The sequence below is a fragment of the Streptomyces sp. NBC_00878 genome (genome assembly GCF_026341515.1).
Classification (GTDB): domain Bacteria; phylum Actinomycetota; class Actinomycetes; order Streptomycetales; family Streptomycetaceae; genus Streptomyces.
The window spans coordinates 56,704-112,663 of the sequence record NZ_JAPEOK010000002.1 but is presented as its reverse complement, the minus strand read 5'-3'; the positions used below and the strand labels follow the sequence as shown (position 1 = coordinate 112,663).

50 protein-coding genes and 2 pseudogenes (2 of these 52 running past the window's edge) are annotated in these 55,960 nt (G+C 71.2%); 24 read left to right on the top strand and 28 right to left on the bottom strand.

All coding sequences use genetic code 11. The annotated features are described in order from the left end of the window. Nucleotides 1-814 carry the 3' portion of a DUF4032 domain-containing protein gene (locus tag OHA11_RS45055; protein WP_266508123.1) on the top strand. 437 nt of this gene lie to the left of the window's left edge, so 814 of the gene's 1,251 nt are visible here — the last part of the coding sequence; the start codon falls outside the window, past its left edge; it ends in the stop codon at nucleotides 812-814. Nucleotides 815-823: 9 nt separating this feature from the next. Here OHA11_RS45055 and OHA11_RS45050 read toward each other — a convergent pair whose 3' ends face one another. The 9 genes from OHA11_RS45050 to OHA11_RS45010 all read right to left on the bottom strand — a co-directional run bounded on the left by OHA11_RS45050 (nucleotide 824) and on the right by OHA11_RS45010 (nucleotide 13,910). Then, a complete protein-coding gene (locus OHA11_RS45050; protein WP_266508122.1) occupies nucleotides 824-1,672 on the bottom strand; it encodes a universal stress protein in 849 nt (282 codons plus the stop codon). A gap of 97 nt (nucleotides 1,673-1,769) precedes the next feature. Further along, complete coding sequence (locus OHA11_RS45045) at nucleotides 1,770-3,044, bottom strand: SGNH/GDSL hydrolase family protein (RefSeq protein ID WP_266508121.1); 1,275 nt, start codon at nucleotides 3,042-3,044, stop codon at nucleotides 1,770-1,772. Next, complete coding sequence (locus OHA11_RS45040; protein WP_266508119.1) at nucleotides 3,041-5,410, bottom strand: glycoside hydrolase N-terminal domain-containing protein; 2,370 nt, start codon at nucleotides 5,408-5,410, stop codon at nucleotides 3,041-3,043. The genes OHA11_RS45045 and OHA11_RS45040 overlap by 4 nt, the downstream gene beginning before the upstream one ends. Before the next feature lie 29 nt (nucleotides 5,411-5,439). Then, entirely contained in the window at nucleotides 5,440-7,287 is a 1,848-nt protein-coding gene (locus tag OHA11_RS45035) for a carbohydrate-binding protein (protein ID WP_266508117.1), read from the bottom strand. Nucleotides 7,288-7,461: 174 nt separating this feature from the next. Beyond that, entirely contained in the window at nucleotides 7,462-8,646 is a 1,185-nt protein-coding gene (locus OHA11_RS45030) for an ROK family transcriptional regulator (RefSeq protein ID WP_266508116.1), read from the bottom strand. 172 nt (nucleotides 8,647-8,818) lie between these two features. Next, nucleotides 8,819-10,309, bottom strand: a complete 1,491-nt coding sequence (locus tag OHA11_RS45025) for an aminotransferase class V-fold PLP-dependent enzyme (protein WP_266508115.1) — start codon at nucleotides 10,307-10,309, stop codon at nucleotides 8,819-8,821. 226 nt (nucleotides 10,310-10,535) lie between these two features. After that, nucleotides 10,536-11,321 carry a DeoR/GlpR family DNA-binding transcription regulator gene (locus OHA11_RS45020; protein ID WP_266508114.1) on the bottom strand — a complete coding sequence of 262 codons (786 nt, stop codon included), beginning with the start codon at nucleotides 11,319-11,321 and terminating at the stop codon, nucleotides 10,536-10,538. Between the two features lie 52 nt (nucleotides 11,322-11,373). Beyond that, the gene (gene pdxA, locus OHA11_RS45015) at nucleotides 11,374-12,429 is read right to left on the bottom strand and encodes a 4-hydroxythreonine-4-phosphate dehydrogenase PdxA (RefSeq protein ID WP_266508112.1); all 1,056 of its coding nucleotides are present in this window, start codon (nucleotides 12,427-12,429) and stop codon (nucleotides 11,374-11,376) included. Further along, a complete protein-coding gene (locus tag OHA11_RS45010; RefSeq protein ID WP_266508111.1) occupies nucleotides 12,426-13,910 on the bottom strand; it encodes a four-carbon acid sugar kinase family protein in 1,485 nt (494 codons plus the stop codon). The genes pdxA and OHA11_RS45010 overlap by 4 nt, the downstream gene beginning before the upstream one ends. A 212-nt stretch (nucleotides 13,911-14,122) precedes the next feature. Between OHA11_RS45010 and OHA11_RS45005 the strand changes: the two genes are divergently transcribed. The 6 genes from OHA11_RS45005 (at nucleotide 14,123) to OHA11_RS44980 (ending at nucleotide 19,246) form a co-directional block, all read left to right on the top strand. Beyond that, nucleotides 14,123-14,473 carry a hypothetical protein gene (locus OHA11_RS45005; protein WP_266508110.1) on the top strand — a complete coding sequence of 117 codons (351 nt, stop codon included), beginning with the start codon at nucleotides 14,123-14,125 and terminating at the stop codon, nucleotides 14,471-14,473. Beyond that, nucleotides 14,470-15,450 carry an aldo/keto reductase gene (locus OHA11_RS45000; RefSeq protein ID WP_266508109.1) on the top strand — a complete coding sequence of 327 codons (981 nt, stop codon included), beginning with the start codon at nucleotides 14,470-14,472 and terminating at the stop codon, nucleotides 15,448-15,450. Before OHA11_RS45005 ends, OHA11_RS45000 begins: the two co-directional genes overlap by 4 nt. Before the next feature lie 177 nt (nucleotides 15,451-15,627). Continuing rightward, complete coding sequence (locus OHA11_RS44995) at nucleotides 15,628-16,425, top strand: HpcH/HpaI aldolase/citrate lyase family protein (RefSeq protein ID WP_266508108.1); 798 nt, start codon at nucleotides 15,628-15,630, stop codon at nucleotides 16,423-16,425. Then, nucleotides 16,422-16,688 (top strand): hypothetical protein, encoded by a 267-nt coding sequence (locus tag OHA11_RS44990; RefSeq protein WP_266508107.1) that lies wholly within the window; start codon nucleotides 16,422-16,424, stop codon nucleotides 16,686-16,688. The genes OHA11_RS44995 and OHA11_RS44990 overlap by 4 nt, the downstream gene beginning before the upstream one ends. Then, nucleotides 16,685-17,635, top strand: coding sequence for a phosphoglycerate dehydrogenase (locus tag OHA11_RS44985; RefSeq protein WP_266508106.1), 951 nt, complete (start codon nucleotides 16,685-16,687; stop codon nucleotides 17,633-17,635). The genes OHA11_RS44990 and OHA11_RS44985 overlap by 4 nt, the downstream gene beginning before the upstream one ends. A gap of 180 nt (nucleotides 17,636-17,815) precedes the next feature. Further along, a complete protein-coding gene (locus tag OHA11_RS44980) occupies nucleotides 17,816-19,246 on the top strand; it encodes an Nramp family divalent metal transporter (RefSeq protein WP_266508104.1) in 1,431 nt (476 codons plus the stop codon). Nucleotides 19,247-19,383: 137 nt separating this feature from the next. Here OHA11_RS44980 and OHA11_RS44975 read toward each other — a convergent pair whose 3' ends face one another. Together OHA11_RS44975 and OHA11_RS44970 are read right to left on the bottom strand one after the other, a co-directional pair. Continuing rightward, nucleotides 19,384-20,709, bottom strand: coding sequence for an amidohydrolase family protein (locus OHA11_RS44975; RefSeq protein ID WP_266508102.1), 1,326 nt, complete (start codon nucleotides 20,707-20,709; stop codon nucleotides 19,384-19,386). A 60-nt stretch (nucleotides 20,710-20,769) separates the two neighbouring features. Then, nucleotides 20,770-21,957: a PLP-dependent aspartate aminotransferase family protein gene (locus OHA11_RS44970; protein WP_266508101.1), complete on the bottom strand. Its 1,188-nt coding sequence runs from the start codon at nucleotides 21,955-21,957 to the stop codon at nucleotides 20,770-20,772. Nucleotides 21,958-22,137: 180 nt separating this feature from the next. Between OHA11_RS44970 and OHA11_RS44965 the strand changes: the two genes are divergently transcribed. After that, entirely contained in the window at nucleotides 22,138-22,581 is a 444-nt protein-coding gene (locus tag OHA11_RS44965; RefSeq protein ID WP_266508100.1) for an Lrp/AsnC family transcriptional regulator, read from the top strand. A 3-nt stretch (nucleotides 22,582-22,584) separates the two neighbouring features. Here the strand turns inward: OHA11_RS44965 and OHA11_RS44960 are convergent, their stop codons facing one another. Both OHA11_RS44960 and OHA11_RS44955 read right to left on the bottom strand, forming a co-directional pair. Next, nucleotides 22,585-23,427 (bottom strand): PhzF family phenazine biosynthesis protein, encoded by an 843-nt coding sequence (locus OHA11_RS44960; protein WP_266508099.1) that lies wholly within the window; start codon nucleotides 23,425-23,427, stop codon nucleotides 22,585-22,587. Between the two features lie 152 nt (nucleotides 23,428-23,579). Further along, complete coding sequence (locus tag OHA11_RS44955; protein WP_266508097.1) at nucleotides 23,580-25,031, bottom strand: carboxylesterase/lipase family protein; 1,452 nt, start codon at nucleotides 25,029-25,031, stop codon at nucleotides 23,580-23,582. 88 nt (nucleotides 25,032-25,119) lie between these two features. Between OHA11_RS44955 and OHA11_RS44950 the strand changes: the two genes are divergently transcribed. Further along, nucleotides 25,120-26,121: an AsnC family transcriptional regulator gene (locus OHA11_RS44950; RefSeq protein ID WP_266508095.1), complete on the top strand. Its 1,002-nt coding sequence runs from the start codon at nucleotides 25,120-25,122 to the stop codon at nucleotides 26,119-26,121. Nucleotides 26,122-26,227: 106 nt separating this feature from the next. On the opposite strand, the gene OHA11_RS44945 is transcribed toward OHA11_RS44950, so the two are convergent. Then, nucleotides 26,228-26,401, bottom strand: coding sequence for a CsbD family protein (locus tag OHA11_RS44945; RefSeq protein ID WP_266508093.1), 174 nt, complete (start codon nucleotides 26,399-26,401; stop codon nucleotides 26,228-26,230). A 257-nt stretch (nucleotides 26,402-26,658) separates the two neighbouring features. Here OHA11_RS44945 and OHA11_RS44940 point away from each other — a divergent pair, with 257 nt between their 5' ends. Beyond that, complete coding sequence (locus tag OHA11_RS44940) at nucleotides 26,659-26,955, top strand: ANTAR domain-containing protein (protein ID WP_266508631.1); 297 nt, start codon at nucleotides 26,659-26,661, stop codon at nucleotides 26,953-26,955. A 158-nt stretch (nucleotides 26,956-27,113) separates the two neighbouring features. Here the strand turns inward: OHA11_RS44940 and OHA11_RS44935 are convergent. Continuing rightward, nucleotides 27,114-27,899, bottom strand: a pseudogene (locus tag OHA11_RS44935) (RNA polymerase sigma factor SigF); the annotation flags it as partial. 306 nt (nucleotides 27,900-28,205) lie between these two features. Here OHA11_RS44935 and OHA11_RS44930 point away from each other — a divergent pair. After that, entirely contained in the window at nucleotides 28,206-28,574 is a 369-nt protein-coding gene (locus OHA11_RS44930) for a VOC family protein (protein ID WP_266508091.1), read from the top strand. A 52-nt stretch (nucleotides 28,575-28,626) separates the two neighbouring features. Here the strand turns inward: OHA11_RS44930 and OHA11_RS44925 are convergent, their stop codons facing one another. Beyond that, nucleotides 28,627-29,439, bottom strand: coding sequence for a class II aldolase/adducin family protein (locus OHA11_RS44925; RefSeq protein WP_266508090.1), 813 nt, complete (start codon nucleotides 29,437-29,439; stop codon nucleotides 28,627-28,629). Between the two features lie 94 nt (nucleotides 29,440-29,533). Continuing rightward, nucleotides 29,534-31,030, bottom strand: coding sequence for a sodium:solute symporter (locus OHA11_RS44920; RefSeq protein ID WP_266508088.1), 1,497 nt, complete (start codon nucleotides 31,028-31,030; stop codon nucleotides 29,534-29,536). Between the two features lie 246 nt (nucleotides 31,031-31,276). Here OHA11_RS44920 and OHA11_RS44915 point away from each other — a divergent pair, with 246 nt between their 5' ends. After that, nucleotides 31,277-32,851 carry a PucR family transcriptional regulator gene (locus tag OHA11_RS44915; RefSeq protein ID WP_266508086.1) on the top strand — a complete coding sequence of 525 codons (1,575 nt, stop codon included), beginning with the start codon at nucleotides 31,277-31,279 and terminating at the stop codon, nucleotides 32,849-32,851. A gap of 34 nt (nucleotides 32,852-32,885) precedes the next feature. Then, nucleotides 32,886-33,512, top strand: coding sequence for an alpha-ketoglutarate-dependent dioxygenase AlkB (locus OHA11_RS44910; RefSeq protein WP_266508085.1), 627 nt, complete (start codon nucleotides 32,886-32,888; stop codon nucleotides 33,510-33,512). 125 nt (nucleotides 33,513-33,637) lie between these two features. Here OHA11_RS44910 and OHA11_RS44905 read toward each other — a convergent pair whose 3' ends face one another. Then, complete coding sequence (locus OHA11_RS44905; RefSeq protein WP_266508084.1) at nucleotides 33,638-34,039, bottom strand: DUF6114 domain-containing protein; 402 nt, start codon at nucleotides 34,037-34,039, stop codon at nucleotides 33,638-33,640. Then, nucleotides 34,039-34,749, bottom strand: coding sequence for a DUF6230 family protein (locus OHA11_RS44900; protein ID WP_266508082.1), 711 nt, complete (start codon nucleotides 34,747-34,749; stop codon nucleotides 34,039-34,041). The genes OHA11_RS44905 and OHA11_RS44900 overlap by 1 nt, the downstream gene beginning before the upstream one ends. A gap of 688 nt (nucleotides 34,750-35,437) precedes the next feature. Between OHA11_RS44900 and OHA11_RS44895 the strand changes: the two genes are divergently transcribed. Then, a complete protein-coding gene (locus OHA11_RS44895; protein WP_266508081.1) occupies nucleotides 35,438-36,103 on the top strand; it encodes a Tat pathway signal sequence domain protein in 666 nt (221 codons plus the stop codon). A 75-nt stretch (nucleotides 36,104-36,178) separates the two neighbouring features. Here OHA11_RS44895 and chvE read toward each other — a convergent pair whose 3' ends face one another. Beyond that, the gene (gene chvE, locus OHA11_RS44890) at nucleotides 36,179-37,270 is read right to left on the bottom strand and encodes a multiple monosaccharide ABC transporter substrate-binding protein (protein ID WP_353962982.1); all 1,092 of its coding nucleotides are present in this window, start codon (nucleotides 37,268-37,270) and stop codon (nucleotides 36,179-36,181) included. Between the two features lie 785 nt (nucleotides 37,271-38,055). On the opposite strand from chvE, the pseudogene OHA11_RS44885 reads away from it, so the two are divergent. Next, nucleotides 38,056-38,196, top strand: a pseudogene (locus OHA11_RS44885) (tyrosinase family protein); the annotation flags it as partial. A 36-nt stretch (nucleotides 38,197-38,232) separates the two neighbouring features. On the opposite strand, the gene OHA11_RS44880 reads toward OHA11_RS44885, so the two are convergent. Together OHA11_RS44880 and OHA11_RS44875 are read right to left on the bottom strand one after the other, a co-directional pair. Continuing rightward, nucleotides 38,233-41,451: an amidohydrolase family protein gene (locus tag OHA11_RS44880; protein ID WP_266508078.1), complete on the bottom strand. Its 3,219-nt coding sequence runs from the start codon at nucleotides 41,449-41,451 to the stop codon at nucleotides 38,233-38,235. A 79-nt stretch (nucleotides 41,452-41,530) separates the two neighbouring features. Next, nucleotides 41,531-42,733 carry an FAD-dependent monooxygenase gene (locus OHA11_RS44875; protein ID WP_266508077.1) on the bottom strand — a complete coding sequence of 401 codons (1,203 nt, stop codon included), beginning with the start codon at nucleotides 42,731-42,733 and terminating at the stop codon, nucleotides 41,531-41,533. Between the two features lie 165 nt (nucleotides 42,734-42,898). Here OHA11_RS44875 and OHA11_RS44870 point away from each other — a divergent pair, with 165 nt between their 5' ends. Together OHA11_RS44870 and OHA11_RS44865 are read left to right on the top strand one after the other, a co-directional pair. After that, nucleotides 42,899-43,180, top strand: a complete 282-nt coding sequence (locus OHA11_RS44870; RefSeq protein WP_266508075.1) for a YkvA family protein — start codon at nucleotides 42,899-42,901, stop codon at nucleotides 43,178-43,180. Nucleotides 43,181-43,234: 54 nt separating this feature from the next. Then, nucleotides 43,235-44,002: an MBL fold metallo-hydrolase gene (locus OHA11_RS44865; RefSeq protein WP_266508073.1), complete on the top strand. Its 768-nt coding sequence runs from the start codon at nucleotides 43,235-43,237 to the stop codon at nucleotides 44,000-44,002. 157 nt (nucleotides 44,003-44,159) lie between these two features. Here OHA11_RS44865 and OHA11_RS44860 read toward each other — a convergent pair whose 3' ends face one another. Both OHA11_RS44860 and OHA11_RS44855 read right to left on the bottom strand, forming a co-directional pair. Then, on the bottom strand, nucleotides 44,160-45,143 hold the full coding sequence (locus OHA11_RS44860) for an aldo/keto reductase (protein ID WP_266508072.1): 984 nt from the start codon (nucleotides 45,141-45,143) through the stop codon (nucleotides 44,160-44,162). Between the two features lie 62 nt (nucleotides 45,144-45,205). Beyond that, entirely contained in the window at nucleotides 45,206-45,433 is a 228-nt protein-coding gene (locus OHA11_RS44855) for a hypothetical protein (RefSeq protein ID WP_266508070.1), read from the bottom strand. 13 nt (nucleotides 45,434-45,446) lie between these two features. Here OHA11_RS44855 and OHA11_RS44850 point away from each other — a divergent pair, with 13 nt between their 5' ends. From OHA11_RS44850 to OHA11_RS44830, 5 genes are all read left to right on the top strand, one after another. Continuing rightward, complete coding sequence (locus OHA11_RS44850) at nucleotides 45,447-45,989, top strand: TetR/AcrR family transcriptional regulator (RefSeq protein ID WP_266508068.1); 543 nt, start codon at nucleotides 45,447-45,449, stop codon at nucleotides 45,987-45,989. A gap of 136 nt (nucleotides 45,990-46,125) precedes the next feature. After that, nucleotides 46,126-47,817, top strand: a complete 1,692-nt coding sequence (locus OHA11_RS44845) for a CAP domain-containing protein (protein WP_266508067.1) — start codon at nucleotides 46,126-46,128, stop codon at nucleotides 47,815-47,817. A gap of 149 nt (nucleotides 47,818-47,966) precedes the next feature. Beyond that, the gene (locus OHA11_RS44840; protein ID WP_266508065.1) at nucleotides 47,967-48,971 is read left to right on the top strand and encodes a cation diffusion facilitator family transporter; all 1,005 of its coding nucleotides are present in this window, start codon (nucleotides 47,967-47,969) and stop codon (nucleotides 48,969-48,971) included. 117 nt (nucleotides 48,972-49,088) lie between these two features. Beyond that, complete coding sequence (locus OHA11_RS44835) at nucleotides 49,089-49,556, top strand: hypothetical protein (protein ID WP_266508060.1); 468 nt, start codon at nucleotides 49,089-49,091, stop codon at nucleotides 49,554-49,556. A 40-nt stretch (nucleotides 49,557-49,596) separates the two neighbouring features. Beyond that, the gene (locus OHA11_RS44830) at nucleotides 49,597-50,034 is read left to right on the top strand and encodes a helix-turn-helix transcriptional regulator (RefSeq protein ID WP_323186793.1); all 438 of its coding nucleotides are present in this window, start codon (nucleotides 49,597-49,599) and stop codon (nucleotides 50,032-50,034) included. Nucleotides 50,035-50,079: 45 nt separating this feature from the next. Here OHA11_RS44830 and OHA11_RS44825 read toward each other — a convergent pair whose 3' ends face one another. The 4 genes from OHA11_RS44825 to OHA11_RS44810 form a co-directional block, all read right to left on the bottom strand. Next, a complete protein-coding gene (locus tag OHA11_RS44825; protein ID WP_266508628.1) occupies nucleotides 50,080-50,688 on the bottom strand; it encodes a ClpP family protease in 609 nt (202 codons plus the stop codon). Between the two features lie 43 nt (nucleotides 50,689-50,731). Further along, on the bottom strand, nucleotides 50,732-51,373 hold the full coding sequence (locus OHA11_RS44820) for an ATP-dependent Clp protease proteolytic subunit (RefSeq protein WP_266508059.1): 642 nt from the start codon (nucleotides 51,371-51,373) through the stop codon (nucleotides 50,732-50,734). A 167-nt stretch (nucleotides 51,374-51,540) separates the two neighbouring features. Then, entirely contained in the window at nucleotides 51,541-52,326 is a 786-nt protein-coding gene (locus OHA11_RS44815) for a GntR family transcriptional regulator (RefSeq protein WP_266508058.1), read from the bottom strand. 86 nt (nucleotides 52,327-52,412) lie between these two features. Then, nucleotides 52,413-54,608 (bottom strand): alpha-N-acetylglucosaminidase, encoded by a 2,196-nt coding sequence (locus OHA11_RS44810; RefSeq protein ID WP_266508056.1) that lies wholly within the window; start codon nucleotides 54,606-54,608, stop codon nucleotides 52,413-52,415. Nucleotides 54,609-54,658: 50 nt separating this feature from the next. On the opposite strand from OHA11_RS44810, the gene OHA11_RS44805 reads away from it, so the two are divergent. Both OHA11_RS44805 and OHA11_RS44800 read left to right on the top strand, forming a co-directional pair. Beyond that, nucleotides 54,659-55,519, top strand: coding sequence for a sugar isomerase domain-containing protein (locus OHA11_RS44805; RefSeq protein ID WP_266508055.1), 861 nt, complete (start codon nucleotides 54,659-54,661; stop codon nucleotides 55,517-55,519). A gap of 45 nt (nucleotides 55,520-55,564) precedes the next feature. Next, nucleotides 55,565-55,960, top strand: the start of a protein-coding gene (locus tag OHA11_RS44800) for an ABC transporter substrate-binding protein (protein WP_266508054.1). 948 nt of this gene lie beyond the right edge of the window; 396 of the gene's 1,344 nt are visible here — the first part of the coding sequence; the start codon lies at nucleotides 55,565-55,567; its stop codon lies off the right edge, out of view.

Sequence of the window (55,960 nt, the reverse complement as noted above, 5' to 3'; positions counted from 1 at the left end):
GTTCGCCTGGGGCGACTGCTCGCTGTCCAACACGCTGTTCCGGCGCGACGCGGGCGCGTACGCCGCGTATCTCGTCGACGCCGAGACCGGGGATCTGCAACCGCAGCTGAGCCCCGGGCAGCGCGACTACGACCTCGATCTCGCGCGCGTGAACATCAGCGGGGAGCTGCTCGACCTGGAGGCGTCCGGCGCCCTCCACCCGTCGGTGGACCCGATCGAGTTCGGCACGGAGATCTGCGCGCGCTACAACGGGCTGTGGGAGGAACTCACCCGGACGTCGGTGTACCCGGCGGGGAAGCACCACTACATCGACCGCCGTATCCGCCGCCTCAACGACCTCGGTTTCGACGTCGCCGAGATGCAGATCGCGCACTCCTCGAACGGTGACACCGTCACGTTCGTGCCGAAGGTCGTCGACGCCGGCCACCACCAGCGCCAGCTGCTGAGGCTGACCGGGCTCGACGCCGAGGAGAACCAGGCCCGGCGGCTGCTCAACGACCTGGAGGCCTGGATGGCCACCCAGGAGGACTACGCGCCCGGCGACCCTCTCGCCGCCCGCCCGGAGGTCCTGGCCCACCGGTGGGTGCGGGACGTCTTCCGGCCCACCGTGCGCGCCATCCCCCAGGAGCTGCGGGGCTCGATGGATCCGGCCGAGCTCTACCACGGACTCCTCGAACACCGCTGGTACCTGTCCGAGCGGGCCCAGCACGACATCGGTCTGGACACGGCGGTCGAGGACTACGTCAAGAACATCCTGCCCCCGATGCGGGACGCGCTGCCGCCGCCGACGGACGACACCGCGCCTTCGGTCTGAGGCGGGCGGTCAGGCCGGCGGGACGACCGCCACCGGGCAGGGCGCGTGGTGCATGGCCGCATGGGCCACCGAACCCACCCGTGCGCCGACGGCGGAGCGGTGCGCGCGCCGGCCGACCACCAGCAGCTGGGCCGGCGCCGCCGCTGTGAGCAGCACCTCGCCCGCGCTGCCCATCTCGACTTGCTGTGTCACCCGCACCTCCGGGAACCGCTCCTCCCAGGGCCGCAGCGCCTCCGCGAGCGCCTTGTTCTCGTACTGCTCCAGTCCTCCGGCCTCGTCGGCGAGCTTCAGCGAGGCGGGGCTGAAGGTGAAGACGGTGGGCAGGCTCCAGGCCCGTACGACGCGTACGCCGGCGCCGCGTGCCGCGGCCGTCTCGAACGCGAATTCCAGTGCCGCCGCGCTGTCGTCCGGGCCGCCCTGCTGCCCTACGACGATCTCGCGCCCGGCCGCCTCGGACTCGGCGAGATCCCCGGCGCGTACGAGGACGACTGGCCGGGCGGACTCGGCGATCACCTGCTGGCCGACGGAGCCGAGCAGGAAGCCGACGATCGCGCCGTGCCCCCGGGTGCCGAGCACCAGTGTCTCGGCGTCCGCCGCCGCGGCGACCAGCGCGTCGACCCGGTCGCCTTCGAGGAGGTCGGTGGTCACCGGCAGGCCCGGGTGCCGGCCGGTGACGTCGCGGGCGGTCTCGGAGAGCGCCTCCCGCACGTCCGCCGTCCGGTCCTCGGCGTCGGACTTCTCCCAGGCGTGCACCACGCGCAGCGCCAGTGAGCGGCGTACGGCCTCCCTGGCCGCCCAGTGCACGGCGGCCAGGGATTCGGCGGAACCGTCTGCTCCCACGGTGATCGGGCGGGTCATGTGACGGCCTCCGTCGCGTTGGTTGATGTGCCCACGCTACAGAGCCATGACGTCGGCCCGCTTGGCGGTGGTATCAGCGGTCGTGTCGGCGGTGGTGTCAGCCGGTCGGACTGGCGGGTTCGGTGTTCGTTGCGCGCGATGAGCAGTCGAGGTTCTTGAGGTCGACGGCGTCGGCCATCGCCTGCATCCCCTTGTCGTTGGGGTGCAGATGGTCGCCGCCGTCGAAGACGGGCAGGATGCGCTCGCGGTCGTAGGGGCTGCGGAGCAATCGGTCGAAGTCGGTGACGGCGTCGAACTCCCCGCTGTCCCGGATGAATTGGTTGATGTCCTGGCGTACGGACTCCGCGGCGGTGTCCCACTCGTACCAGCCCTTGAAGGGCGCGACGGTGGCGCCGACGACACACTTCCCGGCCGCGTGGGCGCGGGCGATGATCTCGCGATAGCCCGTGATCATGCCCTGGGCGGTGACGCCGCTGTGGGCCTTGATGTCGTTGACGCCCTCGAAGAGGAACACCGTGCGCACGCCGGGCAGGGAGAGGACGTCACGGTCGAGCCGGTTGAGGGCGCTCTGCCCGGCGCCGTCCGCGAGAACCTTGTTTCCGGAGATGCCCTCGTTGGCAACTCCCTTGACCGGCCCGGTCGTTGCCCGCAGGCGACGGGCGAGGTAGTCGGGCCAGCGGCGGTTCAGGTCGCTCGTGGACTGCCAGCCGTCCGTGATGGAGTCGCCGAGCGCGACCACGGCGCCGGTGGCCGCGCTCGTCCGTACGGAGATGGCGTCGAGGTAGAACCAGGAGCCGATCGGGTCGGTCCATGCGGCCGCGTCCTCCTCGCCCGTGTGGTCGCCCGCTGCCGCGTACGAGGTCTGCATGGCCATGGAGTGGCCGGTGGCCGGGCCGCCCGCCTCGCTGGTGTGGAGGCTGACGGCCAGGTCGGTCGCGGCGGGCAGCCGGCCGGGCAGCGGGTCGCTGTACACGGTGGCGCCCGCCGGGACCGTGACGGACCGGGCGCCCTCGAAGGTCAGCCGCCGGTTGGTGCCTCGGACCACGGCCGCGCCCTGCTGCCTGATGCCTGCATAGACGCTGTCGAAGGTCAGCGGCCGGTCGCCGAAGGCGTTGGAGAGCCGGATGCGCAGGTCGTCCCCGGCGACGCTGGTGCGCACGATCAGGCGGTAGCTGCGGTCGGGGGCGGCGTCGCCCATGCGGTCCGCGCTCGCGCCCCAGGTGACGACGGAGTGCCGGTCCGCGGCGGCGGCCCGGGCCGTGGAGGTGTACGCCCCCACCGTCCGCGCCGCCGCCGCGGGCGTCGCCTGGATCGCCGCGGCGATCAGCAACAGGGCCGCCAGACTGCCCGTCCGAGCGAACCGGGCCGTCATGCGAAGGTCCGCAGCGTGACGGACGAGCCGGGCTTCAGGGTCACCGTCCGGGACGTGTCGCCGTACGCCACCGTCGTCGTCCTGCCGCCGACGCTGCGGATCCGTGCCTCGGTGGGCCTGCCGTCGCGCCAGCGCAGGTCGACGACGAAGCCGCCCCGGACGCCGACTCCCGTGACGGAGCCGGACTTCGCCCAGGCGCCGGGGAGGGCCGGGAGCAGTTCCAGGTGGCCGGGGCGGGAGTACAGGAGCATCTCGATCACCGCCGCGGCCGTGCCGAAGTTGGCCTCGATCTGGAAGATGCCGCGGCCCTGCTCGACCTGGTAGATGTCGAAGAGGTTGGGGGCGCTGCCGTTGTCGCCGTCGATCGACGGGCGGAGGTTGTTGATGACGAGTTGGTAGGCGTTGTCCGCGTTCTTGAGCCGGGCCCAGCACAGGCTGCGCCAGGCGTTCGCCCAGCCGAAGCTCTCCATGCCGCGCGCGGTGAGCAGGGCCGTGGCGCCCTTGACGATCTCCGGCGGGGTCGAGTCGTCGGGACGGATGCGGTCTCCGGGGAAGAGACCCATCAGCGGGGACAGGTGCCGGTGGGTGGTCTCGCCGAGGTTGTCGGGCGACATCCACTCCTCCAGCCAGCCCGACGTGGGGCTCACCTTCGGCAGGTACAGCCGCTTCTGGAGGCCGCCGATCGTCTTCGCGTAGGCGGAGTCCTTCTTCAACTCCTGCGCCGCCGTGCGGTAGTTGTCGAAGAGCACCCACACCAGTTCCTGCGCGTACGTGATGCCCTTGGCGTCCTGCGGGCCGTGCTCGGGCGACCAGTCCTTGTCGTCGATGAGCACTTCCTGCGAGGTGCCGGGGAGTGTCGTGGTGATCAGCCGCGCCTCCCAGAACTCGCAGGCGCTCTTCAGAAGCGGGTAGATCTTCTCCAGATGGGAGCGCGACCGGGTGAACTCGTAGTGCTCCCACAAGGTCGTGCACAGCCAGGCGTTGCCCGCCGGATGCCACCACCAGCCGTTTCCGCCATGGATGTTGGTGGAGAAGGCGACGGTCCAGCCGGCGACCTTCCCGGTGGAGTTGCGGTAGCGGTTGCGCGGGTCGTTGAAGAGGTCCTGGGTGAGCTTCTTCCAGGACGGGAACTGGGCGACGCAGTAGTCGGTGAGCGCGTCGAAGCACTGGGACAGCCCGGCCCGGTCGGCCATCCAGTAGTTCATCTGGATGTTGACGTCCGTGTGGTAGTCGCTCATCCAGTCCGGGTCGTTGCCGTCCAGCCACAGCCCCTGGAGGTTGAGCGGAAGGCTGTCACGGGACCCGGCGATCATCAGATAGCGGCCGAACTGCAGGTAGGCCGCCTCCAGTTCGGGATCGGGCTCACCGTCGCGGGCTCGCGCCTTGATCCGCTCCCAGGTGTCCAGGGAGCGCTGCTCGGCCGACGACGTGCCGAGGGTGATGTCCAACTGCTCGAACAGGGGGCGGTGGTCGGCGACATGGGTGCGCAGCAGGGTGTCCGCCGAGTGGTCCGCCGCGACGCTGACCTTCGAGCGGGCCAGCCGTTCGGGGTCGAGGGACGGATCACGGTAGTCGGTGGAGGCGTCGGGCGCGTAGTTGGTGCCGCCGCTCACCACGACGGTGAGGCTCTTGCAGCCGGAGAAGTCGATCCGCGGACCGTTCACGCGGACGGTCCCGCCGCTGCTGTTCGCCGTCACGGCCGCGCCGTAGCGCAGACCGTTCGGGAAGGCGGCACCGAATGAGGTGCCCTTCACGCTCTCTCCGTGCGTCCCCTCAAGGGCGATGCTGCCGGTGTAACGGCCGCCGCCGCTCTGCGTGAAGTGCAGGACGATCGCGTCGTCGGGGCGGCTGGCGAAGATCTGCCGCTCGTACGTCACTCCGGAGCGGACGTACGACGTGGTGACCAGGCCCTGCGCGAGGTCGAGGGTGCGGCGGTAGCCGGAGACGGCCCCCAGGTCGTGGTCGGGGATGTCGACGGTGAGCCGGCCGAGAAGCGTGAAGGATCCGAAGTCCTCGCGGCCGTAGGGGAATTGGCCGTCGGAGTCGAGGGTGTCGTTGAGGCCGCCGGTCCACATCGTGACGTCGGTGATCAGGAGGAGCTCACGGCCGGAGTCGTTGCTCGCGAGGGCGCCGAGGCGGCCGTTGCCGACGGGCAGGCCCTGTTCGATCATCGAGTTTTCGCCGGCGGGCGCCTGCCACCACAGCTGGTCGCGCGAACTCCCCTTCGGGAGCGGGGCGTCGGCGGGTCGCTGGGGTGCGGCCGACGCGGTGAAGGCGGGCAGGCCGCCGAGGGCGGTGGCGATGCCGGTCGCGGCGGCGAGGGAGAGCAGTCTTCGTCTGCTGGGCTCGGTCGGGTTGCTGTCCATGGTGCGGCTCCAGGGGAAGAGAACGGCGGTCAGGACGACTTGGGTACGTCGACGCGGTCGATGTCCGGGGCATAGCCGGAGCCACTGTCGAAGGTGATGGTGTTGGCGCCGGCCTTGAGGGAGACGGGCACGCTGACGGTCTCGGCGGTCCCCCAGTCCCCGGTGGAGGGGAACTTGTGGCGGGTCGCGTCGTTGCCGTTCGCGGAGACGTCGATCGAGCGGGCGTCACCGCTGACGTAGGCGACCTTGACCATGTACGTACCGGCCTTGGCGACGACGACGTCGTTGAAGCGGAGCTTGCCGCCGACGTAGAGGTTGCCGATCTTCTTGCCGCCCGAGCAGGCGGAGCAGTCGGCGACGACGGCGTTGCCACTGAGGGTGTTGGCGGACGACTCGGCCTCGTAGGCGGTCCAGGAGAGAGCGGCGCCGCGCGGGGTGACGGTGAACAGTCGGGAGCCGTGGGCGGGCAGGGCCTGCGTCACCTTGTTCTTGTGGGTACCGAGGTTCTCGCGGTTCCACAGGTCCCGTACGCCCGCGTTGCCGGTGAAGCCGAGGGTCGCCCAGTCGGCGGTGACGGCGGCGGGCGCGTCGGCGAGGTTGAACAGGGCCACGGTGTAGCTGCCGTCGGCGTTCTTGGCCGCCCAGACCTGCTGCGGGTCGGAGGGGGTGACCGGACGGGCGGGCGGGGTGCTGCCCTGGTTGAGGGCGATGACCTCGCGGTTGGTCAGCAGGGACACGCCGTAGGAGTCGAGCTTGGTGAGGTCGTCACCGGTGTAGAGCGGGGACTTGGCGATGGCCCACAGAGTCGCGTAGCTCTGTCGTTCCGCCTTGGTGAGGCCGTCCATCTGGCCGTTGCCGACGTCCAGGGAGTCCAGGTCGTTCCAGCCGCCGGGGCCTGCGTGGCGGGTCCAGCCGGCGGCGTCGTCCCAGCGGTCGTCGACCGAGTTCTCCCAGCTCACAAGGGTGTTGCAGTAGCACTCGACGTCGGTGTCGATGCGCCAGCCGTTGGAGTACTTCTTCCAGTCGGCGACCCGGCCGATGTCGAGCGACCAGGAGATCTCCAGGTGGATCGGGCGGCCCGTGGCGGCGATGGCCTTCTGCCAGGCGGCGACGTCGGCAACGTTGTCGTACTGGTCGCCGTTCTTGCCGGAACCCGGTCCGACCCCGTCGAGCTTGAGGAAGTCGTAGCCCCAGTCGGCGAAGAGCCGGGCCTGCGAGTCGACGTACTTCTGGGCGCAGGGGTTGGAGAAGTCGAGCTTGTAGGCGCTGTCCCAGCCGTTGGTGGTGCGCAGGTCGCCGTACACGATGTCAGCGGTCGTACAGCCCTCGGCGTTCCAGATGGGGGTCTTGCCCTCCCCGTACGCCTCCTTCTCCAGGCCGACGGGCAGGTAGATGCCCGCCTTGAGGCCCTTGCCGTGGATGTCGTCGGCGACGGGCTTCATGCCGCGCGGGAAGCGCCCCGGGTCCGCCTTCTGGCGGGCGTACTCGTCGAATCCGGGCTTCCAGTCCTTGGCGCGCCACCATCCGGCGTCGAGGTTGACGTACTCGTACCCGTACGGCTTGAGCTTGGCCGCCAGGGCGTCCGTCTGCTTGAGGACGTTCTTCTCGGTGAGGTAGCTGTAGTCGCCGTCGGGGTTGAGCCCGGGGTACTTCGAGGACTGCATGCTCCAACTCGACCAGCCCATGTACGGCTTGGCCGCGACCGCATCTGCCGCCGCGAGCGCCTCGGTTCCGGCGGTGGACGTGGTCGTCGACGTGGGGGTGGCGGCCTGGGCCGCCGGGAGGGCCGTCGCCATGGCCGCGGTGAGGGCCAGGACGAGCACGGCTCTGGTGGAGCGACGGGCGGGGGTTCCGGGAGCGTACGAGGATGACCGCATGGGTCGGACCTCCAGTGGTGGGTTCGGCGATGCGCGGGTGCGGTGGGGTGGGGTGGGGTGCGGTGGAGTGCGCGGTGTGCGGTGGGGTGGAGTGCGCGGTGAGGTGTGCGGTGGTGCGGGAACTTCCTTGGGGACCAAGGAGATTGACGGTTCGTCAGAAGGGAGGGCGGCGGCTCAGCCCTTGCCCCGGGTCGAGCCTCTGATGAAGGACTGGATGGCGGTGGCCGCGGCGCCGCGGGCCCACTCGTCGAAGGGCAACGGACGTGTCAGCAGGTCGCATTGGGCGGCCGTGCCGAAGGCCGACGCGGTGAAGGCATCGCGGATCTGCTCGGCGAACAGGTCGTAGGCGGCGAGGCCCTCGCCGGAGATGATCACGCGCTCGGGTCCCAGGAGGTTGGCGACGGTCGCGATGGCCCGGCCGATCGCGTCCCCCGCCCGCGCGTACGCCTCACGGGCGTCCGGGTCGCCCCGGCGGGCCAGGTCGACGGCCTCGGCGGCGTCGGCCACCGGGAGGCGGGTCGCCTCACGCACCGCGGCGACGATCGCGGGGTCCGCGGCGATGGCCTCGGCGCAACCGCGGTTTCCGCAGTGGCACGGCGGTCCCGTCGGGTCGATGACCACGTGCCCGATCTCGCCGGCCACCCCGTGCGCGCCCGAGACGACCTTCCCGTGCACGACGAGGCCGCAGCCGATGCCCGCGCCGACCGTGACCACCGCGAAGTCGGAGAGGCCGACGCCCGCGCCGAACCACTGCTCGGCGACGGTCAGGGCCCGGACGTCGTTCTCCACGGTGACCGGCAGTCCGGTCGTCGTCTCCACGAGTTCGGCGAGCGGAAGGTCGCGCCACTCCAGGAAGGGCGAGAAGCGCACCTCTCCGGCGGTGCGGTCCACATCGCCGGAGACGGCGACGCCGAGCCCCTGGACCTGAACGCCGAATCCGTCCGCCTCCGCGAGGAGTTCCTGCGCGAGGGCGGCGACCGCGGCGAGTACGGTCTTCGGTTCACGGCCGTCCAGGGGCACGTGCCGGGCGACGCGGATCCGGCAGCGGAGGTCCGTCAGCACGGCGATGATCTCGTCGCCGGTGATCTTGACGCCGATGAACAGGGCCCGTCCGCCGTCCACCCGTACGGGGTTGGCGGGCCGCCCCAGTGACGGGCGCGCCTCGTCGTCGGCGTCCTCCACCAGGTACCCGGCCGCGATGAGCGGCCGGACCGCCTTGGTGACCGCGGCCGCCGAAAGCCCCGCCCGGCAGGCCATGTCCGACCGGGTGAGCGGGCCGTGGGACAACACGGCGGTGAAGACCTGGGCAGCGGCAGGCGTATGAGCCGGGAACGCCTCCGTGCGGGGAGTCGAACGCATGCCCGGAACCTAGAGCCGTTCTTTTCCGCCGTCAATAAAAGAAGCAAGGTTCCTTTGAAGAGGGGGGATTTGACGCTTTCACCCTGCGGATACCCTCCATCACCGGACAGCGTTCCGGTACTTGCCCGGTACTTGCCCGGTACTCGCCCGGTACTCGCCCGGTGCGGCTGGTTCAGCAGCCCGCCCTTGCCTCCAGTCCGGCGACCCCGGGCACCCGGTCCCGATAGGTCTCCCGCACGAACGTCAGGAACGTCTCGATGTCCCTGGGCTGTGACGACAGGCCGAGCGAGATCCGGACCGCGCCCGCCGACGGCATGCCCAGCAGCTCCATGTACGCCTCCAGGGAGGCAGGTCGGCGGCCCGCGGCCGAGCGCAGTCGGCTCGGTGGCAGTGCGAACGCCGCCTCGCCCGCGCCGGGATTGCAGAAGCAGCCGGTGCGCAGCGAGATCCCGCGCCGGGCGCTGTCGCGGGTGACGACCCGTTCGTCGATGACCCGGCCGTCGGCACCCAGCAGGTTCAGCGCGACCGTTCCGCCCCGGGCGACGAGGCCGACAGGTCCGTACACCCTCACCAGCGGTGAGCCGTCGCTGTGGCGCAACGCCCGCAGGCCCGCGAGGAGTTGCCCGGTCAGCGCGGTGACGTGGGCGTGTACGCGGTCCAGGCCGATGGCGTCGATCCACTCCAGCCCGGCCGTCACGTCGGGGACGGACAGGAAGTTGACCGTGCCGTCCTCGAACGCCGCCTCGTCGTCCGCGAGGACATGCCACTGTGCCTGCGCGCTGGCCGCGTAGATCGTGCCGCCGGAGAACCAGGGGCGGCGCAGCCTCGCGAGCGCGTTCCGGCGTGCGATCAGGCTGCCGACGCCGGTGGGGTGGCCGAAGACCTTGTACCAGCTGACGACCGTGAAGTCGGGGTGATAGCGGCTCAGGTCGAGGGTGTTGGCGGGTACGTAGGCGGCCGCGTCGAGCAGGACGTCGTAGCCGCGCTCCTGGGCCGCCGCGATCCAGTCGAGCGGGTGCTGGACGCCGGTGAAGTTGCTCTGCGCCGGGTAGGCGAGCAGTCCGTGCCGGCGCTCACCGCCGCGCCCTCTCCGCAGGCCTAAACCGCGTCCGCGTCCGGAGCCGGGTCCAGGTCCGCGTTCGCGGGCGGGCAGGGCCGCGCGCAGCCGCTGCTCGTCCATCCTCAGCCCGGGGCCGCTCACCGGTACGTACGCGGTGGTCGCGCCACGCGAACGCGCGTACTCGCGCAAGCCGTTCACCGAGTTGTGGTTGTCCAGCGACATCACCAGTCTGCCGCGGCGGGTGAAGGGGTACGCCTCGCCGATCAGGCGCAGCGCGCCGGTCGCGTTGGGGGTGAAGATGACGGCGTACTCGGCCGGATCCGCGGCGAAGTGACGGAGCACCGCGTGGCGGGCCTGGGACAGCAGCAGCCCCGAGGCGCGGGAGGCCGGGCTCTCGGAGTGCGGGTTCCCGAAGAGGCCGCCGGTGATGCGGGCGGCGCTCCCCCGGACGAGCGAGGTCGGCGGGAGGCCCGCTCCCGTGTGGTCGAGGTAGGTGTGCCCGCCGGCGTCGAGGTAGTCGAAGTCCTGGTCCCGCAACTCCGCCAAGTCCCCCGCGTGCGCGTCGCCTTCGGGTATGTGGCCGGTGGTCTGTGCCTTGTCCACGGATCCTCCCCCATGGGGCCGGGCCGGTCCCCGGGTCCTGGAACCGGGCACGGTGTTCCCCACATCATGCTGCTGTCCGGCCCGGCGGGAAGGGGTTGCCGGGAAGGGATTGCCGGAACGGGGCTGCCGGGAATCGGCGCGAACGTGCCGCTCGGGCCGCGGCCGACGATGTCAGGTCAGGTCACGTCGGGTCAGATCGCGTCAAGTCAGGTCAGGGCATGCCAGGTCAGAGGGCACCAACGGGCTCGGCCAGGACGGTGTTCACTCCGCGCCCGCGCAGTTCGTCGAGGATGCCGGGGTCGGCCGTGTCGTCCGTGACCAGGGTCCAGCCCTCGGGGAGGGTGGCCCAGGCGTGGAAGGGGCGGCGGCCCAGCTTCGCGGCGTGGGCCAGTACGTAGACGTGGTCGGCGCGGCGGGCCATGAGTTCCTTCAGGCGGGTCTGGCGCAGGTCCGCCTCGCAGATCCCGTGCTCCGGCGAGACTCCGTCGGTGCCGAGGAAGACCCGGTCGAAGGTGAGCCGTTCGAGGGCGGCCTCGGTCAACGGGCCGACGAAGCCCTGGCTGAGCGGTCTGAGGGTGCCGCCGAGGCATTCGACGTGGACGGTCTCGACGTCGGCGAGTTCCTGAAGCGCCGTCAGTCCGGTGGTCGCGATGGTCACGTCCTTGGCCGTACGCAGTTCGTGTGCGAGCGCGCCGACCGTGGAGCCCGCGTCGAGCAGCAGGGTCTCGCCGGGCTGGACCTGGGCCGCCGCCCAGCGGGCGATGGCGCGCTTGGCGTCGTAGGCCTCGCCGGTGCGCTGGCGCAGCGAGGCCTCCGGGTGCGCGGACAGGGCCATCGCGCCGCCGTACGTACGGGCGAGCCGTCCGTCGGTGGTGAGCCTGGCGAGGTCGCGGCGGATGGTGGAGGCCGTGACGCCGAACAGCTGGGAGAGTTCCTCCACGCTGGTCAGGCCGGTGGTGGTGGCGAGCTGGACGATCCGGTCGCGCCGGGCCTTGGAGCCGATCGCAGACATCAGTCTCTGTCCTCTGGTGTCCTGTGGTGCCGATGGTGCCGACGGGCCGGGGTCAGCGGGCGGCGGCCGGAGCGGATGACATCTCGGCGGCCTGGCGCAGCGCCTCGACCATGCTACCGGCCTCGGCCCGGCCGGTTCCGGCGATGTCGAAGGCGGTGCCGTGGTCGACGGAGGTACGGATGACCGGCAGGCCCACGGTGAGGTTGACGCCCGCCTCGATGCCGAGGACCTTCACCGGGCCGTGGCCCTGGTCGTGGTACATGGCGACGATGAGGTCGTAGTCACCGCGGGCCGCGAGGAAGAAGGCCGTGTCGGCGGGGAGCGGGCCGCGCGCGTCGATGCCGTCGGCGCGCAGCACCTCCAGGGCCGGGACGATCTTCGTCTCCTCCTCGCCGTTGCCGAACAGGCCGTTCTCACCGGCGTGCGGGTTGATGCCGCACACACCGATCACGGGTGCCTCGACGCCGGCGCGGACCATCGCGTCGTGGCCGCGGCGCACGGTGCGCTCGACGAGTCCGGGCTCGATCCGGTTGACGGCGTCGATCAGACCGATGTGCGTGGTGACGTGGATGACCTTCACCTTGGGAGTCGACAGCATCATCGACACCTCCTCGACGCCGGTGAGATGGGCGAGGAGTTCGGTGTGTCCGGGGTAGAGGTGTCCGGCGGCGTGCAGGGCCTCCTTGTTGAGGGGGGCGGTGCAGATGCCGTGGACGTCGCCGTTCAGGGCGAGTTGGGCGGCGACCCGGACGTAGTGGTACGCGGCGTCGCCGGCCTTCGCCGAGAGGGCGCCCCAGGGGAGGTCGGGCGGGAGCAGGCCGAGGTCCACGACGTTGATGCGGCCGGGCGTGAACTCCGCCTGGGCGGGGCCGTCGACGGGCACGATGTCACAGGTGACGCCGAGGATGTCCGCGGCCTGGCGGAGGCGTGCGGCGTCGCCGACGACGACGGGGCGGCAGCCGCGCAGGGTGTCGGCGTTCAGCAGCGCCGGGACGATGACCTCCGGTCCGATGCCGGCGCCGTCGCCCATGGTCACCGCGATGATCGGGAGCGGGCGTCCGGCGGTGCCGGACTGCTCGGCGGGCGCGGCGGTGGGGGCTGCGTTCACGTGGGTTCTCCTAGCGGGGCGGGCGAAAGGGGTGGGGCGACCGGCTGGTCGGAGTGCGGCGTGTGGCCGGGGTGCGGCGTGAGGCCTGGCCGCAGTGCGCGGGCGATGCGCAGCAGTGAGTCGGTGTCGCCGTAACTGCCGGGGCGGGTGACGACGTGGCGGCCGTCGGCCGTGCGGGAGCGCACGGCGCCGTGATGGATCTGGTCGAGGGGCAGGAGTTCGCGGATGCCAAGGGCGTCGAGAACGCGGCGGGCTGTCTCGCCGCCGGTCAGGACCAGGTCGCTGTCGTGCGCGGCCTCGGTGACCGCGAGGACCAGACCCACGACCAGGTTGCGGGCCGCACCGGGATCGACGGCGTGGGTGCCGTCGATGCTGACGACGGTGATGCCGTCCGGCGTGCGGCCGTCTTCTGTACGGATGTTCAGGGTCGACCTGGTGGAGTGGTCGGTGAGGGTGTGCGCGGGCAGCGGGATGTGACGCGCACCGACCGCGACGAGTTGCGCGATCTGCGCAACGGCGGTGGGTTCTGCGGTGCCGACCACGACGAGCAGCGGTCTGGCCGGGGAGCGGTCCTGGTCGGCATCTGCGAGGCGATGCTGGTCGCCATCTGCCGGGCGATCCTGGTCTGGATCCGCGGGGCGGACCCTGGCGACCACTGTGCGACGGCCCCGCTCAGTAGTCTCCGTGCGGTGGCTCCGCTCGGCCTCCGTGGGACGGTCGCCGAGCGTTCCCGGGAGCAGCCCAGCGCCGTGCGCCGCCTCCTCCGCAACCGTCTCCGCCGCTGTCGTCGCCGCCGCCGCGAGCCTGCGTCCGAGTGCCGCCGCCAGCCCGCCCGTACCCATCAGCCGCATTCCCGGCCCGAGTTGAAGCGCGGCCTCGGCGATCGCGTCGAGGTCCGCGTCCGTCTCCGCGTCGCACACCGGGTGGTGGCCCTCGGCCACGAGCGCCCGCAGCCGGTCGTACAGCGCCGGTTCAGGCGCGCGTACCGTCGCCAGTGGCACCACCCGCGTCGGTACGCCGCCCAGGGCGGCCCCCACCGACACCGGCGCCGCTCCCGGCTCCGCGCGCCAGGCGTCGGTCGTGTGCAGCGCGGTGCCGTGCAGGTTGACGACACCCTCGCGCACGGTACGGCCGGCCACCGGCAGGGCGGGGGCGATCACGACACCCGTGGCGCCGGTCGCGTACGCGGCCGCCTCGGCGGCGAGGTTGCCCCGCAGCAGCGAGTCGATCTTCTTCAGGACCACGCCTCCGTCGGCGTACGCCAGCGCGGCCCGTACCACGTTCGCCGCGTCCTCCGGGGCCTGCTGCCGGGTGTCGAGGTCCAGCACGACCGACTCGCCGTCGCGGGGCGGTGCCGTGGTGGGGCCCAGCACGATCCGCCCGCGCAGGCCGAGCGCGGCCGCGGTCTCGGCGGCGCCGGACAGGTCGTCGGCGAGGGCCAGTACGCGGGGCGGGCGCCCCGGGCGGGTGGTGCGGGACACTCGAACCTCCTTCGGCGGGTACCTCGTCGGGCGGTCCGGAGCGGGAGGACGGCCTCGGCGCCGATGATGACACAGCCTGCGCGAAGTGCGCGAGACCTCTTGCGCACTTCACGCAAGCGTGCCACCTTTTCCGGCGCGACACCTGTTCGTCGCCCGGTGGCCGGGCGACGACAGCAGAGCCGGTCGCCCTCCAGAATCCGAGAAGGTCGACGATGACCCCAACTCCTCATCCCCTTCCCCCGCCAGGGCCGCCCAGCCACCGGACCGTGCTGCGCCGGACCGCGCGGCGCCGGGGCGCCCTCGGCGGTACGGGCGGCGGCGCCGTCGTTCCGCTGCCCGCCTCTGCCGCCCCCACCGGAGGGCCCGGCCCCAGCACGCTCGCCCTCGGACTCGGACTCGGACTCGGACTCAGCCTGAACCGCTCCCTGGTGAGTCTCGACAACAGGCTCAACCCGTTCGACGCCACGGTGATCGTGCGGCGCGCCGTGCGGCAGGCGCTCACCCACGCGATCGACGGCCGCCAGTCCATCGCTTATCCCGCACCGGAAGGAACCCGCTCGTGACCACCGGCATCACCCTGCCGAACATCCCCGTTCCGCTCTCCCGGCTCGTCCTGGGCACCATGACGTTCGGCGACACCGTGGACGCCTCCGGAGCGGCGGCCATGCTCGATGCCGCGCTCGACGCCGGCATCACCGGTGTCGACACGGCCAACGGCTACGCGGGCGGTGAGAGCGAGCGCATCCTCGCCGGGCTCCTGCCCGGGCGGCGCGACAGGATCGTCCTGGCGACCAAGGCCGGTATCCCGCACCCCGACCAGGGCGAGCACGCCCCGCTCTCCGCCGCCGGTCTGCGGGCCGCCCTGGAGGGCAGCCTCAAGCGGCTCGGCACCGACTCGGTCGACCTCTTCTACCTCCACCAGCCCGACCGTGCGACACCGCTCGCCGAAACCTTCGCCACCGTCGCCGAGTTCGCCGCCGAGGGCAAGATCCGCGCCCTCGGCGTGTCCAACTACGCGGCCTGGCAGATCTCCGAACTCGTGCGCACCGCCGACGAGGTGGGCGCGCCGCGTCCCGTCGTCGCCCAGCAGCTGCACAACCTGCTGGCGCGCCGTATCGAGGAGGAGTACGTCGAGTACGCCGCCGTGAGCGGCCTGCGCACGATGGTCTACAACCCGCTCGGCGGGGGCCTGCTGACGGGCCGTCACCGCTTCGAGCAGGCCCCGGAGTCGGGCCGGTTCGGGGATTCCACGGTCGCCGCGATGTACCGGGAGCGCTACTGGGACGAACGGCTCTTCTCCGCGGTCGACCGGCTCACCGCCGTCGCGACGGCCGCGGGCATTCCGCTCACCGACCTCGCCCTGCGCTGGCTCCTGAACCGCGACTCCACCGACGCGCTGCTGCTCGGCGGGTCGAAGACCTCGCATCTGCTCGCCAACATCGCCGCGGCGGGGGCCGGTCCGTTGCCGGCCGATGTGATGGCGGCTTGTGACGAGGTCGGGGCGGGGTTGCGTGGGCCCATGCCCGCGTACAACCGGTGACCGCCGCCCAGTGCTCCCGTCGACAGGTAGCACTCCGGGTGCGGGTCGTTTGTGGCTGGTCGCGCAGTTCCCCGCGCCCCTTACGGGGCGCCCCTCCACGGCCCCCTACCCCGACCAGGGGACTACCCGTCAGGCGCCCAAAATCGCTTGAACTGCACGAATCCTCAAGGAGCTGCCATGCCCTCCGCCTCCGCCAGTACTCCCGCCACGTTCGCAGCCGCATTGCGCGCCCGTGAACCGCTTGTCGGCTACTGGTCCGTCCTCGACTCGCCGGTCTCGACCGAACGCATCGCCCGCCTCGGCTACGACTATGTGGCGCTGGACGCCCAGCACGGGCTGCTGGAGTACGCGGGCGTGCTCGCCTCGCTGACCGCGATCGACACGAAGGGGTCGACCGCTGTCGGCCTGGTCCGGGTCGAGGCCAACGACCCGATGCCGATCGGCAAGGCGCTGGACGCGGGCGCGGCCGGTGTCATCGTCCCGCTCGTCGACAACGCGCGGGACGCCGCCGACGCGGTGGCCGCCGTACGCTATCCGCCGCTCGGCAAGCGCTCGTACGGACCGATGCGTTCGGGCCTGCGCATCGGCCCCAACCCGGCCGACGCCCACGCGCAGACCGTGGTCCTTGCGATGATCGAGACCGCCCAGGGCCTCGCCAACGTGGACGAGATCTGTGCCACCGACGGTCTCGACGGGGTCTACATCGGCCCCTCCGACCTGCGCTTCGCACTCGGCGGAGCCACCTCCACGGACCCCGCGGTCGCGGACGAGTTCGAGGCCGCGCTGGTCAGGGTGCGAGAAGCCGCCGCCACCACCGGAATCGCCGTCGGCATCCACAACCCGGACGGCGCGAGCGCCGCCAAACGGCTCGCCGAGGGCTTCACGTACGTCACTGTCGCCTGCGATCTCGTCCACCTGGAGCAGGTCGCGGGCCAGCATCTCAGCGCCGCGCGTACGGCCGGGCCGACCCGATGACGGCACAACCGGCCCGCGCCGACGGCGCCGTGCGCCCGCGTCCCACCACCGTCCCCGGCCGCGCCCTGGCCAAGCTGTCGCCGCCGACCGCGCACATCCACGCCTCCGCTCTCACCTCGCGCCGTGACCCGAAGACCGGTGGCGGCCACTGCCTGGCCAAGAACTCCGGCACCCTCCCCAGCACGTGCGGCCGTCACCGCCGCCGCACGATCAAGTGCCTCCGCCTCAGCCCGACTTGGGCGGACCGGGAGGTTCCCGTATGACGACGACGCTCATCACCACTCCGACCTTCTCCCGGCACTCCCCCGAACCCTGGCGGATCCTGGAGCGGGCGGGCGCGGGCCCGGTGCGCCCGTACGAGGAATCCGCCCTGCCTGGCAGCGAGTTGCGCGAGCGGATCGGCGAGGTCGACGCGCTGGTGGTCGGTATGGATGACATCACCGCCGACGTGATCGACTCGGCCGACCGGCTCAAGGTCATCGCGAAGCACGGCGTCGGCGTCGACACCATCGACCTCGCCGCCGCGCGGGCCCGTGGCATCCCCGTGGTGTGCGCGCCCGGCAGCAACTCCCGGGCGGTCGCCGAGTTCACCTTCGGCCTCATCCTGGACGCCGGCCGCCGCATCACCGCTTCCCATCAGCGGGTGGCGCACGGAGAGTGGCCCAAGCTGTTCGGCGGCGAACTCGCCGGAAAGACCCTGGCCGTGGTGGGCTTCGGCCGTATCGGACGCCTGCTGAACGGCTATGCCCTCGCCTTCGGCATGTCGGTGCTCGCCCACGATCCGTACGTCGACGACGCCGACATCCGCTCGTCCGGCGCCTCGCCCGCCCCACTGGACGACTGCCTGGCCCGTGCCGACGTCGTCAGCCTGCATCTGCCCGCGACGTCCGGCGCGGGCCCGCTCCTGGACCGCCGCCGGCTCGCCGCCATGAAGCCGGGCGCACTGCTGGTGAACGCCGCCCGGGGCGGCCTCGTCGACGAGGAGGCACTCGCGGCACTCCTCGTCGAAGGCCACCTCGGCGGAGCCGCCCTCGACGCCTTCGCACACGAGCCCCTCGGCGACAGCCCGCTGCGCACCGCCCCGAACGTCCTGCTCACCTCGCACATGGCGGCGTGCAGCCACGAGGCCAACCGCACGATGGGCGCGATGGTCGCGGAGGACGTCGTACGGGTCCTCGCGGGCCGGCCCCCGCTGCACCCGGCCCCCTGAACCGCTCCCCCTCCCCGAAGCCCGGGCCCAAACCAAACCTGAGCCGGAACCCGAGCCCAAGCCAACGTCCAAGCCCAAGCCGACGTCCAAGCCGAAGTCGAAGTCGGAGCCGAAGCCCCGCTGAGCCCTTCCCCGTCCCCTAGTCCAGGCAACGGTGCCGGACACCTCGAAGGATCCGCCATGCCAGAAACCACCTCTCCCCGGACGGCATCCGCCGCCGTCCCGACAGAGTCCGACCCGTACGCCCTGCGCGCCGAGGACGTCCGCGAGGCGCCGACCACCGTCACCGGGCGGCTGCGCCATCTCGGCCCCGGTTTCGTCCTGTCGGCCGCCGTGGTGGGCTCGGGCGAGCTCATCGTGACCACCTCGCTCGGCGCGCGCGCCGGGTTCGTGCTGCTGTGGCTGGTCGTCATCAGCACCGGGGTGAAGGTGTGGGTGCAGATGGAACTGGCCCGCTGGACGATCCTCAACGGCCGTACCGCACTGGAGGGTTACCGCGACGTCGGCCCGCGGATCGGCCCCGTGAGCTGGATCAACTGGCTCTGGATCGGGATGGACTTCGCCAAGATGTTCCAGCGGGGCGGCATCATCGGCGGTACCGCGGCCGCCTGTTCGGTGATGTGGCCGATCACCGGCGACGCACTGAGCCACAGCTCGCTCGTGGTGTGGACGGTGCTCGTCACCGCGCTCGCCGTCGTGCTACTGCGGACCGGCAAGTACAGCGTCGTGGAGCAGCTGTGCTTCGCCTCCGTGGTCGTGTTCACCGTGGCCACGGTGGCACTCGCGCTCGGGCTTCCGCTGACCGACTTCGGTTACGGGACCGGCGAGTTGGGCGAGGGCTTCAGCTTCCTCATCCCCGCGGGCACGGCCGGGATAGCACTGGCCATGTTCGGGATCACCGGTGTCGGCGCGGACGAGATGACGACGTACACCTACTGGTGCATCGAGAAGGGCTACGCCCGCTGGACGGGTCCGGACGACGGGAGCGAGGAGCGTGCGCGGCGGGCCGAGGGGTGGCTGAAGGTGATGCGTCTGGACGTCGCCGCCGGCTGGCTGGTCTGCACGCTGTGCACCCTCTCGTTCTATGTCATCGGGGCGGCCGTGCTGCATCCGCAGAACCTGGTGCCCGAGGGCAACTCGATGATCACCACGCTGTCACGTATCTACACCGACACGATGGGTCCCTGGGCCGAGTACCTCTTCCTCATCGGCGCGTTCACGGTGCTCTTCTCGACGCTCGTCGGGTCGACGGCCAGCGTGCCGCGGCTGTGGACCAACACGCTCGGACTGCTCGGGGTGATCGACTGGCACGACGTCCGCGTACGGCGGCGCACGATCCAGATCCTGACCTACTGCCTGCCGCCGGTGTGGGCGTCGTTCTTCCTGTACGTGCAGTCGCCGGTGTTGATGGTGCAGATCGGTGGCATCGGCGGCGGTGTCTTCCTGCTCGCCGTGGTGATCGCGGTCTGGCGGCTGCGGTCCACGGGCGTCGAGAAGCGCTTCCGGGGCAGCCCGTGGCTGACCGTGGCGCTCGCCGTCAGCAGCGCGGCGATCGTGTTCCTCGGTGTCTATGGCGTCCTGGACGTCTTCGGTATCAGCCTCACGGGATGATCCTGATACGGCCGGGTTCGGAGAGCTCGTGGTGGCCTCGCAGTACTGCGGGGCCACCACGAGCGGCTGGTGTCCGCCGCGGGCGTCGGACCTCTCCAGCCACCTTTCGGACTTCGGACGTGCACAGCCAAGTGCTCCTACGCCGCCGATGCCGGCCGTGGGCGCCATGTGCCGTCGAGCGGGATGCCGGCGGCCGCCGCGATCCGGTCGCGTGATGCGAGCAGTCGGGTCCTCAGCGCCGGCAGGTCCACGCCCACCAGCACGCCGTCGCGCTTGACGACACGGCCGGCGACCAGAACGGTGTCCACCAGGCCGGGATGGCCGGCGCTGACAACGGTGGCGGCCGGGTCGGTGACCGGGAACACGGTCAGGTCGTCGGCGCGCAGCAGGATGATGTCGGCGTCCTTGCCGGGCGTGATGCTGCCCGTCCGGGCATCGAGCCCGCACGACCGGGCGGCATCGACGGTGGCGAACTCCAGCAGGTCCCGGGAGCGCAGGCCGCCGTCCAGGCCGCGCTGCACGGCGAAGGCCGTACGGATCGTGGAGAACATGTCGCCGCCGACCGACGGGACGTCGTCGATGGACAGCGTCGGACGCAGGCCGGCGGCCAGTACCCGGCCGGTCATCGGCCATCCGAAGCCCATCTTCAGCTCCACGTCCGGGCTGATCGACACCGAGCTGCCCGCGTCGGCGAGCATCCGCAGCTCTTCGTCGCTGAGCCCGTTGGCGTGCACGAACGTGGTGGTGTCCCGCAGCAGACCGTGCTCGTGCAGGTCGGCGACCGGGTGCCGCGTACCGTCGCCGCCGCTCGCCCCGTCACCGTCGACGTGCAGGCTGGTGCGCAGGCCGAGTTCGGCCGCCAGCTTCAGCTCCCGGGCGACGGTGTCCATGCTGGTGTCGTCGGCGCCGCGCAGCCCCAGCGCCATGGTGACCAGGCCGTCCCCGGCCAGGTCGGAGCGGACGCGGCGGATGTCGGCGTCGACGGAGTCGGAGGTGCCCCATCCGGCGCCGAGGCAGAAGATCGACCGTCCCGGCGCGTCCCGCAGCGCGGCGACGGCGGCGTCCTCGTGCGCGTGGCTCTGCGCGACGTGGTACCAGTCCAGCATCGTGGTCACGCCGGAGTGCAGGGCTTCCAGGCGGCCGAGCAGGGTGCCTACGTAGACGTCCTCGGTCTGGTAATGGGGCTTGACCGTGCCGTGCATGGCCACCGCCCACTCGGGAAACGTCCAGTCCGCGCCGACGCCTCGGAACGCGGTCTGCCAGGAGTGGCGGTGGTTGTCCACGAAGCCGGGCATGACGATCCGGTCGGTCGCGTCGATCACCTCGGCGTCCGGCGCGTCGACGCGCTCGGCCACCTCGACGATCACGCCGTCCTCGATCAGCACGTCACCGCGCTCGAAATCGCCGACGGCCGGGTCCATGCTGACCACGATGCCGCCGGTGAGCAGGGTCTTCTTCGTCATCGAATGCACTCCTTCAGAGTCGCCCGCAGTCGCGCACAGGCGCTTTCGGATGGTTGAAGATCACGTCCGCGCATCGGTTTCGGCGAGCACCGCATCTGCCGCTTCAAGCGCGTCCGCGACCAGGTCGGCCGTGTCCTCCGTGCCCGCGGCCAGCCGGACCAGGCCCAGCGGAACCGACTCGGCGATCTGTTCCTCGCTGAGCATTCCGCGCCACATGGAGGCCGGATGCACGGCCAGCGACTCCACGCCGCCGAGACTGGCCGACCTGCGGGGGTAGCGCAGTCGCCCGAGGAACGCGTCGGCCATCTCGAAGCCACCCGCGAACTCGATGCCGAGCACCCCGCCGAAACCGCTCATCTGCCAAGCCGCCAGCTTGTGCTGCGGGTGGGTCGCCAGGCCGGGATAGTGCACCTTCGCCACTGCCGGATGCTCGTTCAGCGCCTCCGCGAGCGCCTGGCCGTTGGTGTTGTGCCGCGGCACCCGCAGCGGCAGGGTGCGTATGCCGCGCAGCAGCAGCCACGCGTCGATCGGGCCGAGCGTGGCACCGGTGAGCAGGCCGACGTCCCAGATCCGGTCCAGGATCTCGGCCCGCCCGGCCACCACTCCGGCCGAGACATCGGAATGGCCGTTGAGGTACTTGGTCGCGCTGTGCCAGACCAGATCGATGCCGAAGTCCGCCGGTCGCTGGTTCAGCGGAGTGGCGAAGGTGTTGTCCGCCATGGTCAGCACGTCGTGCGCGCGGGCCAGGTCCGCGACGGCGCGCAGGTCGGTGATCTGGAGCAGCGGGTTGCTCGGGGATTCCACCAGGATCAGGCGGGTCTGCGGCGTCAGCGCCTTCGCGAACGCGGCCGGGTCGGTCTGGTCCACCAGAGTGGTCGACACACCGAGTCGCGGCAGCAGGTTCAGCAGCACCGACGCCGTACCCCCGTACGTGGACTTCTGCCCGATGACGTGGTCACCGGCGGACACCAGCGCCAGCACGGCCGTGGTGAGCGCGGCCATCCCGGACGCGGTGACCATGGCCGCCTCGGTGCCCTCCAGTTCGGCGACGACGGCCGCGACCTGCGCGTGGTTCGGGTTGCCGAAGCGGGTGTAGAAGTCCTTGCCCCGCGGGGCAACGGCGCCCTGCGCGAATGTCTCCCCGTCCTCGGCCGAGAACGCCGCCGTCTGGTAGATGGGCGGTGCCACGGCCCGGCTGGGATGGACTTCGCGATCGGCGTGAACGGTGATCGTGCTCTTGCCCGGCATGGCTGCCCTTCCGTGGACCGTCGTGTCACTCCATGACTCGATGGATGACTCGATGACTCCATGAAGCGTGGCCGACCGTCGCCCTGATGTGACCGGATCTCGGCAACTTTGGCAGCAAATTGCGCTCAGGGCAGGCGCAGGATTGTGGTAGGCGGGCTCTGAGAGCAATAATCTGCCACCATGGATGAGGTGGACCGGTCGATTCTGGCCGTGCTCGAACAGCACGGTCGTATCAGCAACAACGAGCTCGCCGCCCGGGTCGGTCTTTCGCCGTCACCCTGCCTGCGGCGCGTGCGTCAGCTGGAGGAGGCCGGGGTCATCCGCGGCTACCGGGCGCTGATCGATCCCGCCGCGGTCGGCCGCAGTCTGCGGGTGTTCGCGGGTGTGCGGCTGATGCGGCACACCCGCGCGGACGTGGTCGCGTTCGAGCGTGAGGTCACCCGACTGTCCGAGGTGGCCGCCTGCCACCACATCACCGGCAACTTCGACTATCTGCTCCAGGTCGAGGTGGCCGACCTGCCCGCGTACGAGGACTTCCACGCCAACCAGCTGGCCAGCCTGCCCGGCGTGGCCACGGTGACCAGCTACGTCACCATGAAGACGCTCACGGCCGACACCCCATGACGGTCAGACAGTGATGGTCCCGCGGATGCAGACCGTGGCGGCGCCGCTGACCCAGACGGTGCCGTCCGTATCGGCGCTGACCTCGATGCTCGCGGCCCGTCCCAGTCTCGCGCCCTGCGAGACCCGGTAGGAGGAGGGTGCGCCGCCGGTGGAGGTGAGCCACTGACCGACGCCGGCGTTCATGCTGCCGCACGCGGGGTCCTCGGGCACTCCGACACCGGGTGCGAAGGTACGCATCTCGAAGTGGTGCGGGGACCCCTGGGGGTAGGCCCCGATCGCGCCGACCATCGCATCCGGGAAGAGGGAGAAGTCGGGTTCGAGGGCGAGGACCTCCTCGGCCGTGGGCAGGTGGATCACGGCCCAGCCGGGACCGTTGTCGACCCACTGGTGGGCCACGACTCGGTCCCGCTCGATGCCGAACGCGGCCACGATCCGGTGCAGATACTCGTCGTCGAGCGCGCCCTCACGCACGCGAGGCGGGGCGGCAAAGGACAGCGCGTCCTCGCCACGGCGTACGGTGACCAGGCCTGCGGCGCACTCCTGCACCACGCGGTCGGCGTGCCGCGGTACACCGCCGCCGTCCAGCCACGCGTGCGCGGAGCCGAGGGTGGGGTGCCCGGCGAACGGCAGCTCACCCTGGGGAGTGAAGATCCGCAACCGGTAGTCCGCCTCCGGGACCGTGGGCGGCAGCACGAAGGTGGTCTCGGACAGGTTCGTCCACTGCGCCAGGCGCTGCATCTCCTCATCGCTCAGATCCGTCCCGTCCAGGACGACCGCGACCGGGTTACCGGAATAGGGGCTCGTGAAGAACACGTCGACCTGCACGAACGAGCGTGTACGCGGCATGGTCATGAAGGGCCTTTCAAGCTGCTGCAAGCGGATTCCGCGCGTCCCACCCGTCGGCGGAAGCAGGCCCATCCCAACGGGCTCCCGCACGGTGAGGACAGGGCCAGTCACAACAAAGTGGATTGATGTGCCTCGGCCGGAGTACCGGATTTTCAGCCGAAGTGGCGGATACGGGCGGCCGTCGCGGGCGCGTAGGGCAGCCAGTCGTTCACCGATCCGGTCGTCACGAACTCGGCGACGGCGGTGGCGAAGGTGTGGCCCAGGGCCCGTACGGCGTCGGTGGGCCTGCCCAGCATCGGGCTGTCGGGGTAGGCGCCGAAGGTGTTGAAGAGGAAGGGAAGGTCGGCGCAGTGAGTGGCGCCCAGGCCGTGCTCGTCCTCGGCAGGCCGGTAGTCGAACTGGTAGACGTAGGTGGCGTTGCCGCCGGCCGCGTGGTGGTCGGCGATCCGCAGCGAGTCGTTGCGGAACAGCTCATCGGTCTGCACCGCGGTGAGAACCTGCGTCGCTGTGGGCGACTCGAGTCGGGCGGCGTACCGCTCGTAGACCTCGTGGGCCTGTTCGCCGAGTTGGCCGGTCAGGAGGTCCAGCGCGCCGACGGGGGTGAGGTTGTGGATGCGCGGGTCGAAGGCGGTGAAGGCCGTCGCCTCGTCTCGGGTGGTACCGATCAGCAGCGGCTTGCCCTCCAGCGCGCCGTCCGCGACTGCCCGGTGCAGGTCGCGGGGAACACCGGGGCCGCCGAGTACCGGATACATGGGCGGGGCGGCGTTGCCCGGACGCGCGAGTTGCCCCGCGAGCCGGCCGTAGGCGGACAGCAACTGCTCAACGGGCAGCGCGCGCAGCGCCTTTGCGGTATCCGCTCCGTCCGGCACATCGAGCAGCCGCAGATAGGCTTCGGCGTTCTCGGCGGCGTTCCGCGGGTCCTGCGGCAGCAGTCCGAAGGGGCCGCTCTGCAGCAGCACCCGGGTCACGAGTCCGGACGTCTGCGGATCGAGTGCCAGCGACAGGGCCGAGTACGCTCCGGCCGACTGCCCGCCCACCGTCACATTGCGCGGATCGCCGCCGAAGGAGGCGATGTTTTCGCGCACCCAGCGCAGCACGGCGGCCTGGTCCTGGGGCCCGAGGTTGGCGGCACCGCTCTCCGGCAGGTACAGGTAACCCAGCGGGCCCAGCCGGTAGTTCGCGGTGACCACCACGATGTCGCCCAGTGCGGCCAGCCTGCCGCCGTCGTACCAGTCCCATCCGCCGGAGCCGCTGCTGAAGCCGCCCCCGTGCCACCACACCAGGACCGGGCAGGACTCACTGTCCTCGAACGCCCGCAGCGGAGTGTGGACGTTGACGGTCAGGCTGCCGTCCTCGTTCCAGTCCGGCACGCGGGACCCCATCACCGGTTCCAGCCGGGAGGCGGCCTGCGGGACGGCCGGTCCGGCATGCACCGCCTCCCGTACCGCTGACCATCCCGCGTGCGGCTGGGGCGGCGCGAAACGCAGCTCACCGACCGGCGACGCGGCATACGGGATTCCCCTGAAGGAGATCGCCTCGCCCTGCGTCGTGCCCCTGACCTTGCCGCGGTCCGTCTCCGCGATCCGGTCTGCGATACCCGTCATCGTCCTCACCTCTTCTTGTCCCGGTTGCTCCGAGGTATTTCTATCCGGGAGCATCGATCTGGGCCAGAAGGATGGGCTGGAGGCGCGAATGACGGACAAGCTATCCAGAAATACGGCGAAAGCAAGCCATCTCTTGAATGAAACAGACCGTCGGATCGCGGCCGCGATGCTGGCTTCCCCGCGGGCTTCTTGGCGCACGGTAGGACGTGTACTGGGCATCTCGGAGCGCACCGTGGTGCGTCGCGCGGCACCGCTGTTCCACGACAGGACGCTGCGCGCCACCGCCGTACGCAATCCCGTGTGGTTCCCCGATCTGATTCCGCTGGCCCTGCGCATCCGATGCCGTCCCCACCAGATCAGCGCCATCGCCGCCACTCTGGCCCGTCGCGCCGACACGATCTGGGTGGACGTCCTCGGCGGCGGCGACGAAATCTGCACCATCCTGTTCCTGGACGGGCCGGACGCGCGCAACTCGCTGCTGCTGCGCGATCTTCCCGCCACGCCCGCGGTCCGGTCGTGGACCTCTCACGTCCTCCTGCGGGTCTTCCCGGCGGCCTTCGACTGGAGCGGCGGCCTGCTGACGGAAGCCGAGCTGACCAGCCTGCGGCCGGACACATCCGCCCCGGCCGTCCGCTCGGCTCTCCTGCCCGTCGACCACGCGCTGATCACCGCTCTGGCCGAGGACGGACGAGCCTCCTACGCCGACCTCGCCCGCCGCGCCGGCACCACGCCCGTCACCGCTCGTCGACGACTGGAGACGCTGGTCGGCGACCAGGTCGTCAGACTCGCGACCGAAGTCGACCTCGCGCGGCTGGGCATCCGCAGCGAGGCGCTGCTGTGGATCACCGTCGCGCCCGGCGGTCTGGAGGAGACGGGCCGGCAACTCAGCCGCCACCCACAGGTCCGCTTCGCCTCCGCCACCACCGGCTCGGCGAACCTCCTCGTGGCCGTCGCCGCCGCCGACCTCAACGCGCTCTACCACTTCCTGAGCGACGACATCGGCGCCCTCCCCCACATCTCCACCATGGAGGTCACCCCCATCCTGAGCGGAGTCAAAAGGACCGGCCTGGTCCGCCCCGGCACCCTCTGAGCGGGCTGAACATGGGCGTGGGACACGGGACGCCCCCGCCGGGCTCAGGGCCAAAAGCCCAGTGCGACCGTCCGGGGGCGTACACGCGTGTGGGCCGGAGCCCGGACTACCGGCCGGATTTCTTGACGCGCTCGGCGGTCTTCGCGGCGAGTTCCTGGGCCCTGCCCGTCATCTGTTCGCCCCGGCCCTCGTTCTCCATGGGCACATCGCCCATGGCCTTGCCGGTGGTCTCCTTCATCTTGCCCTTCATCTGCTTGGCCTTGCCCTTTGACTTACCCATGGTTTTCCGTCCTTCGATGGGGGTTGGACTGGCGTTTCCACCCTGCGCCCGACACCCACCCTTCGCAATCCGTGAGCAATCCACCACCCTGTGCAGCCATGCGGATGCGCGTCACGGTCACGCTGGCATTCACCCGGTCGAGTGGCGACGATGGACGAATGAGCCCAGATGCCGGTGCGGAAGCCGACGAGCCGGGTGCCGGCCCGCCGGACCGGGCCGCGCCCCACGAGGACGTACTCCACGAGGACACGCCCCGGATCGTCGAACTGCAGGAGGAGATCGGCCAGTTGAAGGAGGCCGTGACCTCTCACGCCGTCGTGGACCAGGCGATCGGCATGATGGTGGCGCTCGGCCGGGTGACACCCGGCCAGGGGTGGGCGGTGCTGCGGGAAGTGTCCCAGCACACCAACATCAAACTGCGGAATGTCGCGGAGATGATCCTCGTCTGGGGACATAAGGGCGATCTCCCGCCGGATATCCGGACCGCTTTGGAAGACGCTCTCGACCGATTTGGACCCACCTCACTGCCGGATGATTCTCCGCCGTCGTGTTGAGGGTGTTTTGTTCAGCCCGGACTGGTTAGTTCGAACAGTGGCAGTCCACTGGCAAACCGCTCCCGGGAGGGTTCGGCAGTGAGCTCGCCACTCAGCCGCCCGGCCCGGGACGACCCGTGACGGGCGGTTGAGTCACGGCCTTCGTCGTCGACCTCGCCCTCCGCGAGGGCTTCATCGCGCACCCTGGCGCAGCAGCCGCTGAGCAGCCGGGAGACATGCATCTGCGAGATACCCAGTTGCTGCGCGATGCACGTCTGGGTCATGCCCCGGAAGAAGCGCAGGTAGAGGATGGTTCGCTCGCGTTCGGGCAGCGCCGCGAGACAGGGCTTCACGGCCTCCCGGTCGACGACGAGGTCGAACCCGGAATCGGACTCCCCGAGGGCGTCCCCGAGCGCGTATCCGTCGTCGCTGCCCGGGAGTTCGGCGTCCAGGGAGAGGGCGGTGAAGCTGTCGAGGGCCTCGAATCCGGCCCGTACGTCGTCCTCGCTCATCCGCGCGTACGCGGCGATCTCGGCGACGGTGGGGCTGTGGCCCGGCGCCGTCTGGGACAGCTCCTTCACCGCGGCGCGGACCCGGTTGCGCAGGTCCTGGACGCGCCGCGGCACGTGGAGGACCCACATGTGGTCGCGGAAGTGGCGTTTGATCTCGCCGGTGATGGTCGGGATGGCATAGCTCTCGAAGGCGTTGCGGCGCTCGGGGTCGTAGCGGTCGACGGCCTTGACGAGGCCGAGGGCCGCGACCTGGCCGAGATCCTCGACGGACTCGCCGCGCCCCCGGTACCGCAGGGCTATGCGGTTCGCCATGGGCAGCCAGGCCCGGACCAGTTCGTCACGCAGGGCTTGACGCTCGGGGCCGTCGGGCAGGGCGGCGAGGCGTTCGAAGGCCGCGGCCGAGTCGGGGGTGTCGTCGTGCGGACGCTGCTTCGTTCCGACGGTGGTTCGCATGGTGCGTCGCACCTCCCTCAGAGGGGGCTGACGGGACAGTCACCATGGGAGTGCGCGCGCGCGAACCGATCAGGACACACCCGCGATCTGGCGAACCAGCTCCCACGGACGTGCCTCCTGTCCGAAGCACTATTGAATTCATTTCCCTCACTCGGACATCTCCAAACGATTCCCCGAATACCGACACGCCATCATGACTCCAGAAATTCAGCCGGTCGCACATCGTGACGAACCATGGGAATGCGAATTCACACCGGGATGGCGCAGAGGCCCTTTCCGACGGGGGCCGTCTGCTTCAATCGGCACATGCTGAGGATCGGATCCGTTGTACTGGGTGTGTCGGATGTGCGGCGTGCGACCACGTTCTGGACGGAGGCTCTCGGGTACGTCCCACGCGACAAGGTGGAGGACGACTGGGTGGTGCTGGTGCCCGCGCGAGGCACCGGTCCCCAACTGGCGCTCAACCTGAGTGAGACTCCGGTGCAGGAGCACCCGCGGGTCCATCTCGACCTCTACGCCGGGGACGCGGCGGATCAGGCCGCCGAGGTCGAGCGGTTGCTGTCCCTCGGTGCCCGGACCGTCGACTGGGACCTGTATCCGGAGGATCCCGACTTCGTCGTGCTGGCCGATCCCGACGGGAACCGTTTCTGCGTCATCGACACCAGCCACGGGTGACATCCGCGGCCGGTCCGTGCGGGCCGGGGTCCCAGAGGTGGTCGCGGTCGGGTCAGTCCTTGTAGTCGGGGGCGATGCGCTCGACCAGGCGGAGCAGTGCCGACCATGCGAGGTCGTACGCCTTGTCGTCCTGGAGGTCCGAGCTTTCGTCCTCGCCCGCGAGTTGACGCGCGGTGAGTTCACAGACGTCGGGGCCGGGGATGACGAGCCCGGCGCCCGCGGCGGTGGCCGCGGTCTGGATCTCGCAGGCCTTGTCCAGGTAGTACATGCGCAGGAACGCCTGGGCGGGGGTCTCGCCGACCGTGAGCAGGCCGTGATTGCGCAGGATCATCGCGGGGTGATCGCCGAGGTCGGCGACCAGGCGCTGCTGTTCGGCGAGGTTGAGGGCGACGCCCTCGTAGTCGTGGTAGCCGAGCCTGCCGTAGAACTCCATGGAGATCTGGTTGAGCGGGAGCAGGCCGTGTTCCTGGGCCGCGACGGCGCAGCCGGCCCTGGTGTGCGTGTGCAGGACGCAGCGGGCGTCGGACCGGGCGGCGTGGATCGCGCCATGGATGACGAAGCCGGCGGGGTTGACCGGGTGGGGGGATTCCTCGACGGCGTGGCCGGTCGGGTCGATCTTGACGAGGTTCGACGCGGTGATCTCCTCGAAGAGCAGGCCGTAGGGGTTGATCAGGAAGTGGTGCTCCGGGCCGGGAAGGCGGACGGAGATGTGCGTGAAGATCAGGTCGGTCATCCTGAAGTGCGCCACGAGACGGTAGACCGCGGCCAGTTCGCGACGCAGACGCAGTTCCTCGTCGGATGCGTCGGCGGCGTCGGAGGCGATCGGGCCGACGGTGCGGTCGGGGCGCAGGGACAGCTCGGTCATCAGTGGCTCTCCTGCCGGCGTGGGGCCGGGAGTCGGGGGATGAGTGCGTGCCCCGGGCCGGTCGCCCGGGGCACGTCGGACACTGCGGGTCTGGTCAGGCCGCGCTGAACTCCGGTGTGGCGGGGGCCGGTTCGCCCGCCAGACGGCGGCGCCACGCCTCGACGACGACTTGCTCGGTCGGCTCGGTCAGCAGGCTGACGGCCAGGTAGGCGACGAGCCCGGCGAGCAGGCCGTAGTAGATCGGCTCGTTGGCGAGGAGGCCGTCGGTCACCATGAAGACGACCACCGTGGTGCCGCCCGCGATCATCGAGGCCATGGCGCCCGGCAGGTTTCCGCGCTTCCAGAGGAGGCCGCCGAGGATGGGCACGAGGAGGCCGCCGACGAGCAGGTTGTAGGCGACGGTGAGGGCTTCGATGACGTCGCCGAGGACACAGGCGATGGCCATGGAGGCCACCCCGAGGACGACGATGGCGAGCCGGTTGGAGCCGATCTCGTCCCCGATCTCGTCGGCGGCCCCGTCACCGTCCCGCGGGTTCTCCGAGCCGGTGGCGGCGGAGCGGGTGCGGTGGCGCAGCCGGGCCCAGATGTCGTTGTTGGCGACGGTGGCGGAGGCGATCAGGGCGCCGCTCGCTGTGGACATCATCGCGGAGAGGGCGGCGGCCAGGACCAGGCCCCTGACACCGGTGGGCAAGGCATGTTGGACGATCGTGGCGAACGCCTGGTCGGCGGCGGCGAGGCTGGGGTAGAGGCTCTTGGTGGCCATGCCGATGACGGCTCCGGCCAGAGCGTAGACCAGGCAGTAGACGCCGGCGACGGTGCCGCCCCAGGCGGCGACCCGGTCGGAGCGGGCGGTGAAGACCCGCTGCCAGATGTCCTGCCCGATGAGCATGCCGAAGGTGTAGATCAGGACGAAGGTGACGATGGTCTGACCGCCGATGGACGTCGGGGAGAGATAGCCGTCCGGCAGTTTGTCGGCCATGGCGCCGAAGCCGCCGGCCCTGACCACGGCGATGGGCAGCAGCAGGACGAGCACACCGAGGCTCTTGACGACGAACTGCACCATGTCGGTGAGGGTGATCGACCACATGCCGCCGAGCGCCGAGTAGCCGACGACGATCGTGCCGCCGATGACCACCGCGACCCAGCTGGGTACGTCGAACAGGACGTCGAAGACGCTGGCGTAGGCGATCGTGGAGGTCACGACCAGCATGAGGGTGTAGACCCACATCACGACGCCGGAGATCACGGCGGCGGTGTCGCCGTAGCGCAGCGAGAGCATCTCGGCGACGGTGTAGACCTTGAGCCGGGCGATGCGGGCGGAGAAGAAGATGCTCAGGGCCAGCAGTCCGAGTCCGATGGCGAAGACCATCGCGGCGCCGGAGATGCCGTAGGTGTAGCCCAGGCGTACGCCGCCGATGGTGGAGGCGCCGCCAAGGACGACGGCTGCCATCGTGCCGGTGTACATGAGCGGGCCCAGGCGTCTTCCGGCGACGAGGAAGTCGCTCTTGGACGCGGCACGTTTCTTGCCCCACCAGCCGACACCGATGATGCCCAGCAGGTATGCGGCCATGACGAAGTAGTCGACGGTCATCTGAGTCCTCCGGGAGCGGGAAGATCGGGAAGATGCGGAGAGGTCGGCGACCGGGTGCGGGGCCGGGCCGGGGATGCCCGGGGAGTGGGGGTGCCCTGGGAGTGGCATGACGATATCCGCGTACGCGCTGGCGTCGAAGTGGCGGTTCTGTCCAATATGGAGTCGCCCATTGGATGATTCCGGCCGGGCACGCGTGATGCCCGCGAGGTTCATGCGTGCTGCCGGCGGACCGGGAGGATGTCCCTCATGACCGAGTCCGAGCAGCCGTCCGTGCCGCTGAGCGTGCTGCTCGCCGATCCCGCTCTCGGGCTGCGCCAGGTCGCGGGGCCTGCCGGGGACCGCCGGGTCAGTACGGTCGGCACCACGGAGATCGAGGACCCGACGCCGTATCTGGTGGGCGGCGAGCTGCTTCTCACCGCGGGAGTGCGTCTCCCGCTCGACGCGGACGGCATCGACACGTACGTGCGCCGGGTCGTCGCCGCCGGAGTCGGCGCGCTGGGGTTCGGTGTCGCCCCGGTGCACGACGAGGTTCCGTCCGAGCTCGTCGCCGCCTGTGACCGCCACGGGCTCCCGCTCCTACGACTGCCGCCGGCCACCCCGTTCGTGGCCGTCGGGCAGGCCGCGTACGCCGCGATCGCCGAGGCCCGCAACCGTGAGCTTCGGGAGATCTCCCGGGCGCAGTCGGCGCTGGCCACGGCCGCCGCCCGGCCGGACGCGCTCCAGGCCGTACTCGACCGGCTCAGCGCGCACACCGGCGCCTGGGCCGTCCTCTACGACTCCGAGGGCAACGAGCTGTTCAGCGCCGGTCCTCGACCCGCCTCCCCCACGCCGGGACGCGTCCGTGACCTCGCCGTACGTACCACCGCCCGGGTCCGCACAGGCCCCGCCGGACGGTCCGCACCGGCCGCCGCGGCCGACCACCAGGGCGGAACCCACCTCACCGTCCACACCCTGCCCGGAGCGGACGGCACCACCATGGCGCTCGCCCTCGGCCAGGCCACCACCGCGGTCCCGACCCTGGTCCACCGCCAGATCACCAGTACGGCAACCGTTCTGCTGGCCCTGCTCACCAGCCCCCGGCACGCCCTGGGCACCGACACCCACAGCGTCGGCGCACTGGTACGGCTCATGCTCGGAGCCGCCCCGGCCGACGTCTCCCCCGCCCTCGCACCCGCGGACACGGCGGCAGCCGAACATTGCTGGATCGTGGTCCACGGCCGGCACACGTCCGCAGGCTCGGCTTCGGCATCGCACCCGGGCGACGACCCGGCGCGACTGGCCACTCTGGGCACTGCCCTGGGCACCCCCTACCTGTACGTCGAGGGCTCCGAACTCAAGGCCCTGGTCCTCAGCGCTCCGGACGCCCGCCCCGAAGTCCCCGCGCAGGCCGCCGACCTCGGCTGGGTTCTCGGTTTCAGCCCACCCGCGCCGGCCTCGGACCTGTCGCACGCCGACCGCCAGGCCGAACGCGCTCTCCAGCGCGCGCTCGCCGCCCAGGTCCCCGTCGTCGTGCACACCAGGGACCCGCTCACCGTCCACGGGCTCGTCCCCCCGGCCGACGCCCGCGACCTGGCCCGCACCCGCTTCGCCCCGCTCGACGGGGCCGCTTCCCCCGGCGCCCCGGTCCTCCTCGAAACCCTGCGTACCTGGCTGACCCTGCACGGCAGCTGGGACCGCACCGCCGCGGCCCTCCACGTCCACCGCAACACCGTGCGCCACCGCTTGGCCCGGGTCGGCGAACTCCTCGACGTCGACCTGCATGACCCCGGCGTACGCATGGAACTCTGGTTCGCCCTGCACTGGCTGCCCGAACCCGAGTAGCACACACATTCGAATACGTGGGTACTCTGGAGGCATGTCCACGCACCTCCAGGGTTCGCTGTTCGACCAGACCGACGACATCCGTCTCGGTCCGCTCGACGGGCTGCGCCGGACCGTGCTGGGCGACGGGGCGTGGATCGATCTGCTGCCGGGCTGGCTGCGCGGGGCGGACGCGCTGTTCGCGCGGCTGGCCGCCGAGGTGCCCTGGCGGGCCGAGCGGCGGCAGATGTACGAGCACATGGTGGACGTACCGCGACTGCTCGCGTTCTACCTCGCCGATGACGCGCTGCCGCATGCCGTGCTGGACGAGGCCCGGGATGCCCTGTCCACGCACTACGCCGACGAGCTGAGGGAACCGTTCACCACCGCCGGGCTCTGCCTCTATCGGGACGGCCGGGACAGCGTGGCCTGGCACGGGGACCGGATCGGCCGCGGGGCGCGTGAGGACACGATGGTCGCCATCCTCTCCGTGGGAGCTCCGCGCGACCTGCTGCTACGGCCCAGGCGGGGCGGCACTCCGGTGCGGCACCCTCTCGGGCACGGCGACCTGATCGTGATGGGCGGCTCCTGCCAGCGCACCTGGGAGCACGCGATTCCCAAGAGCACGCGGGCGGCGGGTGCCCGGATCAGCGTCCAGTTCCGCCCGCACGGCGTGCACTGACCACCGCCCGGGGAGGCGCCGCCCGTTCACGGCGCCCCGGCACACCACGGAAGACGGCCCGGTCCCTACGAACGACGGAGCGGACCTGCGGATGACGGACCGGACCTACGGGTGACGGGCCGGACCTACGGGTGATGGACGGGCTCCTGGCTGCGACGTCGCCACGGACGGGCGCGCCGCGGCCGCGGTTCCTGGTCCGGCAGCCAGCCGAAGGTGAGGCAGCTGCCGACGACACCGAGGAGGAGCCCGATGAAGAAGCCGCCCAGGTTCGAGGTGAGCCAGGTACCGAGGGAGAGCATGGCGCCCAGGATCGAGTAGAAGAGGCGCTGCGCGGGGTTGAAGAGGATCAGCAGTCCGCAGACCAGCATCAGGGCCGGCAGGAGGTAGCCGGCCAGGCCCTGCATGCCGATGTGCATGACGACCTTCAGCGACGCCTTCTGCGTGGCGAGGATCTCCGCACCGCCCAGGGTGAGCAGCAGCCCGCCCCAGAACGGGCGGGCCGCGCGCCAGCGCCGGAAGGCGACCATCAGCAGCCCTTGTCGCTGAAGCTCAGCTTCAGACCGGGAAGCTTGAACACCGCCGCCGTGGTGGCGTAGTTCGTCTGCCGCAGGTTGGCGATGTGGACGGTGTCGGCCTGCTGACTGAAGACGCCCTTCGGGCCCTGCGCATGGGACTTGTCGAGCGTGCTGGCGTCGTTGCCGATCTCGATGTTGTCGAAGGAGGCGTCACCGGACAGCTCGGTGGAGTCGGTGGTGAGGTTGACCGCGGACACCTTCTGGCTTCCCTCGCCGGCCCTGATGAGCAGGTTCGTGCCGCCGAGGTCGACGCTCTGGCAGAGCTTGGTGAGGGTCGCCTTCTTGATCGCGGAGACCACCACGAGGACCTGGCCGCCGGTGTCACCCTCGTTGGGGCTGCCCGGGGCCATCTGGTCGAGACCGCCGAACTGGGCGAAGCCCTCACCGTCGAGGTTCGTCGCGGTGACCGTGAACGGCATACCGGAAATCGCGAACTGCACTCCCAGGGCCCCCTGGGCGGTGAGGATCATCAGGCCGGCCGCGACCGCGGTGGCAGGCACCGCCATCACCGCGGCACGGCGCAGACGGACCCGTCCGCGTCTCTCGGGACTCTCCGGGCTCTCGGCGCTGTCAGGGGTCTCCGGGATGGAACCGCTTTCCGACGCTCCGGAGGGCTCGGGGGTGGATCCGGCGGACGAGGTGGCGTCCGAGGACGAGGCCATTTCTGCTCCCATGGGCATGTATCAGTGCGGGTAGGGCTTCAGTGGCACGTTGTCCTGGCGCGGACAGCGAATACGGCGCACGCCTCCTCACACCTCCCGGCGAGTGCAAGGGCTTTCTCGTTACGCAGCAGTAGCCGCGACGGAAGTTACCCCCGGTAAACAACGAGGGTCAAGCACCTTGTGGAAAAAGGGAGTCGGAGATGTGGCGGAGCCATGGAGAACCCCCTCCCACCACCCGATCCAGCCTCAACTTCCGCACCCCGTGCAGTCGTTGAACGTTCGTCAACTTCCTTGCGGGACCTTGACGTTGAACATCACTCAGGTCTAGAACTCTCCCTGGTTACGCACGGATCCGTGGCGCCGGATCCGTTCCGCGGCGCACGTCGACTCCCGGGCTCCATCCCGTCACACGGTCGGCAGGCCGGTCACGTGGTCGACAGACCCGTCACCCGGCCCGCCCGCCGCACGTGCGGCCCGCATCCATTCCTCCATGGCACCGGCACGGTCGCTTTCCCCCTCCTGGGCCGCGCCCGGTCGCCCTACCGCCGGTCCCGCGCCGGGGGCCGTCCATCGACGCCTCCGGCCAGTCTCCCGGCAGCCACCGCCGGTCCGTCGCGTACGGAGAAGGCGCGACGGACCGGTGGCGGCCCTGCTCCTCCACCCCACTCTCGGAATGAGGCACACCCGCATGCGCACTCGCACTTCCCTCGCACTGGCCGCCGCCGTCACGGCGCTCGCGCTCTCGGCGGCCGGCCCGGCCTCCGCGGCCGACGGCGCGGTCCTGACCACCGGCGGCGCCGGCGGCACGGCCGCCGCGGCCGGCGACATTCTCAGCGCCTCGCTGGCCACCGGCACCAGCGCCACGCTCTACTCCAGCAGCACCGGCACGAGCGGTCTCTCCTGCACGTCGTCGAAGTTCGTCGCCACGGTCATCGACAACCCGACCGCGCCCGGTACGGCCACCGAGTCGGTCACCGAGCACACCTTCGACAGCAGCAGTTGCACCAGCAATGTCCTCGGCGTGCTCGGCGTCACCAGCATCACCGTCGACAACCTGCCCTACACCACGGCGGTGACCTCCGAGGGCGCGGTCACCATCACCCCGGCCGCGGGTTCGACCATCCAGACAACCGTCGTACTGCGCACGCTGCTCGGCAGCATCAACTGCGTCTACCGGGCGCCCAGCCTGTCCGGCACGGCCGGCAACGCCGACCAGAGCATCTCGTTCGCCAACCAGCAGTTCACGAAGTTCTCCGGCTCGTCGCTGTGCTTCAGCAACGGCTACTTCACCGCCAAGTACGCCCCGGTCTCGGACACGACCCAGGCGGGCAGCCCGGCGGTCTTCGTCAACTGACGCCGACCGGCCAACCCTTCGTACGAACGCCTGTGGGGCGGGGAGACCTCTCCCCGCCCCACAGGTGTCAACGGTTCACTTCAGGTCGCTCTTCTTGATGTAGCCCGAGTCGATGAGCACCTGCTCGTAGTTGCCCTTGTCGACGCTCACCGGCTCCAGGAGGTACGCGGGCACGATCTTCTTCCCGTTGTCGTACGTCCTGGTGTCGTTGATGGCCGGCGTCTTGTCGTGGACGACGGAGTTGACCATGTACGAGGTGACCAGCGCCAGCTCGCGGGTGTCCTTGTAGACGGTCTGGGTCTGCTCACCGTCCACGATCGACTTGATCGAGGGCACCTCGGCGTCCTGGCCGGTGACGATGGGCAGCGGCTTGCCCGCGCCTCCGTACCCGTGCTCCTTCAGCGCGTTGAGGATGCCGATGGACATGCCGTCGTACGGCGAGAGGACCGCGTCGATGGTCTGGCCGTTGTACTTCGAGTCGAGAATCTTGTTCATGCGCTTCTCCGCCGTGGGGCCGTCCCAGCGGAGAGTGGTCACCTGATCGAGATCCGTCTGCCCGGACCTGACGATCAGGTCGCCGTTCTGGATGTACGGGTCCAGGACCTCCATGGAGGCCTCGTAGAAGTAGCGCGTGTTGTTGTCGTCCGGGGAACCCGCGAAGAGCTCGATGGTGAACGGGCCCTTGCCACTGCCGTTGACGAGGCCCAGTTCCTCCACGATGAAGTCGGCCTGCTGCGAGCCGACCTTCAGGTTGTCGAAGGACGCGTAGTAGTTGACGGCGTCGGTGCCCAGGAGCATCCGGTCGTAGGCGATCACGGAGATGCCGGCGTCCTTCGCCTTGCTCAGGACGTCGGTGAAGGCGCGCCCGTCGACCGAGGCGATGACCAGCGCGTCGACGCCGTCCTCGATCATGGCCTCCACCTGCGCGACCTGGTTCTTAGGGTCGTTGTCGGCGTACTTCAAGGTGGTGGCGTAGCCGAACCCCTTGAGCTCGGTGACCATGTTCCGACCGTCGTCGATCCACCGCTGCGACGTCTTGGTGGGCATGGCAATGCCGACGGACGCCGAATCGCCACCGCTGCCGGTGTCGGAGCCCCCACCGCATGAGGCGAGAGAGAGGGTCAGGGCGGTGGATATGGCCGCAGCCACGGTGGCGCGGGCGCGCATGATCATTGTTCCTCACTGGGTGACAGGCAGTCGGTGGGACTCGGCGGCCGCGCGTGCGCCGGGCAACCGACGGCCGTCGCCCACGCCCGGCCGTACCGGCAGAAAGCGAGAATGACGTCCGCAGCGCACGGTTCCAGGGCGGAGGCCGTTGTGCGTTCTATCGGTGCCGAGGTCGCGCAGAGGCTGCCTTGACAGGGTTTTCGGGGCGCCACACCGAAGGGTCGCACTACGCGTACGTGCCCGGTGGTGGACGCCGAGACTGACCGGTGCCCGGGCACGTGGAGTCCTCCGGGATCGGCTTGGCTCACCGGGTCACGGTGAGGGTGGAGCGTCAGACCGGACGGTATGTCTCTCGCGCTTGGGCTCCGCTCGACCCGCACACGATCAGGCCGGGGTAACCGGCCCCCACGGGCGCGGAATCGAACGTGGGTGCGCAGGGCAGCGTATCCCGGCATTCGACCACCGGGGCGCTCTTTCATCACATTAATTGCGCCGGCGCACGATCGGTCAGCCCAGGGCTATCGCGACTTGGGGCGGTATGTGGACGATCCGGTTCCTAGTGTCCGCCCCGCCCGGGAAGCTGCTCATTCGCGCGAACAGCGGGATCGACACCTCCAGTCACCCGGCTTCACACCGTCCGACCGCGGCCGGCCGACGGTGGGCTTTCACGTCAGTTTCGGGGCGTGACCGAGACCACAGGATCCGCGGGAGCCCGGAGATCGCCGCCGCAGCCCTCGCCGAGGAGCCATATCCGCGGCGCGGGCCTCCGCTGCCGAGTGGCAGCGCAGCACCCGGACTCCGGCTATCTGCCCCTCGCGGGTACACCGGACGTCGTCGACCGCGGCGAGCCCATGAAGCCGTGGAACGACTCCACGCCCGCCGATCTGCTGGACCACACGGCGCATTACACCTTCGACACGGCCTGACCGGTCGCGGGCGATCCCGCTCGCTCGGACGCCCGCTCAGACGCCCGGGCCGCAGCACCCCTCCCGCTTCATCAGGCGCCCCACGTCCAGCCAGTCGTCCTCGCCCGCCGCGTGCGGCGCCGCGCGCCCGGACACCGCCTCGGACACCGGCTCGTACGCGGCCACGAGGTCGGCGGTCGTGTACGGCACCCCGCCCCGGAGCACGGAGACCGTTCGTACGAGCGTGTCGAAGTCCTCGAACGGGTCGCCGTCCACGACTGTCAGGTCGGCGAGTTTGCCGGGCTCGACCGTGCCGAGGTGGTCGTCGACGCCGAAGAGACGGGCGGGCAGCACGGTCACGGTGCGCAGGGCCGCGGCCGGGGACAGGCCGCCCCGGTGCAGCGCGCGCAGGCCGATGTGGAGGGAGAGGCCGACGGCGACGAGCGGCTGGTCGGTGCCGAGGGCGACGATGCCTCCGGCGGCCAGGATCCGCCGGTATATGTCGGTCTCCGTGCGGAGCGTGGCGAGTTGGGCCGGGGTCGGCGGTACGCCCGCCGCCTGCCGGACCAGTGCGGCGTCCCAGGGCGGCATCACGGCGGTGACGCGGGGGTCCTCGGCGAGCCCGGGGTCCGCGCCGAGGAGCGGCGCGGAGGTGAACGGCGTGGCGATCAGGCCGAAGTCGATGCCACGCGCCGAGTAGATCTCCAGCAGGTCCTGGTAGGCGCGCCCGGATGCGGTGATGGCGTGCCCGGACTCGTAGCGCTGGGTGGCCTGCAGATGGGTCGTCAGGTCCTGGCCCAGTTGTACGCCGGGGGAAAGCAGGTGGCTGCCCGAGCGCACCCCGAGCCGCTCGTGTCCGAACCGGGCCGCCTCCTCCATCACCCAACTCGGCGCCCGCACATAGGTCTTGACGAAGTCCCAGTCCAGCGCGGCGCCCCGTTCCAGCGTGCGCCGGAGCCCGTCCCTGGTGTTGTGGGCGCGTCCCATGCTGTACGCGACGCGGGCGCCGTCGAGCAGTTCGCCGGTGGTCAGCAGCCGGGGCCCGGCGAGCTGACCTGCCGTCACCGCCTCGCGGATCCGGGCCTGTTCGTAGGCGAAGCCGCCGAGGGACACGGCGGTCGTGATGCCGTAGGTGAGCTGGCCGACGGTCTGCCGGCCGCCGTAGGTGACCTGCCAGGGGTGAGTGTGCGTGTCCCACAGCCCGGGCACGACGGTCCGCTCGGAGGCGTCGATCAGGCGGAGTGCCGCGCGTCGGCGGTGCGGTTCGACAGCGGTGACGCGTCCGCCGCGTACGACGATGTCGACGTCGTCCCGTACGGACTCTCCGGTGCCGTCCCACAGTCGCCCGGCGTGCACCACTGTGTCGGCGGGTGCGGGTCTGCGCTGGTCCAGCGGCATGCGGACGGTACGGGCCGGGCCGCCGTCGGCGCCGATCAGCCGCAGCCGGGTGCCGGACAGGTACAGCAGGGTCTTCGAGTCGCCGGACCAGGAAGGATGGTCGGCGGGTTCGATCGTGAGGGTGCGCAGGGCGCCGCGCGGGGTGCCGTCGGGGGCGACGGGCAGCAGGCACAGCGCGGACTCGACGATCACCGCCATCCAGCGTCCGTCGGGCGACCAGACGGGCCCCGAGTCGTACCGGTCGGAGAGCGAGACATGCGGCGCGACCGCGTGCAGCCGGTCCGTGCCGGTCGTGGTGTCGACGACGCGGACGAGGTTGTAGCCCTCCCGGAAGCGGAGGTTGAGGCGGTTGCGGTCGCAGAAGGCGAGGTACCGGCCGTCGGGCGACCAGCTGGGGCGGCCGGGCAGACCGCCCGCGCCAAGGGGCGTCGCCAGCACCTGCTCCGTACCGGCCGCGAGGTCCCGGACGACGAGCCGCCCGGTCAGGTCGAGGCAGGCGAGCCGTTGCCCGTCGGGCGAGAGCACCGGATGCACCCGGCCACCGGTCGCGAGCGCGGTCTCCTCTCCGGTGGCCAGATCTCGCCGGTACACACCGAGCAGCCCGTCGCGGTCGTCCGCGTACAGCAGCGAACTCCCGTCGCGCGCCCACGAGGGGCCCAGCAAGTAACCGGTGGGCGCCGACCTGCGCAGCCGCTGAGGCGCCCGGCCGCCCGAACTGTCCGCCAGCCAGAGCGAGTTGAGCGCCGCGAAAGCGACCTTCCGCCCGTCGGGCGAGAGCGCGGGCAGGTGGATACCCCGTACCGGACGCGCCCGGCCCGCCTCCCCCAGGTCGTACTCCTTGACTTTGTAGCCCGGCCGCTCCAGGGGCAGCACGCCCTCGAAGGGGATCTCGTCCGCCTCCGCGGGCTTCTCCGGCCGTACGACGGTGAAGCGGCCGTCCACGGTCAGCAGCAGCTCCCCCTCGGGCGTCCAGCGGGGCGGCACCGGCGCTATGTCCCCGGCGACCGCGACGGGTGCGCCGTCGACGACGAGCGCGCAGGAGCCGTTGGGTGACGCGGTGATCCGCAGATACGCCAGGCGGCGTCCGTCCGCCGCGAGGGCGGGGGTCATGATCTGGGCGGCCGTGGTCTCGGTGTGCTCCACGACGACCGGGCCCGTGCCCCCGGCGGGGACGGCGGCGACGGTCCTGGCGTCGACACCGAGACCGAAAGCGGTGGCGACACCCTTCGCCCGGACGAAGAGAATCCGCTTCCCGTCCGGCGACCAGGTGGGGTCGAAGTCCTCCCACGCCCCGTCCTGCAACGGGCCGTCCTGGCCCGGCAGACCGGTCACACGGGCGATGTCACCGGTGCGCAGGTCCAGCACGTGAACGCGGTACGGGCTGCCGGTCACCTGGTCGCCGCCGCGCTCGGAGGCGAAGGCGATCCGGGTGCCGTCGGGCGACCAGGCGGGCCCGCGGTCGTCCCAGGGACCGTCGGTGCGCTGCCGTACGTCCGAGCCGTCGGGCCGCATCGTCCAGATGTGGAAGCCGCCACCCCGGTAGGCGCAGAAGGCGATGAGCTTGCCGTCGGAGGCGTACACGGGCCGGTTCGGTTCCAGGTCCGCCGGGGTGAGGGGGACGGCTTCGCCGCCGCTGCGCGGGAGGGACCACAGCACGTTCTGGATCTCGGCGATCAGCCGGTCCCCGCCGGGCGCGAGGGTCGCCGAACCGTTCGTGGCCGCCGTGAAGGACAGCGAGAGCTCGCTGCGCGGTCGCGCGGCGGCGGGCGCGACGCCCATGGCGGTGACGGCACCGGCGGCGCCCGCGGCCGCGAGCAGTTGACGACGGGAGAGGGAGAGGGCGGGAGTGCGGGCGGCGTTGCTGTGGTCACGGTCCATGACTCAGCACGCTCGCGCATCTCCCACCCCGTCAGCAACAGCGCCATTCTCGCCAAAAAGGTGGGTTGTTGACGAGGCGTCAGCCTCTTTTCGCGTGCAGGGTCCGCGCGACCCTCGGGCCCAGCCAGCGCTTGAGTCTGCGCAGCGCTTCGAGTTGTCCCGCCGCCCGGTCGATCCGGTAGTAGAGCTGCGGGGGCACGTACGGGAGCAGCGGGGAGTGCCGCTGGCCCAGGAGCGCGAACATCTGCGCCGGAGGCAGGCCGATGTAACGCGGCAGGTTCTCGTACCACTGGGCGCTGTGCCGGGCCGCGCTCTGCACGGAGAGCAGCGCGTTCTTGCGTTCCTTCTCGTACGTGACGAGGGCGGAGGCGAGTTCGGGCTCCGTGCGCAGGGAGTGCGCGAGTGCGATGGCGTCCTCCAGGGCGAGGGTGGTGCCCGCGCCGATGGAGTAGTGCGTGGTGTGGGCGGCGTCGCCGAGCAGGACGACGTTGCCGTGGGACCAGCGGCGGTTGGTGAGGGTGCGGAAGTTCAGCCACTGCGCGCTGCCGCCGGTGTTCGCCCGGCCGATCAGCCGGTGACCGTCCAGCAGCTTGACGAAGAGCTCTTCGAGGCGGGCGAGGCCCTCCGTCTCGTCGGCCCGGTCGAGGCCGAGGCCCTTCCAGGTGTCCGGGGAGCATTCGACGACACAGGTGCTGTGGTCCTCGCTGAACCCGTAGGCGTAGCACCAGATCCAGCCGTGGGGTGTCTCCACGAAGGCGAAGCTGAACGCGTCGAAGACCTTCGTGGTGCCCAGCCAGATGTACTTGTTGCGGCCGAGCGCGGCCTCGGTGCCGAAGCGGTCGGCGTGCCGCTCGCGCACTCCGCTGTGGACCCCGTCGCAGGCGACGACCAGGTCGGCTGCGGGCAGTTGGGCCCCGTCGGCGATCTCGTCCTCGTACTCGACACGTACGCCAACGGAGCGGGCGCGCTCCGCGAGGAGGTCCAGCAGTTGCCGGCGGCCGATGCCGAAGCCCTCGTCGCCGTGGTGAGTGGTGGTGCGGTCGCCGACGTGCGCGACCCCGTCGTTCCAGCGGACCGAGTTCTCCCTGACGGCGCGCGCCGACTCGGGGTCGCCCTCGTGCAGTTTCTCGAGGAGGCTCCCCCAGTACGTCACCCCCCATCCGTAGGTCGAACCGGCCGGGTTCCGTTCATGGACGGTGATGTCGTGGTCCGGGTCCTGAAGTTTCATCAGGATCGAGAAGTACAGGCCGGCGGGCCCGCCGCCGACGCAGGCGATCTTCACGCGCACCCCACTGTTCGCTCAAGGTGATCAATTGACAGCACAGGGTAGGCGGGCGACCGGGGGCGTGTCGGCGTGCCTCGCCGCGTGTCGGACCGGCTCGGCGGTGATGAAGCGGGCGAACCTGGGCATCCGAACAGGAGGACCGGACGAGTCGGGGAAGGGCTGATGGACACCAACACGTGGATTGTGGTTCTCGTCGTCGCGGCCGTGCTGGCAGCGGCCCTGGCGGCGGCGGTCGTGCTGCTCCTCCGGCTGGTCCGTACCCGGCGGGACCTGCGCCGGGCCGGGCTGCCGACCGGTCCGCGCTGGGTCTTCTGGGGTGCGGTCGCCTATGTCGTGCTGCCGACCGATCTGCTGCCCGACCCCGCCTATTTCGACGACATCGCCGTACTGCTCCTGGCGCTGCGGTCGATGCGCTCTTCGGCCGACCCCTCTGCGCTGAAGTGATCGCGGATCTGCTTGGGTGTGTGCGTCAGGCAGGACCTCTAGGTCGGGACGATCATGCAGGCAGACATCCGTCAAGTCGCCGACGGCGTTCATCTGGTGCACGGCGGCAGCACCAACTGGGTGATTCTCACGGAGGGGGACGCCGTCACCCTCGTGGACACGGGCTACCCCGCGGACCGCGAGACGCTCCTCGCCTCCCTGTCGGCCGTGGGCGGTTCACCCGAGGCGGTCACGGCCGTGCTCGTCACGCACGCCCACAACGACCACATCGGCTCGGCCGAGTACCTCAGTCGTACGTACGGCACGCCCGTCCACACCCACGAGGCCGAAGTCCCGCACGCGCGCCGGGACTTCCTCCACCAGGTGGACATCGGGCAGGTGCTGCGGAACGCCTGGCGGCCCGGCGTGGTGCCGTGGGCCGTGCACGCGCTGCGGTCCGGCGGCAAAGCCCACGTCCCGGTCACCGAGCCGCTGCCGTTCCCCGGCGAGGGCGCCCTCGACCTGCCCGGCCGCCCCGTTCCTGTACACACCCCCGGCCACACGGCGGGCCACTGCGCCTTCCATCTGCCGGACGCGGGGATCGTCATCTCGGGCGACGGGCTGGTCAGCGCGCACGCGACGTCACGTGTGAGCGGCCCTCAGCTGCTGCCCACCATGTTCCACCGGGACCTTCCTCGTGCGCTGTCCTCGCTCGACGCCTTCGAGGCGCTGTCGGGTGACGTCCTGCTGCCCGGTCACGGCCCGGTGCACCGCGGTTCCGTACGCGAGGCGGCCCAGCGGGCCCGGGAACGGGCCGCGTCCCTGCCTGCGGGCGCACGGTAGTCCGCCTGCCTGCGGGCGCACGGTAGTCCCCGAGGCCACGGGGCCCGTCCATGGCTTGTCCCGCAGTTCCCCGCGCCCCTGAGGGGCGCTTCCGGCGAGCCCCGTGAGGGGCACGGGGAACCTCGCGCTCAGCCCAGGGACGGCCGGCGGCGAACGGTCACCAGCGGCCTGCCACCTGCTCCTTGATCCGCCGCTCGTACAGGTCGGAGATCGCCGACAGCGTCTCCGTCGACAGCGGCGGCAGCGTGCCTGCCGCCGCGTTCGCGCGGGCCTGCTCGGGCGAACGGGCGCCCGGGATCACCGTGGTCACGCCGGGCTGCTGGACGATCCAGGCCAGCGCCAGCTGGGCCGGGGTGACGCCCTCGGGAGCGAGCGCGGAGAACTCGGCCGCCGCCTCGACCCCGGTGGCGTAGTCGACGCCGGAGAAGGTCTCGCCCTGATCGAAGGCCTCGCCGTGGCGGTTGAACGTGCGGTGGTCGTTCGCCGCGAACACCGTGTCCTTCGTGTACCTGCCGGAGAGCAGCCCGGAGGCGAGGGGCACACGGGCGATGATGCCGACGCCGGCCTCCCGCGCCGCGGGCAGGACGCGCTGCAGGGGCTTCATGCGGAACGGGTTGAGGATGATCTGGACACTGGCCACACCCGGGCGGGCGATCGCGGTCAGCGCCTCGTCGCAGGTCTCGACACTCACGCCGTACGCGGCGATCCGCTCCTCCTCGACGAGGGCGTCGAGGGCGTCGAACACCTCGTCCGACGAGTAGACGGGAGTCGGCGGGCAGTGCAGCTGCACCAGGTCGATGCGGTCGACACCGAGGTTGCGGCGCGAACGGTCGTTCCAGGCACGGAAGTTGTCGAGTATGTAGTTCTCCGGGATCTGGTCGGCCCGGCGGCCCATCTTGGTCGCGACCAGCACATGCAGGTCGGGCCTGCTCCGCACGAAGGCGGCGATGGCCTCCTCGCTGCGCCCGTCCCCGTACACGTCGGCCGTGTCGAAGAACGTCACCCCCGCCTCGGCGGCGGCCTCAAGGACCGCGAGGGCTTCCTTGTCGTCCACGTCGCCCCAGTCGGCTCCGAGTTGCCACGTGCCGAGTCCCACGACCGACGCCTGCTGTCCTGACCTGCCGAATACGCGCTCGTCCATGGGGGTCAGTCTGGCACCCGGCCAGGGCTCCGCCGGACGCCGCCCCCGTGCGGCGGGCCCGTTCAGGCGGCGGCCGCGGTGAGGGCGACTCCGGTGAGGCGTTCGGACTCGGTCCACAGCCGGCGGTTCGCCTCGGTGTCGAGGGCGCGGCGGGTGATGCGCGCCGTGGTGGTGGGGCCGACCAGCCCGAACCTGCCGCCCGGGCCGTAGTAGGCACCCGCCGTCGCCTCGGGGCTCGTGGCGGCGTACAGCAGCGGTTCGGCGCCCTCCTCGACCTGCTGCTCGGGCACGATGCCGATCGAGGTGAACCGCGCACGCTTCGGCTTGTCGCTGCCGAGGCCACCCTGGCTACGCCGTGACCAACCTCCAGACCGCCGGCACTCCCAGCTGCTGGAGCAGCTCGACACCGCGCTCCCCGAGGCCGTCGACGCCGAGGCTCCCGTGGCCGAGCGGGCCGACCGACTCGCCGCGACCGTGACGGACGCCCTCGCCGAGCGTCCTGTGCTGTGCGACCTGATCAGCGCCCAGGGCTCGGTCCTGGAGCGGAACGTGTCGACGGAGGTCGCCACCGAGTACAAGCGCTCCTCCATCGGGACCGTCTTCGCCATGGCGCAGCAGGTCCGCACCCACGTACCCGAACTCGACGAGCAGGACGCCCTACGGTTCGTCGGCGGCGTGCTCATCGTGGTCACGGCCGTCTGGCCGCACGCGCATCCGTCACCCGCCGTGCTCGCGGTCTACGAGTCCGACCCCGAACTGGCGGTCCTGCGCCTCGACTTCGCCACGGCCCTGCGCGAGTCGCTCGCGATCCTGCTGTCCGGCCTGCTGGCACGGGCGTCGCACTGACGAGACCGCGGGCCGGGGCTTGTCGGCCCGGCTGGGGCTTGTCCGCCTCAGGAACCCACGCGCACCCGTGGGACGTTGTCCGGGCAACGCCCCACGGGGCGCGCACAGTGACCCGGCACCCCGGACAGGCGGCACGATGAGCGAGTTGGTTCCCGGCGGCAATCTGCCCCTGCCCGGCGGCACCCTGACCCTGCACGTGCCCGGACCGTTCGACGTGTCCGCGCTCATCACCGACGACACCGGCAAGGTGCGCGGCGACGGCGACTTCGTGTTCTACAACCAGCCGACCGCACCGGGTGCGCGGCTGCACGGCGAGACGCTCACCGTGGACCCGCCCGCGCTGCGGCCCGGAGCGAGCCGCGTCACCGTCGTCGTCAGCCCCGCCGAGCCCGGCACCCCACTGGGCCGGCTGCCCGCTCCGACGCTGCGCGTGACCGGCCCCGGCGGCGGTGTGCTCGCCCGGTTCACCCCGCCGCGTCCCCAGCGGGAGACCGTGCTGCTGCTCGCCGAGATCTACCGCCGCGGGACCGCGTGGAAGCTGCGCGCCCTGGGCCAGGGGTACGCGGACGGACTGGCCGGGATCGCACGGGACTTCGGGGTGGAGGTGAGCGAGGACGCCGACGCGGGGGCGGGGACAGGGCCGGGCGCGGGCAGCGGTGCCGTTCCGGGCGGCTCCGGCGTCCCGGGCGGCTCCGGCATCCCGGGCGGCTCCGGCATCCCGGGTTCCAGGAGCCCCGCTGTCGCGACGGCCCTGAACGCCGCGCGTGCCGGGCTCGGACGGCTCCGGGGCTCGGGTCGCACGCCGGCCGGGAGTTCGGGTCGCCCTCCGACCGGGACCACGGGGCGTCCCCCGGCCGGGACCACCGGTCGTCCCCCGGCCGGGACGACGGGTCATCCTCCGACCGGGACGACGGGACATCCTCCGACCGGCAGCACCGGACGCCCGCCCGCCGGGAACGCCGTATGGAACACCGGCGGTGCGCCGGCCGGAGGGTCCCCCACTGCCGGGCCCACCGCCGGACCCACCGCCGCTCCCGCCGTCGCAGGGCCGGCCTCCCGCGAGTTCCTCGGTCTCGTGAACTCGGCCCGTGCCGCCGTCGGCGCCCCGCCCGTGTCCCTCGACGGCCGTCTCACCGCCGCGGCGCACGCGCACGCCGCGGGCATGGCGGCGCGGGGCCGCCTGGACTCCGAGGGCGCGGACGGGCTCTCGGTCCACCAGCGCGTCATCGCGGGCGGCTACGCGTATCTCACGGTCGGCGAACACCTGGTCTCCGGCCCGCGCGACCCCGCGGGGTTCGTGGAGTACTGCCTCTCGGGCGAGCAATCCCGACGCACCGTCCACGATCCTGCGTTCACCGACGTCGGTGTGGCGTACGTGCCCGACAGCCGCTCCGGCACCCTCTACTGGACGGCACTGTGGGCCCGGCCCCTCACCCCCGCCGGGCTGGCGCAGACGGCCGCCGAGGTCGTGGCGCTCACCAATGCCGAGCGGGCCACGGCCGGTCTGCGACCACTTGCCGTAGACGCCCTGCTCACCAACGCGGCGCAGGCGCACAGCGCGGACATGGTGGCCCGCGCGTTCTACTCCCACACCTCCCCCGACGGCAGCGAACCCTGGCACCGGGCCGCGGCGGCTGGCAGCACCCGTCGCACCATCGGCGAGAACATCGCCTGCGGCCAGCGCTCCGCCGCCGAGGTCGTACAGGGCTGGATGGACAGCCCCGGCCACCGCGCCAACATCCTCAAGCCGGCCTTCACCCACATCGGCGTCGGCTTCGCGGGCGGCGGCTCGGCGGGCACGTACTGGACTCAGCTCTTCGGCGCGTGACCCGTCCCACCGAGAACCCTTCGAGAATCCTTCGTCGCAGGTCAGAGGCCTGTTAACGATGATGACAACGGTCACCGGTGCAGCCTTTGCCGATCTCCGCGAGGTGCGCTTCACTGCGGGGGTCGGACACCGGATCGAGGGGGACACTCATGACCAGCGCGCACCACGACCACCACCACGGGTCGGGCGGGCACGCGGGGCACTCGCACGGTGTGTCGAAGGACGCGGACGGGCGCTGGCTGGCGATCGCGCTGACGCTGATCGCCACGTTCATGGCGGCCGAGGTCGTCATCGGCATCGTCGCCCAGTCGCTCGCCCTGATCTCCGACGCGGCGCACATGCTGACCGACGCCGTTTCCATCGTGCTGGCGCTCATCGCGATGCGGCTGGCCGCGCGGCCGGCCCGCGGCGGCTTCACGTACGGCCTCAAGCGCGCCGAGATCCTCTCCGCGCAGGCGAACGGGCTCACGCTGCTACTGCTCGGCGCCTGGCTGGCGTACGAGGCGGTGCGGCGGCTGATCGATCCGCCCGAGGTGGAGGGCGGGCTGGTGTTCGGCACGGCCCTGGCGGGGATCGTGGTGAACATCGCGGCGGCCTGGTGCATCTCGAAGGCCAACCGCTCCTCGCTCAACGTCGAGGGTGCCTACCAGCACATACTCAACGACCTGTTCGCGTTCATCGGTACCGCGATCGCCGGTCTCATCGTGCTGCTGACCGGTTTCGCACAGGCCGACGCCATCGCCACGCTGGTCGTGGTGGTCCTCATGTTCAAGGCGGGCTACGGGCTCGTACGGGAGTCGGGGCGGATCTTCCTGGAGGCGGCGCCCGCGCATCTCGACCCGGACGGCATCGGCGACCAGTTGGTCGCGCACCCTTCGGTCTCCGAGGTGCACGACCTGCACGTGTGGGCCATCACGTCGGGGCAGCCCGCGCTGTCCGCGCACGTCCTGGTCGAGCCCGTCGCGGACTGCCACACCGTGCGCCGGGACCTGGAGAAGGTCCTGCAGAGCGACTACGAGATCAGCCACACCACCCTCCAGGTCGACCACGCCCCGGCCGAAGTCCTGGAGGTCCGCACCGGCGCCCCCGACGACGGCTCACACTGCGAGTCCCCACACGGCCCGATACACCGCGACGAGCCCCACGCCCACTGAACACCGAGGGCGCTGGCGGGAGTTCACGAGGACCGTGACCGCGCGCCGGAGAAATCCGGTCGCGCCCGGTCGACTTGACCGTGCACGATGCCCGCATGACGTCGACCCGAAAGGGCCGTGCCGCGTAGGCGGCCCGGTGCCGTCCGCGCCGAGCGGTGGCAGCCCTCCAGACATGTGACCGTCCGCCGGATCGGCGGTGTCTCCGCGCGCACCCGCGCGGCCGTCCGCCGGGTGGAGGCGGAACATCTGTGGCGCGACGCCGTCGCGAACGCGCTCGCCACGTACGAGTCCGCCCTTCACCGGCCCAGGCAGGACCTGTCCGTGTGGCTGATCGACGTGGACTGCCCCTGCTGCTGTCCGCTCGAAGCCAGGGACACGTTGGAGGACGCCCTGTACCGGCTGCCACCCGGCGCCCGAGCTGATCTTCGGCGCCGACTCGCCCGCGCCGACGAGGAGTTGGTGCGGCGGACCCTTCCCGAACCGTGGGTGCGCGAGACCCCACAGTGGCAGCCGCCCGGGGGGCCTGGTGGTGGCAGCGGCTCCTGGAGCGGTGAGGGCCCGGGCTTCGCCGAGGGCAGAACGTGATGGCCTCGCCGAATCGGGCCGCGGTTTCTAGGGTGGAGAGGTGAGCAGCCACGCGTCCGACCAAGCCCGTGTCATTCCCCTGCGACCCGTACCGGCCGCCCCGGCGAAGCCGGAAGAGCCGGCGCCCAAGGAGCCATTGTGGCGGGACGTCGTGGGTGACGTCCTGCGGCGTGAGCGGCTTGCTCAGGAGCGGACGCTCAAGGACGTCGCCGACGCGGCCCGGATCTCGATGCCGTACCTCTCCGAGCTGGAGCGGGGCCGCAAGGAGGCCTCGTCCGAGGTCCTCGCGGCCGCCGCGCACGCCCTCGGGCTCGGCCTCGCCGATCTGCTCGCCCTGGCGCACGGCAGGCTCGCGCGGCCGGTCCAGCCCCTCAGGTCCCGGCCCCTGACGTCCCAGCCCCTCAGGTCCGGGTCCCGCACCACGCCCCGGCGCACCGAGTCGCGGTCCCGGCTGGGCGACATCCGGCTCGCCGCCTGAGGCGCGGAGGCGTCGGAAGCCCGGGAGCCCGAAACCCGGGAGTTCTCAGGCCGGCGCGGGTACCAGCCGTCGGCTGAGTACCTCGTCGGCCAGGCCGTACGCCACGGCCTCCCGTGCCGTGAAGACCTTGTCGCGGTCCATGTCGGCGCGCAGGGTCTCGACGGGGTGGTGGGTGTGCAGGGACAGGACCTCCTCGACCTGGGAGCGGATGCGGATCATCTCCTTGGCCTGGAGGCTGAGGTCGGAGACCGTGCCCCGCGCACCGCCGCTCGCGGGCTGGCCGAGCAGTACCCGCGCGTGTTCCAGGATGAAACGCCGCCCGGGGTCTCCCCCGGCCAGGAGCACCGCCGCGGTCGAGGCCGCCTGGCCGACGCAGAACGTCGAGATGGGCGCGCCGACGTAGCCCATCGTGTCGTAGATCGCCATGAGTGAAGTGAACGATCCGCCGGGCGAGTTGAGGTAGATCGCGATCTCCCGCTCGGGAGCCGACGCCTCCAGGTGGAGCAGCTGCGCGATGACGACGTTGGCGACGCCGTCATCGATCTCGGTGCCGAGGAAGATGATCCGCTCGGACAACAGCCGGCTGTAGATGTCGTACGCGCGCTCGCCCTGTGCCGTGCGCTCGACGACGCTCGGGATCGTGTACTGGCTCATGGTGATCGCGTACGGGTCCGTGACCCTCGTGTCCTGGTCCATGTCAGAGCCCCATCCGTCGCTTCGAGGAGGCCGGGCGGACGTCGTCGAGGGACTCGACGACCCGGTCGACCATGCCGTACTCCCTTGCCTGTTCGGCCGTGAACCAGCGGTCGCGGTCGCCGTCGCGGGAGATCGTCTCCTCGGGCTGGCCGGTGTGTTCGGCGGTGATCCGCTCGATGGTGTCCTTGGTGAACTGAAGGTTCTCGGCCTGGATGGCGATGTCCGCGGTCGTGCCGCCGATACCGGCAGAGGGCTGGTGCATCATGATGCGCGCGTTCGGGAGCGAGTAGCGCTTGCCCGGAGTGCCGACGGTGAGCAGGAACTGGCCCATGCTCGCGGCGAAGCCCATGGCGAGGGTGGACACGTCGTTCGGGATGAGCCGCATCGTGTCGTAGATCGCCAGGCCCGCGTGCACCGAGCCGCCCGGGCTGTTGATGTAGAGGCCGATGTCCGTGCGCGGGTCCTCCGCGGAGAGCAGGAGCAACTGGGCGCAGATCCGGTTCGCGGAGACCTCGTCGACCTGCGTACCGAGGAACACGATGCGCTGGTTGAGGAGTTGGGCGGCCAGGTGGTCGTCGAACCGGGACGGCGGGGTGTCCCCCTCCTCGGCCCGGGGCGCCAGGGCGCTGCTGAATGGTGCCATCGCTCCTCCTTCTGGTGGCGCGGCCACGATCGCCGCTGTTCCTCCACCCTCGGCCGGACGACGGCGGCGCGGAAGGAATCTTGGCCCGCAGCAGATTCGCCTACGGCAGAGCAGCGCGGGAGCCCGCGCCGCGAGGAGGGGCCGCCAGGAGGAGCCGCCAGGAGGAGCTACTTGGTCACCACCAGCGAGAACTCGTACAGATCGCCCCGGCACAGCGACTCGCCGTACTCCACGACATGCCCCGTGTCGTCGAACGCCGTGCGTCGTACGAGCAGGGCGGCGGAGCCCTGCTTGACCCCGAGCAGGCGGGCCTGGCGGCCGGTCACGTTCACCGCCCGGATCTGCTGGGTCGCCCGGACCACCCGCACCCCGTGGGTGTTCTGGAGCGCTTCCGAGAGCGAGCCCCTGAGGAGTGACTCGTCCAGGCTCGGGAAGCGTTCGGCGGAGAGGTAGACGGTCTCCAGGCAGATGGGGAAGTCGTCGCCGAGGCGCAGCCGTTCGATGCGGTGCAGGGCGGTGCCGGGGTCGACGCCCAGGGCCGTGGCATGGTGCAGGTCGGCCTCGACCACCTCCGCGGCGAGGAGCTCGGCGCTGGGGTGGTAGCCGCGCGAGCGCAGGTCCTCGGAGAACGAGGTGAGCGTCGACGTCTTGGTGATCTGGGGGTGCGAGACGAAGGTGCCCACGCCGCGCACACTGCGGATGAGGCCGTCCTCGCGCAGGGCCTGGAGCGCGCGCCGGGCGGTCGCCCTGCTGACGTCGTACCGCTCGGCGAGCTGCCGTTCGGTGGGCAGCGCCTCGTCGGGCCGCATGCGGGAGATGTCGGCCTGGAGCAGCCGCCGCAGCGCCTCGTGCTTGTAGGACTCCGGCTTCTCGGACTCCGGCATGTCCGGCTCCGGCTTCTCGGACTCCGTCTTGGGGCCGTCGCCTCTGCGCCTGTCCTTGAGCGTCACCATCACTCCACCGTTCGCACGTGTCCGCCAGGGGCTGTCTGACAATTCCCGTCTGCCTCGCGACGCCCTCCGGGCGACGACGGGAATTGTCAGACTGCCCCGCCCCGAGAGGCGCGGTAACGGGGCATCAGCGTACGCACCACGTCCAGGGTCGTCCCCGCCGTGTCCGGGTCGGGCGTCGCCGTTCCACTCCGGGCGGCGGTCCAGCGCTCCTCCCAGTCGATCAGGGACGCCTCGAACTCCTCGGCCCGGTAAGGGGATCCGGCTTCGAGGGCTCGGACGATGTGCTCGTACCAGCGTCGCCAGCGCGGGAGGTAGAAGGAACGGACCAGACCGGCCCAGTGCCGACCCGAGTAGTCGTGCAGTTCGCTGCGGGAGCGGCCCCAGAGCGTGAGGACGCGTCTCGCGTTGGCCTCGTACAGCTCGGCCTCGGCGGGGTTGGCAGCCCAACTGCTCGCTTCGGCGAGCCAGGTGTCCAGCCAGTACTCGGGGCGGGTGGCCAGCAGGGCGTCCAAGTCCTCGATGGTGGTGAGCAGTTCGGTGGCGGCGGCTCGGAAGCGGTCGGTGTCGCGGGCCAGGGCCGCGTCCGCCGCCCGCCGCTGCTGAGCGCACGCGACATGGGTGAGCACCTGCGCGGTGACATCGCACAGGTCCCGGCCGAGTGGACCCGCGCTGTCCGCCTCCGTCGTCTCGTCGGCCAGGAGCGTCCACGCCACCGCCAGGCCGGGTGGCACGGTGGGTGAGGGCGGCGCCGCGAGGTGCACCGGGAGTTCCGGGCGCAGGTCACCCTCCAGGGTGGGCCGGCAGATGACGACCGAGCCCGGTGGTCCGGGTCCGTCCTCGGCGTACACGGTTTCGTGCAGCAGCTCCCAGGCGCGCAGCAGTCCGGGGCTTCGGCGTCCGTACCGGGCCTCCGCCCAGTTCTCCAGCCAGGCCCGTACGCCCTTGACCTCGCCGTTCCAGGCGACGTCGGCGAGTAGTTCGTACAGGACCGGGTCGCCGCCGAAGGCCTCCATGCTCGCGCCGACGCCTACGAGCGAACCGCCGCGTGCGTCGGCGCCCGCCCGGGCGGCGCCGGTGGCGATCTCGTCGAGCCTTCCGTAGAGGCCAGGGCGTCCGCCCAGGCTGTGCAGCATGCACCACACCCACGGCTTGCCGCGGTAGCCGTCGGTGTGCCGCCAGACCGGGCTGTGCTCGGCCCACAGGTCCAGGATCAGCATGCGGTCGTCCGGGATGGCGTCGAGGAAGGCCCGCGTCCGGTCCGGGGTCCAGTAGTCGGAGCGGTAGGAGAAGGGCCAGGCCTGGAGCACCCAGGTGGCCCGGTCGTCCACGGCGGTCATGACACCGTGCACGGCGCGGGCCACCCGGGCGATGTCCGCGGGGTCGGTCACGGGTGGTGTCGTCTCGATGAACGGGTCGGCCGCGTAGTGGTGGTCGGTGCCGAAGAGGCGGGTCTGCTCGGTCAGCAGCGCGGTGCCGAACTCCTCGAACAGCGGGTCGCGCGGATCCAGGACCCCGACCTCGAAGTCCCACCAGGGAAGGGTCGTCGACCGGGCGCCCCGGGCCGCGATCAGTTCGCGGGGCACATGGCCGGAGAAGCCCTGGAGGACCGGCCGCATGCCGAGCGCGCGCTCCCGGTCCAGGATGCGGCGGCCCAGGTCCGCGTGGCCGTCGATCCAGTTCTGCGGCAGTGGTCCGCACCAGCCGTCGAGCGAGGCGAGCCAGTTCCACGGGAGGTAGGCCGGGCCGCCGAGGAACCGCCGGGCGGTGTCGTCGTCCAGGCCGGCGCGCAGCAGGGCTCGCTGCCAGACGGCTTCGGCACCGGTCATCGCCAGTGGTGTGGTCACGCCGTGCAGCGCCATCCAGTCGATGTGGCGCTCCCAGCGGGCCCAGTCCCAGAACGCCGTGGTGTAGCCGAAGGTGCAGACGTTGAAGTGGTAGCGGTGGCGGTACGAGGAGGTCGTCCGGGCGGCCGTGCCGGTGCGGGGCAGGCGGTCCGGCAGCCGGGGCACGGGGGCGTCCCAGGTGATCTGCGTTCGGCAGGCGGTCCGCAGATACCAGCGCAGCGCCGAGGCGACCGCGACTCCGCTGGACCCGCGCAGCGCCACACCGCCCGGCCCGGCGTCAACCTCGAACCAGTCGGGTCCACTCTCCCGGGACATGCCTTCTCCTGGCATGACGTCGGCCACGACGTCGGCGGTGAACTCCGCGGCCCGGTCCCCGAGGAGCCGCTGAAGGAGGTGGCGGGCGGTCCGATTCTCCGATGACCGTGGTCCGTACCACATGCGCGTCACGGTAGGGCTGGTGCGCATGGCGGTCAAGACAACGAGCTGCCGTGACGGCACACTTGCCGCAGGGCTGGGCAGTCGTACGGCCCTCTGGTACGGTCCACAGCCACGCAAACGGCTCCCGCCCGCTACGCGAACGGCTCCCGCTCGACACCTCAGGTGGCCTCGACACGATGAACGCCGATCTCGCCTACTTCGCCGCTCTCCAGGAGAACCTCACCGCCCTGGCCACCGCCGAGCGGCCGTCGATCGAGCGCGCCGCCGTCGCCATCGCGGGCAGCATCGCCGCCGGGGGCGTCGTCCACTACTTCGGCAGCGGCCACTCCCAACTCGTCGCCGTCGAACCGCTGTTGCGTGCGGGTGGCCTCGCGCCGGTCAACGTGATCGCCGATCCGGCGCTCTCCCCCGCCGCTCCTCGGCACGCGGGCGCGGCCGAGCGCGTCAGCGGCTACGCTGCGGCGATCCTGAGTACGGCGGACATCCGGGCCGGTGAGGTGGTGGTCGTCGTCTCCAACTCCGGCATCAACGCCGTGCCGGTCGAATTCGCCCTCGGCGCCCGCGCGTTGGGAGCGACGGTCGTCGCCGTCACCAGCCGGGCGCACTCGCTGGCCGCCGAGTCCCGGCACGTCGACGGGCGGCGCCTGCTCGACGTGGCCGACATCGTCATCGATACGCACGGCCGCCCGGGTGACGCGGTGGTGCCCCTGGGCGACCTCACCGTGGGTGCCCTGTCGACCGTCGTCGGGGCGGCGATCGTCAACGCCGTGACCTGCCGGGCCGCCCAGTTGCTCGTCGAACTCCACGGCCAGGAGCCGCCGTTGATCGTCAGTCAGAACACCGGTGGCGACGCCGAGCACCGCAACAACGCCCTGCTGGAGAAGGTCAGGGACCGCTGTACGCGGGGCTGACGCACCGATCCACCTCCGCACGCCGACCACACGAGGAGGCCGAAGATGGAGAGGACGCACCGGGTGCGCCGCCGTGTCGCGGCGGGGGCCTGCGCCGTCGCCCTCGTACTGCCGCTCACCGCCTGCGACGCCCTGACCCCCGGCAGCGCGGCCGCGGTACCAGGACAGCGCAGTGTGCCGTCCCCGACCGCGGTGCCGGACGAGGACATCACCCTGCGGCTCCAGTTCGCCGACGCGCCGCTGATGGTCGACGCGTTGATCGCGGCGTTCGAGAAGGAGCACCCTCGTATCGGCGTCGAGCCGCAGTACAAGACGTTCTCGGACTACGTCCAGAACCTGAAGCTCACGATGACCTCGGACACCGCCCCCGACATCGCGCAGTACGCGGTCGGGATGACCGATCTCGCGGCGGACGGGCACATCCTCGACCTGGCGCCCTAC

Excerpts from the sequence above, each read along its gene's own strand:
- OHA11_RS44990 (WP_266508107.1), top strand. The coding sequence starts at position 16,422 with ATGACGGCACAACCGGCCCGCGCCGACGGCGCCGTGCGCCCGCGTCCC.
- chvE (WP_353962982.1), bottom strand. The coding sequence starts at position 37,270 with ATGCGCGCCCGCGCCACCGTGGCTGCGGCCATATCCACCGCCCTGACC.
- OHA11_RS44910 (WP_266508085.1), top strand. The coding sequence starts at position 32,886 with ATGTCCACGCACCTCCAGGGTTCGCTGTTCGACCAGACCGACGACATC.
- OHA11_RS44980 (WP_266508104.1), top strand. The coding sequence starts at position 17,816 with ATGCCAGAAACCACCTCTCCCCGGACGGCATCCGCCGCCGTCCCGACA.
- OHA11_RS44820 (WP_266508059.1), bottom strand. The coding sequence starts at position 51,373 with ATGGCACCATTCAGCAGCGCCCTGGCGCCCCGGGCCGAGGAGGGGGAC.
- OHA11_RS44815 (WP_266508058.1), bottom strand. The coding sequence starts at position 52,326 with ATGGTGACGCTCAAGGACAGGCGCAGAGGCGACGGCCCCAAGACGGAG.
- OHA11_RS44825 (WP_266508628.1), bottom strand. The coding sequence starts at position 50,688 with ATGAGCCAGTACACGATCCCGAGCGTCGTCGAGCGCACGGCACAGGGC.
- OHA11_RS45005 (WP_266508110.1), top strand. The coding sequence starts at position 14,123 with ATGACCCCAACTCCTCATCCCCTTCCCCCGCCAGGGCCGCCCAGCCAC.
- OHA11_RS44905 (WP_266508084.1), bottom strand. The coding sequence starts at position 34,039 with ATGGTCGCCTTCCGGCGCTGGCGCGCGGCCCGCCCGTTCTGGGGCGGG.
- OHA11_RS44995 (WP_266508108.1), top strand. The coding sequence starts at position 15,628 with ATGCCCTCCGCCTCCGCCAGTACTCCCGCCACGTTCGCAGCCGCATTG.
- OHA11_RS45040 (WP_266508119.1), bottom strand. The coding sequence starts at position 5,410 with ATGGACAGCAACCCGACCGAGCCCAGCAGACGAAGACTGCTCTCCCTC.
- OHA11_RS44810 (WP_266508056.1), bottom strand. The coding sequence starts at position 54,608 with ATGTGGTACGGACCACGGTCATCGGAGAATCGGACCGCCCGCCACCTC.
- OHA11_RS44925 (WP_266508090.1), bottom strand. The coding sequence starts at position 29,439 with ATGACCGAGCTGTCCCTGCGCCCCGACCGCACCGTCGGCCCGATCGCC.
- OHA11_RS45045 (WP_266508121.1), bottom strand. The coding sequence starts at position 3,044 with ATGACGGCCCGGTTCGCTCGGACGGGCAGTCTGGCGGCCCTGTTGCTG.
- OHA11_RS44895 (WP_266508081.1), top strand. The coding sequence starts at position 35,438 with ATGCGCACTCGCACTTCCCTCGCACTGGCCGCCGCCGTCACGGCGCTC.
- OHA11_RS44965 (WP_266508100.1), top strand. The coding sequence starts at position 22,138 with ATGGATGAGGTGGACCGGTCGATTCTGGCCGTGCTCGAACAGCACGGT.
- OHA11_RS44945 (WP_266508093.1), bottom strand. The coding sequence starts at position 26,401 with ATGGGTAAGTCAAAGGGCAAGGCCAAGCAGATGAAGGGCAAGATGAAG.
- OHA11_RS45050 (WP_266508122.1), bottom strand. The coding sequence starts at position 1,672 with ATGACCCGCCCGATCACCGTGGGAGCAGACGGTTCCGCCGAATCCCTG.
- OHA11_RS44930 (WP_266508091.1), top strand. The coding sequence starts at position 28,206 with ATGCTGAGGATCGGATCCGTTGTACTGGGTGTGTCGGATGTGCGGCGT.
- OHA11_RS45020 (WP_266508114.1), bottom strand. The coding sequence starts at position 11,321 with ATGTCTGCGATCGGCTCCAAGGCCCGGCGCGACCGGATCGTCCAGCTC.
- OHA11_RS44880 (WP_266508078.1), bottom strand. The coding sequence starts at position 41,451 with ATGGACCGTGACCACAGCAACGCCGCCCGCACTCCCGCCCTCTCCCTC.
- OHA11_RS44865 (WP_266508073.1), top strand. The coding sequence starts at position 43,235 with ATGCAGGCAGACATCCGTCAAGTCGCCGACGGCGTTCATCTGGTGCAC.
- OHA11_RS44960 (WP_266508099.1), bottom strand. The coding sequence starts at position 23,427 with ATGCCGCGTACACGCTCGTTCGTGCAGGTCGACGTGTTCTTCACGAGC.
- OHA11_RS44860 (WP_266508072.1), bottom strand. The coding sequence starts at position 45,143 with ATGGACGAGCGCGTATTCGGCAGGTCAGGACAGCAGGCGTCGGTCGTG.
- OHA11_RS44970 (WP_266508101.1), bottom strand. The coding sequence starts at position 21,957 with ATGCCGGGCAAGAGCACGATCACCGTTCACGCCGATCGCGAAGTCCAT.
- OHA11_RS44950 (WP_266508095.1), top strand. The coding sequence starts at position 25,120 with ATGACGGACAAGCTATCCAGAAATACGGCGAAAGCAAGCCATCTCTTG.
- OHA11_RS44955 (WP_266508097.1), bottom strand. The coding sequence starts at position 25,031 with ATGACGGGTATCGCAGACCGGATCGCGGAGACGGACCGCGGCAAGGTC.
- OHA11_RS44920 (WP_266508088.1), bottom strand. The coding sequence starts at position 31,030 with ATGACCGTCGACTACTTCGTCATGGCCGCATACCTGCTGGGCATCATC.
- OHA11_RS45035 (WP_266508117.1), bottom strand. The coding sequence starts at position 7,287 with ATGCGGTCATCCTCGTACGCTCCCGGAACCCCCGCCCGTCGCTCCACC.
- OHA11_RS44870 (WP_266508075.1), top strand. The coding sequence starts at position 42,899 with ATGGACACCAACACGTGGATTGTGGTTCTCGTCGTCGCGGCCGTGCTG.
- OHA11_RS44975 (WP_266508102.1), bottom strand. The coding sequence starts at position 20,709 with ATGACGAAGAAGACCCTGCTCACCGGCGGCATCGTGGTCAGCATGGAC.
- OHA11_RS44845 (WP_266508067.1), top strand. The coding sequence starts at position 46,126 with ATGAGCGAGTTGGTTCCCGGCGGCAATCTGCCCCTGCCCGGCGGCACC.
- OHA11_RS45030 (WP_266508116.1), bottom strand. The coding sequence starts at position 8,646 with ATGCGTTCGACTCCCCGCACGGAGGCGTTCCCGGCTCATACGCCTGCC.
- OHA11_RS44915 (WP_266508086.1), top strand. The coding sequence starts at position 31,277 with ATGACCGAGTCCGAGCAGCCGTCCGTGCCGCTGAGCGTGCTGCTCGCC.
- OHA11_RS44900 (WP_266508082.1), bottom strand. The coding sequence starts at position 34,749 with ATGGCCTCGTCCTCGGACGCCACCTCGTCCGCCGGATCCACCCCCGAG.
- OHA11_RS44840 (WP_266508065.1), top strand. The coding sequence starts at position 47,967 with ATGACCAGCGCGCACCACGACCACCACCACGGGTCGGGCGGGCACGCG.
- OHA11_RS44985 (WP_266508106.1), top strand. The coding sequence starts at position 16,685 with ATGACGACGACGCTCATCACCACTCCGACCTTCTCCCGGCACTCCCCC.